Source organism: Moheibacter stercoris (genome assembly GCF_040545805.1).
GTDB lineage: Bacteria > Bacteroidota > Bacteroidia > Flavobacteriales > Weeksellaceae > Moheibacter > Moheibacter stercoris.
In genome coordinates this window covers 114268-171938 of the sequence record NZ_JBEPMO010000003.1, presented here as the reverse complement: position 1 = coordinate 171938, position 57671 = coordinate 114268, and the positions used below count along the sequence as shown (strand labels likewise).

Here is a 57671-nt window from a genome sequence, read left to right as displayed (position 1 = left end):
CCTTGGAATATGGTAAATATGAATTGAGACAAATTCCATTGGTAAGTCGTGATTTTGATATTCAAGCAGGAAGTTTTGTTCGTTGGAATGGAGGAGATGCTTTAAATGCAGATATGCACATTTTGGCGACCTATGATCGAACAATTTCCAATGTGGGCGAATATTTAGGTGCTGGATTTAGTCAAAACTATGATGTTCGCGTCGGAATTGAAATCACAGAATCCTTAGAAGATCCGCAAATCGATTTCAAATTGGACATACCAAATGCAGGAACAGATGTTCAATCCTTGATCGATTATAAATTCAATTTAGATCCAAACGAAAAAATGATTCAAATTGGATCCATCTTATTATTAGGACAATTTATTACGCAGTCCGATGTCTTAACGGCAGGAGCAACTTCTACAGGAATGGGAATTGCATTCAAACAATTGAGTTCGATTATAGAATCTTTAGCATCAGGATTCTCTTTGGATTTTGACTATGTAACAGGTTCAAGTTTAAGTAACACATCCGACCAATTGCGAACCAAACTTCAAGTGGATTTAAGTCCACGTTGGACGTTCAATGGTGCGGTTGGATTGGCGGTTGGAGGCACAGCTGCTGCCAATCAAAATACGACGGTGGAAACCGAAGTTCAATGGGATGTTTCCAAACAAATGGATAAGTCGATGGTCGTGAATTTCTTCACGCGACCAACCAATTTTGGAGTCGAAAGTTTTGGGGGGGCGGGAAATTTCCAAAGTTTCGGAGCGGGAATTACGTATAGAACTTCCTTTGATAAATTGTCAGAAATCTTTAAAAAGGATGAAAAGTTGCCGCCCATCATGTTACGATCAACTCCATCTTCAGAGCCACCATCATTGTTTGACATGATGCCAGCAAACGATACGATTCAAGTTTTGGATGGCGAAAAAATTGAAATTCCTATGGATTCAATCGAAGGAAAAGAGGTTTCTCAGAAACCAATGCCAAAAAAGAAAGGATCTGAAAATTCCCTAATTCGTTTCAAATAAAAAAGTTTATTGCCATCAACTAGCAATAAACTCACGCAAAACAAACAAAAGTATTAAGTGCGTATTTGAAATATTCACTTTGTTCAAATTTATAATTAATCTAAATTTTAGGGCAAATATTATCAGTTAAATTGTTTAATGTTTGTATATTTATTAATATTGCGAGGTGATAATTATTAAATTAATAAAATCGAATCGGTAAAATGAAAATGAATTACGAAATTGACGAAATTGATAAAACCATCCTGATGTATTTGATTGAGAATACAAGGATGCCTTTTACAGAAATTGCGAAAAAGATGAATGTTTCGGCAGGAACCATTCATGTTCGTGTGAAAAAATTGGAAGAGGCTGGGATTATCAAAGGAACTACTCTGATTACCGATTACGATAAAATGGGATATCAATTTGTGGCGTACTTAGGTCTTTTGTTGACCAAAACAAATCGTATCCAGCATGTGATAGATGAATTGTATAAAATTCCCAATGTTACAGTTGCACATATTGTAGCAGGGAAATACAATATATTCTGCAAAATTCGCGCTAGAGACACAAGTCACGCCAAAGAATTGATTTATCAAATTGATCAAATAGAAGATGTTCTACGTACCGAATCGATGATTTCTTTGGAAGAAAGTTTCAATGATAAAAATCGTTTGATGAAAGCAATATTCAAGTAACTTTGTAAAATGATTAAACGATCTATTTGGTTTCATGGCCTAATTGCCATCATGTTGGTTTTGATAGGAGGAATTTTGTTTCGAGGGTATCGCATCTGGTCGACCAACGATTATTTGTTCAAACAACATTTTGATTTGGATGATTCAGTGATGCCAGAATGGTATCCATTTGCAACATTAGGATTAGGTTTGTTGAGTTTAATTGGAATTATCCTCGTTTATTTTTACAGAAAAATAGGCGTATATATGACCATATTTGGACTATTTATTTCAGTTGCCATGCAACCTGAAGTGATGGTAGATGGAGTTTTATTTTCTCTCTTTACCTTATTTGTATTTATCGGTTATGGTTTGGCTGTGATCATTCCCCATTGGAAAGAATTTAAATAGAAACAAACATTGAACATAAAAAAATCCTGAGCTTTAACTCAGGATTTTTTTTATAAATATGGTTGATATTTCTAATGAAAATATTCGGCAACATAGCGTTCTGCATCCAACGCAGCCATACAGCCAGTTCCGGCAGCGGTAATTGCTTGACGATAAACATTGTCTTGAACATCTCCTGCAGCGAAAACACCTGGTAAATTGGTTTGGGTTGTTTTGCCTTTTGTAATCAAATATCCTGTCTCATCCATATCCAATTTTCCTTGGAACAACTCGGTATTTGGTTTATGTCCGATTGCAATGAAAACTCCGTCAACATTCAATTCAGATTTTTCTTGCGTTTGATTGTTGATGATATGCGCTTTTTCTACGACTTTGTCACCTTCCAATCCAATTAATTCATGGTGAAATAATACGGTAATATTGGGAGTGTTAAAAACTCTTTCTTGCATCACTTTGGAAGCTTTCAATTCGTGTTTACGAACCAATAAATAAACCTGAGTACATAATTTTGCCAAATAGGTAGCTTCTTCAGCAGCCGTATCACCACCTCCTACAACAGCTACAGGTTTTCCTTTGTAGAAAAAACCGTCGCAAGTTGCACAAGCAGAAACTCCGCTTCCAGCATATTTGGTTTCATCTTCCAAACCTAAATATTTCGCCGTTGCACCCGTTGAAATAATTATAGATCTTGTTTGGATTTCTTGTCCAGAACTAGAGACAATTCTGTGCAATTGACCTGGTTCGGTCGCCATTTGTACTTCGGTTATATATTCATAATGAATGACGGTGCCAAAACGTTCTGCTTGTTTTTGCAAGTCCTCCATCATTTCTGGCCCTGTAATTCCTTGTGGGTATCCAGGGAAATTTTCAACTTCTGTGGTTGTGGTCAATTGTCCTCCTGGCTGCATACCTGTAAACATTACAGGATTCATATTGGCTCTAGCAGCGTAAATAGCTGCTGTATATCCAGCAGGCCCAGACCCGATGATCACAGTGTCTTTAATTGTTATATTCATGATTTTTTGTGTTAAGTTTCACAAATTTAGAATAGTTTTTAAAACCTAAAAATCTGCGAACCAATTTGGTTGTATTTTTTACATGTATTGTGTGGCAGGTTTGTTTTTGAATCGAATGATTCTCAATTTGTCCATCAACCAAATAAATGGATACAATGGGTCAAATTCATACCATTTTACAGCAAAATTTGGACGACCACCAAATTTATGGTGATTGTTATGCAAACTTTCTCCCCACATCAATAAGTCTACTGGAAATAAATTATGAGAAGTGTCTTTGACTTCATAATTTCTATATCCGTATTTATGAGAATACCAATTGACAATTACCCCATGAACAGGTGACATCAGAATAATAAAAGGTAATAAGAAGTATAACCACCATGGAGCACCAACTGCAACAAAAATTGCTACATAAATAAGTACCCAAACCAAACGAGTTATTCTAGATTCTGCGAATTTGTCGAATTTTCTCCATTTTGGAACCCCTTTTTTGAATTTTTCACCAACGACAGCGATTTCTTGGTCGATGTCCATATAAACGCGACGTGTACGCCACATCATTCTAAATAGATCTTTGTCAATAATAGGAGAGTGCGGATCTTCTTCGGTATCTGCAAAGGCATGGTGCAAGCGATGCATAACCCCATACGCATACGGACTTAAATAAGAAGAACCTTGGGTGATAAATGACCCAATATGAAACGTCTTTTCCCAAAAATTGGACATGGTGAACATTCCGTGAGCTGCATATCGATGGTGAAACATCGACTGAAAAAATAATGATGCATACCAATGGACCACAAAAAAGATCAAAATAAAAATAACTGCGTTTTCCATTCAATTTAATTTAACTACACAAAGATAAATGATATATTTTTCCTAATTACTAAGGAAAATCAGATGTTGAGATTTATATTTGATGATTCAATTGATAAAGATTATGACGAGAAGTTTGTTTAATAAAATGTTGTTGTTTAAAATTCCGATTGCTAAAATTGCGGGATTGAAACTGTATCATTTTGATCAACATAAAGCCCAAATTTTTGTGAAATACGGATGGCTTAATCAAAATCCATTTCGTAGTATGTTTTGGGCGGTTCAAGGGATGGCAGCCGAATTTTCTACGGGGATTTTATGCATAGACAAAATTCAGAAATCAGGTCAGAAAATATCGATGTTGGTCGTTGGCCTCGAAGCGAATTTTACAAAAAAAGCAGTTGGGAAAATTGTTTTTACTTGTGAACAAGGAGCCGAGTTGGATGCGGTTTTGGAAAAAGCAATTGCGACCAAAAAAGGGCAAGTTTTGAAAATGCGAAGTATTGGGATTGATGAGAAAGGCGATCAAGTTGCAGAATTCTTTTTTACGTGGAGTTTTAAGGTGAAAGCCTAAAATATAATTTACATACATAAAAAAGGACCATCTCAGGTCCTTTATTTTATTATGTGTATTTGGTTTACAGAACTTTCGCTCCTTTTACTTTTTGTTTCAATAAGGCAATTTGCAATACATCCATCATTTCCGTGACATAATGGAATTTTAAACCTTTGATATAATCGGGTTTAATTTCTGCAATATCTTTTCGGTTTTCTTCACTCAAAATGATTTCCTTAATGTTGGCGCGTTTCGCTGCCAAAATTTTCTCTTTGATACCACCAACACCCAAAACTTTTCCGCGCAAGGTGATTTCACCAGTCATCGCAATATTGGCTTTTACTTTTCGCTGTGTGAAAGAAGAAACCAAAGAAGTCAACATCGTAATACCAGCCGAAGGTCCATCTTTTGGAGTTGCACCTTCTGGAACGTGGATGTGAACATTGTATTTCTCAAATACTTCCTGATTGATTCCTAATTCTTCAGCGTGTGATTTGATGTATTCCAACGCAATTCTAGCCGATTCTTTCATTACGGTACCCAAATTTCCAGTAATGGATAAGGTTCCGTTTTTGGCTTTGGATAAAATGGATTCGATGAATAAAATATCTCCTCCCACTCTGGTCCAAGCCAAACCTGTTACAACTCCAGCAACATCATTGTTTTCGTATTTATCATTGATACGACCTGGTCCTAAAATTTCTTGAATCGCCTCAACATTCAATTTCTTGTTGTATTCTTCCTCCATTGCAACTTTTTTTGCAATGCTTCGTACTACTTTTGCAATTTGTTGATCCAAATTACGAACACCTGATTCTCGGGTATAGGTTTCAACTAAAAATTCCAATTCTTTCTTAGCAATTGACAAATCGGTTTTTTTCAATCCATGTTCTTTCAATTGTTTTGGTAGTAAGAATTTATAAGCGATTTCAACTTTTTCTTCGATGGTATAACCTGCAATATTGATCATTTCCATACGATCTCGAAGAGGCATCGGGATGTCTGAAATGTTATTGGCAGTCGCAATGAAAAAGACTTTGCTCAGATCAAATCCTTGTTCCAAATAATTATCGTAAAAGGAATTGTTTTGTTCAGGGTCTAAAACTTCCAACATAGCAGAAGAAGGATCTCCATGGTTGCTTCTTCCCATTTTGTCAATTTCATCTAAAATGAAAACGGGATTCGCGCTTCCTGCTTTTTTGATCGATTGTAAAATACGACCTGGCATTGCACCAATATAGGTTTTACGGTGTCCTCTGATTTCCGATTCATCGTGCAATCCACCCAAAGACATTCTGATGTATTTTCTTCCTAATGCTTCCGCAACTGATTTCCCTAAGGAAGTTTTTCCAACACCTGGAGGGCCGTATAAACAAATAATCGGTGATTTCATATCACCTTTTAATTTCAAAACTGCCAAATACTCGATGATTCTGTCTTTGATATCTTCCAATCCGAAATGGTCACGGTCTAGAATTTTTTGCGCGTTTTTCAAATCGAAATCATCTTTGGTAAATTCGTTCCAAGGCAAATCCAACATAAATTCCAAATAATTTCGTTGAATGCTATGTTCGGGCATTTGCGGATTTAATCGCATCAAACGATTGATTTCTTTGTCGAAATGTTTGCGTGTTTCTTCGCTCCAATTTTTGGATTTCGAACGTTGACGCATATCTTCAATTTCGGTTTCAGAAGAAGATCCACCTAATTCTTCTTGGATGGTTTTCATCTGCTGATACAAGAAATATTCTTTCTGTTGTTGGTCTAAATCTTGACGAACTTTGGATTGAATGGTATTTTTCAATTCCAATTTCTGCAATTCAACATCCATCAAACGCAAAACTTCCGTTGCTCGATCGCGTAAGTTGTCAAATTCCAATAAGGTTTGTTTTTCTTGAATCGATAAATTCAAATTGGAACAAATGAAGTTGACCAAGAAAGACGGACTTTCAATGTTATTAATCGCCATACCAGCTTCAGAAGGTAGCGCAGGATTGATTTCTACAATTTTCAAAGCCATATCCTTGACAGAATCAATGATCGCTTGAAATTCTTTGTTCTTACCACCTGGTTTTTTATCTTCCAATTTTTGAATGGTTCCACGAAAATAAGGTTCCGTTTGCAACATTTCAATCCAACTGAATCGTTTGACACCTTGCAAAATCACGGTGGTATTTCCGTCCGGCATTTTCAACATTTTCATGATTTTGGCAACTGTACCAATTTCATGAATGTCTTTTGGCTCTGGAACGTCCATTTTGGCGTTCTTTTGTGCTACAACGCCTATAATTTGATTTTCTTTGTATGCCTCTTCAAGCAGTTTGATGGATTTATTTCTACCAGCTGTAATCGGAATGACAACACCTGGAAATAAAACCGTGTTTTTTAACGAGAGAATGGGCAGAACTTCAGGAATTGCTTGTTTTTTAAATTTCTTTTCATCTTCCTCATTCATCAAAGGAATTAATTCAATTTCTTCACCCATAATTTGTTCTAATGACAAGTTGTCTATATTCATGGTTTGTGTTTCTGTAATTATGTCAGTAAATTTCTTAGCGAATGTCAGATAATTCCCATCTAAATTCGCCTTGAAATCCCCTAAATCGTTTAATATAAGTAAGAATGCAATAAAATGGATTCGAACTTCGATCTGTTATTTCAAAGGATATGCCATTGATTTTTTATCTGTAAAGTATTTTTTGTTTTGGTATGCATAGCAGAAACAATCCTAGAAATCCTAAGGAAACTAATTGAATTATTCTAACTTTGCTTTTATGGAAGAATTTGTGGTGCTGATTGATGAACAAGACAATCAATTGGGATTAATGGAAAAGCAGCAAGCGCATGTTGCGGGATTGTTGCATCGGGCGTTTTCGGTATTTGTTTTCAATGAACAGGGTGAACTTTTATTGCAGCAACGTGCTGCGCATAAATACCATTCGCCTTTGTTATGGACCAATACCTGTTGTAGCCATCCGAGAGAAAATGAAACTTATCAAGAAGCTGCTTTGAGAAGGTTAGAAGAAGAAATGGGTTTTGTATGTGAAATTGAACCCAAATTTCATTTTATCTACAAAGCACAATTAGGCGACCAACTTTTTGAACACGAATTGGACCATGTTTTTGTTGGGAATTATTCGGGAGAAATCAACATCAATCCAGAAGAAGTACATGCTTATAAATGGATTTCTATGCAAGAATTAATCGAGGATGTCAAAGCACAACCTGAACTGTATACCGTTTGGTTTAAAATTATTTTAGCAGAATATTTAACACAACTTTCGCATGAGAGTCACCATTAGTCGAAAAGCGCATTTCAATGCTGCGCATCGTTTGTTTCATCCGAATTGGGATGATACCAAGAACTTTGAAGTTTTCGGGAAATGTTCCAACCCTAACTATCATGGACATAATTATGAATTGATTGTTTCGGTTACAGGAGAAATCAATCCAGAAACGGGATTTGTGATGAATTTGGATGATTTAAAAACATTTATTTTGGAAGAGGTTGAAGATTATTTGGATCACAAAAATCTCAATGTGGAAGTAAGAGAATTTCAATCACTCAATCCAACCGTAGAAAATATTTCGGTGGTGATTTGGAATCGAATTCGCGCAAGATTGGAATCGCATTTGGATTTGAAAGTAACGCTCTATGAAACTCCGCGAAATTTCGTTGAGTATTCTGGAAATTAAGATAAAAAAAAGGATGAAGTCAACTTCATCCTTTTGTATTCTATAAAAATCTGATTAATTACGTTTGTAATCTTTTTTGATTTGTTCGTAGTTTTCGTTGTAATTTTTAATGGATTTAGAAACGATTTCACGTGCAATCTCTGCATTTTGGAAATCCTCAACCACAACCACTTTATTTTCTAATTTTTTGTAGTCTTCAAAGAAGTTTTGCAACTCGACAGTTAAGTGTGGAGGTAATTCAGATACGTCATTGATGTGGTTTACACTCATGTCATTTTGAGCAACTGCAATAATTTTATCATCACCTTCACCATTGTCGACCATACGCAAAACACCAATTACTTTCGCATCAATGATACACATTGGATCTACATCAATTTGGCAAATTACAATGATATCCAATGGGTCATTGTCTTCACCCAAAGTTTGAGGAATGAATCCATAGTTGTGCGGATAAGAAACAGAAGAGAACAAAACTCTATCCAATTTCAACATACCAGATGCTTTGTCCAATTCGTATTTTGCCTTACTTCCTTGCGGAATTTCTATGATTGCTTGAACAACGTTGGGTTGTTCTTCACCAACTGTTACGTGGTGCCAAGGGTTAAATTTCATTTTTTATATCAATTTTGTTAAAGTTAGTCCTCCCCAAATTGCTAAAATTCCCAATAGAAAACTACCAATAGAGTAGAGGAAAAATCCACTATAATTTAAGTTTTGTAGCAATTGTAAATTCTCCAACGAGAAACTTGAAAAAGTTGTGAATCCTCCACAAATTCCTACTAGTAGGAAAAGTTGCAAATCGTTTTGGAGAACAGAATGTTTAGCCAAAATTCCATAAAAAAATCCCATTAATAAACACCCAAGTACATTGACGAGAAATGTTCCGTAAGGGAAAATTTGGGGAAAATAGTTTGAACAAAAGATTCCTACTCCATAGCGAGCCATGCTTCCTAATCCACCTCCCAATCCAACGATTATTAAATTTCTACTAAACTCCATCATGGAAATTTCAAAATATGAGCAAGAGCCATCTGCATAAGGCGGTAAAAGGAAGACTCCATTTCCTGGCTGCAAAGATAAGGCAAACCTTATTTACAATGTTCCAACTTTTATCAGTTTTTCTGATGAAGCCATACCATTTGGATTACATCCCAATTCGCCTTCCGGAATTTCTAGATTCCACTTTTGATAATAATCAATCCATCCTTGATGAAATTCCGTTTCACCATGGTTTTTGAAGGTCATGGGGTTCAATTTGAATATTGAATCTTTGGAAAAAGCCTTGTAGACAAAATCTGAACAATAATAGGCGGAATCTGATAAAATATAGGTGAAATTATAGGGTTTTCCCAACAGTGTTTTCGCTTCATCAATAGCTGAAGTAATGTCTACTTCTTGATCTGACTTAATTCGGTATACATCAATTTGAGAAGAATGTTTTTTTTCTGTTGAAATATACTCTTCCAATGGAATTCTTTCCGTTCCATTTTTGGGATTGGAATGTAAAAACCAATAGGTTGAACCTTCTTTCTCAATAATTCCCATGTGAGAATAATTTGTCTTTTTATGAGTCTGCGTAACTTCTGAAATCGCCTTGGATAAATTTCCCGTACTTTCTCCAATAAATAATAAATCACCATTTCGCAAGTCGTGAAATTGGGGAGTAGTTTGACAAGAAAGAACCAATAGGAGAGTCCAAAGTAAATTAAATTTCATGAGACAAAATTACACAAACCTTTAGCGAATAAAAAATTTAGAAAGACTTGGTATTTTTCCTGAAAATTGGAGGATTTTTCCTGTTTTTTCATTCAAGTGATCGGTTATAAAATTGATTTAGAGTTAATAAACTAATTTATCTTCTTGCTATCTATTGTTAAAACAACTAGAATAAATTACTTTCGCTGTCTCAATACATAAAACTTGTAAAAAAATGAAAAAACAAATTTTTATCTTATTCTTGGCAGTTCTATCACTTATGATATCCTGTTCCAAAGCAACAGAAGGAAATTCTGGTGAAGAGAATGTTGAAGTGACAAATGCTCAAAGAATTGCGAATACTGATCCTGTACAATTACCTACTAATTTGATTTCAGTTGAAGATGCTAAAAAGCAATTGAACAATTATAAAGTAGCTCATCCTGGAGTAAATGCAGATCAATATGCCTTACGTACTTGGATTTCAATTGATGAATTAGAGCAATACATAGCTTATGTAAAAGAAGAGTCTTCAAAGAAAAACATTGAAGTAACAGGTATTGATTTTATTTATACCCAAAAAAAGGAAGGTAGACCAGGAATGGCAAATAAAGGAAATGAAGATTATGAATTGACTTTAATGTATGCTCCAACTTATATGGATACTGCTACCAATAAAAATACAACTTTTGACCCTATGAATTCGGCAGATGGGAAGCCAATGAAATTGAGTCAATTATTGAACGAACCAACAACAACAGATTCACTAAATTCAGCAAATGGTGATACAAGCAAACGCGACAAAGGAAGTGGTATTGGAAACAATATTTTTAGTTGTCCAAACGTTTGTCCATAACGTTTTGAATGGGTGTAATTTAATTTTTAATGATTCAGATTTTTAAATATATTGGAGTTTATTTACAACTCATCACATTTGTGTTGAGTTTGATTTATTTATTTAAGTATAGGCATACTCCTATGAAAATTATGCCCATTTATTTAGGTGTAGTGGCATTAACCGAATTATACTGTTCTAATTTTTATCAGATTAATAATGTTTGGATTTATAATATATTGAATTGGTTTCAAATCAATATGTGCATGTTAATCTTTGTTCAGTATCTAAAAAATCTAGAATTGAAGATAGGGAAGATATTAATTTTATTATTCAATATATTTTATATTTCCACATTTTTTATCGGCTTAAATGATTTTTGGGGAGAAACATCCTCATTTGGTTATGTAGCTGGTATGATTATTCTATTTTATTTTCTATTTATGGTATTTAAGCAAATGCTTGAAATTGAAAATATGAAAAGTTTAACCTACAATTTATTGTTTTGGTATGCATTCAGTCTATTGCTTTTCAATACAACTTCCTTACCTTTATTTTCAATATCCAATTGGGGAAATATTTTAGGAGAATTTAGATTCAGTATCTTTTACGTTTTATTTTTCGCTTTGGTTTTATCCCATTTGGTTTTGATAACTGGTTTTGTATGGTCCAAAAAGAAATTTACTTATTAATCATATCGGCATCGGTAACCTTTTTGGTATTCTGTATCATCATCATAGGTTTTATGATTTTGTATCAAAAGAGAAGAGCCCAATACCAAAAAGAAATTGCCAAAACGACCATTGAAATCAAAGAACAAACCTTGAAAAATATTTCTTGGGAAATTCACGACAATGTTGGGCAAATCCTTTCTACTTTAAATTTATACAGTTTTAAAATCCACAATGCAGCCCCAGTTGAATTGCGGCCCAATGTGGAAGAACTCCAAGACTTGATTCAAACGGCAATTTCTGAAGTTCGTAACTTGTCCAAAGCTTTAAATACCGATTACATCAAAAACGTAGGTTTGTTAAAATCGACCGAATTAGAATTGGCTCGATTTGAGCGATTGAACTTTTTAGAAGCCAAATTGGATATTGAAGGAACCCCTTTTTCAATATCAGATGAGAAGGAGCTCATCCTTTTACGAATCATTCAAGAATTTTTCTCCAATTCCTTAAAACATGCTCGCGCAACCAAAATTCATGTGCAATTTACCTACAAAGGAAGAGATCTATTTATAAAGGTGAAAGACAATGGTGTTGGATTTGATGGAACAGAAGTGAAAGGTACAGGTCTTTTAAATATGAAAAATAGAGCCAAACTTATCGGAGCTTTTCTTACATTAGAGTCCAAAATCAACGAAGGAACTCAAATCGAAATTCACTACCGTAAAAAAAATACAGATGATGTCTCATAAAATAGCCATAGTCGATGATCACTTATTGTTTACAGGTGCCTTGGAGGATATGGTCAATAATTTTGAAGGATACGAAGTAATTTTCCGAGCAGAAAATGGAAAAGATTTTATTGAAAAATTAAAAGAATCTGAAGAACAACCCGAAATTGTTCTTTTGGACTTAAATATGCCCATCATGGATGGATTTGAAACTTTGGATTGGATCAAAATCAATCAACCCAAGTTGAAAGTCCTTATTCTCTCTATGAACGATGATGAATTGAACATCATCAAAGCAGTTCGAAATGGAGCCAATGGATATTTACTAAAAAATACAACGCCACAAAATTTAAAATTGGCCTTGGATACATCCATCGAATCGGGATTTTACCATAGCGAATTGGTCAGCAATGCATTATTGCATAGTGTTAACGCTAAAGTTCAAAAACCATTTGGCGAATTGAAAGAACAAGAAATCAAATTTCTGAAATTGGTTTGTACCGAATTAACCTACAAAGAAATTGCCGACGAAATGTGTCTAAGTCCAAAAACCATTGATGGATATCGTCAAGTTCTTTTTGACAAATTAAACGTCAAAAGTAGAGTGGGTTTGGTGCTTTTTGCGATGCACCAGAAAATCATAGACTGATAATTTTCTTTCCTTGTCTTATTTCTTAAATTTGCACTCATCATTTTAAGAAGTATCTATGAAAATTACAGCCTTTAATCAAATTCATAAAGATTTAGGTGCCAAAATGGTACCGTATGCAGGTTTTGAAATGCCTGTTCAATATGCAGGTGTTAATCATGAACATATGGTTGTCCGCGAAGGAGTAGGCGTTTTTGACGTAAGTCATATGGGCCAATTTTTCGCAAAAGGTCCTGAAGTCGAAAAATTATTACAATTTATTGGGACAAACGATGCTTCAAAAGTAAAAATTGGACAAGCTCAATATACCTGTATGCCGAACGAAAAAGGCGGAATTGTAGATGATTTGATTATTTACAAAATGTCAGATGACCAATGGATGCTTGTTGTGAATGCAGCAAACATTGACAAAGATTGGAATTGGATCAATCAACAAAACAAATGGGATGTTCAATTGGAAAATAAATCAGATGATTTCTCTTTGTTGGCAATCCAAGGTCCAAAAGCCATCGAAGCGATGCAATCTTTAACAGATGTAAATTTAGCTGAAATTCCTTTTTATCATTTCGAAGTAGCGGAATTTGCAGGTGTTCCCAATACCATCATTTCTGCAACCGGTTATACTGGATCAGGTGGATTTGAAATCTATTTTCCAAATGAATTTGCAACCCAAATCTGGAACAAAGTGATGGAAGTAGGTGCTTCTTTTGGAATTGAACCTTGTGGGTTAGCATCTCGTGATACTTTACGTTTGGAAAAAGGATATTGTTTGTATGGAAATGACATCAACGACGAAACTTCACCATTGGAAGCAGGATTGGGATGGATTACTAAATTTGACAAAGACTTCATGGCAAAAGACATCTTGGAAAAGCAAAAAGCAGAAGGTGTTAGTCGTAAATTAGTCGGATTTAAAATGGTTGAAAAAGGAATTCCTCGTCATGATTACAAAATCGTTGATGACTATGAAAATACTTTGGGAGTGGTTACCTCCGGAACTCAATCTCCAATGCTAAAAGAAGGAATTGGAATGGGTTATGTGGCAACAGATTTTGCAAAAGTAGGAACCAACATTCGTATCCAAATCCGTGATAAAAATGTGTTGGCCGAAGTGGTGAAATTACCATTTGTTTAAAAAATTAATTTTTAAAATACATAAAACTCCCAGAAATGGGAGTTTTTTATTTGACAATATTTCCCTTTATTTTTGTGAGAATAAAAGAAAATCTATGAAAATTTATTACACCATTGGATTGCTAATCGTATCCAATATTTTCATGACATTTGCTTGGTACGGCCACTTAAAACTGAAGGATTATTCTTGGTTTTCCAATATGAGTTTGATCAAAATTATCTTGTTTAGTTGGAGTATAGCCTTGTTTGAATACATGGCGATGATTCCAGCCAACAAAATTGGATTTGTGGAAAATGGTGGTCCGTTTACGTTGTGGCAATTGAAAGTGATACAAGAAGTCATTACTTTGGTGGTTTTTACAATTTTTACCCTTTTGGTATTCAAAAACGAAAGTTTACGACTCAACCATGTCATAGGATTTGTATTTTTAATTTTGGCCGTTTATTTTATATTCAAGAAATAAAAATTGCTAATTTTTTAATTCGTTTATTGCCATTATATTTGAAATTCTAAAAAATCAAAAATGCCTAAAATATTAATCATAGAAGATGAAACAGCCATTCGAAATGTGATCAAAAACATTTTGTTGGACGAGGATAAAAGTTACGAAGTTGAAGTAGCGGAAGATGGAGAAGAAGGGCTGAAAAAAATCAAAGAAATGGATTTTGATTTGGTCATTAGCGATATTAAAATGCCGAAAAAGGATGGCGTTCAGGTTTTGACAGAAGCTTTGGACATTCATCCCGATTTGCCTTTTTTGATGATTTCAGGTCATGGCGATATTGAAACCGCTGTAGATTGTATCAAAAAAGGAGCATTTGATTATATTTCCAAACCACCCGATTTGAACCGTTTCTTAAGTACAGTTCGAAATGCTGTCGATAAAAAGAAACTAGTAACCAAAAACAAAGAATTAACATCAGAAAACAAAGCCTTAAAACGCAAAGTTGCCAAACAATATGAAATGGTTGGGCAGTCGGAAAGTTTAGGAACCATCCGTGAGATTATCGACAAGGTAGCCGATACCGATGCACGTGTTTTGATTTTAGGTCCCAATGGTTCTGGAAAAGAATTGGTGGCACATCACATTCATGAGAAAAGTTCAAGAAATCGTATGCCATTGATTGAAGTCAATTGTGCGGCGATTCCTTCGGAATTGATTGAAAGTTCATTGTTTGGGCATGTGAAAGGATCTTTTACTGGAGCACATAAAGACAGTGAAGGGAAATTTGAATTGGCCAATGGTGGAACGATTTTTCTAGATGAAATTGGAGACATGAGTTTACCTGCACAGGCCAAAGTTTTACGAGCCTTGCAAGAAGGAAAAATTACGCGTGTTGGAGGTGATAAAGAAATTAAAGTAGATGTTCGAGTGATTGCGGCGACCAATAAAGATCTTCGAAATGAAATTGCGGAAGGACGTTTCCGCGAAGATTTATACCATCGTTTAGCAGTCATCGTAATTGAAGTTCCGAGCTTAAATAACCGAAAAGAAGACATTGGAATTTTGGTGAAACATTTTGTTCCTCAGATTGCCGAATCTTCTGGATTGATTGAAAAGGAATTTTCACCAGAAGCCATCAAAGTTTTGGAAGATTACGATTGGACGGGAAATATTCGTGAACTTCGCAACATTGTGGAACGTCTTTTAATATTGGGAGGAAATCCGGTTTCAAAAGAAGATGTTGAAAATTTTGTCAAGAAATAATATACTAATTAACTTAATTTTTCGTTGAAAATTAAAGTAAAAAACATATGAGAAAATTATTAGTACCTGTTTTTGTAGGCCTTTTATTGGTCTCTTGTGGAGGAAAAGAGGAGGTCCAGGAAGGAGATTTAACGCAAGAACAAGTAGAAATCCTAGAAGAAAATTCTCAAATCAACCAAGATCAAATTGAGTACGAAGGTACGTTTAAAGGGAAAATCAAGGGGAAAGATGTCCAATTGAAATTAAATGGTGATACCTTCGAAATTACGGAAGGTTCAAGTAGATCACAAGGAAATTGGAGCAAAGTTGACGATGGAACTGTGATTGAATTGGAACCAAAATCAGGAAAAGTTTCTGTAAAATACTATGGGTTTTCCGACAATGAAACTTGGGTTGCACTTTCTGATAGTATGACATATCCTGAACCTGAAGAATATTTAAAACGAATTCCAAACTAATGAGAAAATTATTATTGGTTAGTTTCGTTTTAATGCTTTTTTCCTGTCAATCCAATCAGGGAAATCCCAATAACGAATTGGCATTACGTTTTTTTGATACCTATTCGAAACGTAAAGAAGTAGATAAAATGGTTTCATTTTATGCAGACAAATTTGAATATGAAAACATTGTATTTGAATCGGAAACCGATAATTCTCGTTTTTTGTATGAGGAATTTTATGGGTGGAAAGATCCCAATTTCATCTATGAAAATCCAGAAACCATTCACGTTGATGAAATTTTAACTTCGGATTCTACTATTATTGGAAAAGGAATTACGATGCCGTACACCTACAATGGTAGAGAAATCGCTGGGACAAAATTTGTTATTGTTTTGGAATTGGATAAAGATCGAAAAATCAAAAAACAAACGGATTGGTTTAATTATCCGATGGCTGAAATTATTGAAGCCTATCATTTGAAAACTTCAATGGAAATAAAATAATATCCATTCAATAATTGATACTGAAATCCCGAGATATTCAATTGAATTTCTCGGGATTTTTTTATGGTTATTTTTCTAATTTTCGAATCAATCCTTCTTGTGCAACAGAAGCGATCAAACTTCCATCACTACTGAAAATTCTACCTCTTGTCAATCCACGAGCATTGGACGTGCTCGGGACATCAATACTATACAAAAACCAATCAGAAAAATCTTTTGGTTCACGATGAAACCACATCGCATGGTCCAAACTTGCCATCATGGTATTGCCAAAATGGGCTTGAGAAGCGTGCGGATGCAAGGAAGTTGGCAAAATATTATAATCAGAACTATAGGCCAAAATTTCTTGAAAATGCTGGATGCTCAAATCCTTTGGAACTTCTTTGAATTTAAACCAAACATTGGAAGTAGGAGGTAAGTCCTTTTTCTCCATCGGATTATTGATAACTGTAGGTTTGAATTGTATGGGTCTATCTAAACTTAAGAAATGCGTAAAACTTGCTGGTAAAAAGTCTTTGGTTTGCTGGTAAATATCTTCCCAACTCAACAAAGTATCAGGATGAGGTACTTCTGGCATATCCCCTTGAAATTCGTAACCTTCTTCTTTCACTTGAAAAGATGCTGCCAATACAAAGATCGATTTGTTTTCTTGCTCGGCTGTAACATAACGCGTGGTGAAACTTCCGCCATCTCGCACCAATTGAACTTTGAAAGTTATAGGTTTTTCAAGATCTCCAGGCAAAATAAAATAGCCATGAAGGGAATGGCAAATACGATCTGCTCCAACTGTTCGGTAGGCAGCATTTAAGGCTTGAGCCATAACCTGTCCTCCAAAGACATTTTTGCTTCCAACGGTTAAACTGGTTCCTTCAAAAATTGTTTCAGATTCTTGACGTAATTCAATATGATTGAGTAAGTCGTTTGTGGTTTTCATCATTAAAAACTGAGATTGTTTTGTAGGTTTTTTGCTTGATTCCAAGCGTTTTTGTAATCCATTTTGATTTCCTCCACCAATTCTTCAACCGTTGGAATGGAATGAATTTCTGCTACACCATGGCCTGCAGACCAAATATCTTTCCAAGCTTTGGCATGTTCACCTGTTAATTTGGAGAAATCTTCTGTTTTCTTTTCGTTAACATCAATTCCTGCTTTTTCGATGCTTTTGGTCAAAAAGTTCGCAGGGACTCCCGAAACTCCAGCTGTATAGGTTACATCTGAAATACCTGAATCTACAATCATTTGTTTGTATTCATCTGAAGCCAAACATTCTTGCGTAGCAATAAATCGAGTTCCCATATAGGCGAAATCAGCGCCCAAAATTTGCGCAGCCAAAACTTCTTTTCCGGTATTAATGCTTCCTGCCATGATGATTTGCCCCTTGAAGAAACTTTTGATTTCTGCTAATAATGCAAACGGATGAGCAGTTCCGGCATGTCCACCAGCGCCAGCTGATACACAAATGATTCCATCAACTCCTGCTTCAGCAGCCTTTTCTGCATGTCGTTTTTTTACTACATCGTGGAAAATCAATCCGCCCCAACCATGAACCGCATCTACGATTTCTTTTACAGCTCCTAATGAAGTGATGATCAGAGGAACTTGGTATTTCGCACAGATTTGCAAATCGGGCAATACACGAGGATTGGTATGGTTAACAATGATATTGACACCAAATGGAGCCGGCTTTTTGCCTGTTTCTTTTTCGAATTTCTCTAATTCCGAAGTGATTTCGATGAGCATCTTTTCGAAATCTTCGGAAGTTCGTCCGTTCAATGCTGGAAAGGTTCCAACAATCCCGTTTTTACAACATTCAATTACCAATTTCGTACCCGAAACAATGAACATGGGTGATGCGATAATGGGTAGGCTTAAGTTTGATTTGAATTCTTCTATCGTCATATGATTTATTACTATGCATGAATAACAAAAGTAAAATATTTGATTGATTTTAGCTCAGTAGAATGGCAAAACATTGGTTATTTCTAATTAGTAAATGAGCTTCAAATTTTTTATCTTAACCAAATGAAAAAAAGCTTTTTACTGTTTTTGGTCCCAATTTCATGTTTTGCACAACAAATTATCATGAAGGATAGTCTGGAAGTAAATTTCCTGATTAAAAATTGCCATTCGGAATCGAAAACCAAAGCAGTCGAATTACTCGGGAAATATAGGAATTCTCAGACGGACAATATGTTTGATACAACTTTGAAAACCTATTTTGAAATTTTACAATATGCCAATTGTGAGGAATATGATGAATTGCTAAATAGTTTGTGGACGGAAAATAAAGTGATTAGTCAAAATTATTTCAAGAAGAAATTTCTACACAAAAAGGAAAATTTCCCGAATTTAATCAAAGGATTTAATTCACCTCAAGATTTTAGATTTGCCACAAATCATCCAGAAGAATTCAGTTTAGACCAAGGTATCAATAATCAACTTTGGATTGAGATTTTATCTTATATAAAATCTGTTTCTGAAAAGGATTATAAGGAATCTGTTCAAAAGAATATTTCGCAATTAACGAGTCATGATTTATTGAATTTTTTGGTTGTAATTCAAGAGAATTTTGATTTAAACGAATTTGAAAATGAATTACTAATGAAAATGGAAATCGTTAAATATCCATTTGATTTGGATTTTTTAATGCGAATTTTAATTCAAAATGAAGAGAATCATCCGAGAATAGAGCAAATAGTAAATACTAAGAAAGAAATTTGGGATACTGGAAATTGGTCAAAAAAATATTGGGAATTCATTTATGAGTATAAAATGAATATTGAAACCCAATCTTATTTTCATTTAAATGAAAAGGGTCAAAAGGTTTACGACCTTGATAAGTTCATTCATTATTATGAATCAAAAGGAGAAATTGGTAAATTTCCCATGATTAATGTAAACCGAAATCCAGTAAACTTTTATAATAAAGAGTATAATTCATTAAAGGAATTCCTTCTAACATTAAACATCCAAAACATTGTGGTGAAAAAGTCAGAAGAAGTCGTTAAATTATATGGAAGTAGAGGGAAAGACGGATTGTTGGAAATTATGACTTATTAGATAATTTTGAAGCCAAAAAAAAGAGGTTTCTCTCGGAAGAAAAACCTCTTAGTATTGTAGATGATTATCTCATTATCTATTACCTAAATCGATATAATCTCTTTTTGGTTCCCCAACATAGATTTGACGTGGACGACCAATTGGTTCATTGTTCGTACGCATTTCGATCCATTGAGAAATCCAACCTGGTAAACGACCTACTGCAAACATTACAGTAAACATTTCTGTTGGGATACCCAATGCTTTGTAGATGATTCCTGAATAGAAATCTACGTTTGGATACAATTTTCTTGATACGAAGTATTCGTCTTCCAAAGCTGCTTGTTCCAATTTTTTCGCGATATCCAATGCAGGATCTTGAATTCCTAATTTATCCAAAATTTGATCTGCTGCTTTTTTGATGATACGTGCTCTTGGGTCAAAGTTTTTGTACACTCTATGTCCGAATCCCATCAAACGGAAATCATCGTTTTTGTCTTTTGCTTTGTCCACCCATTTTTGAACGTTTCCTCCGTCTTCTTGGATTCTTTCCAACATTTCGACAACTTCTTGGTTTGCTCCACCATGAAGTGGTCCCCAAAGTGCAGAAACACCAGAAGAAATAGAAGCGAACAAACCTGTATGAGCAGAACCTACCAAACGTACAGTTGACGTAGAACAGTTTTGTTCGTGGTCAGCATGTAAGATTAATAATTTGTCCAATGCATCGATTACGATTGGGTCCATTTCCAACTCTTTGTTCGGTTGTTTGAACATCATGCTGTAGAAGTTTTCTACATAGCCTAATTTGCTATCCGAATAGTTCAATGGCAATCCTTTCATTTTGCGTAAAGTCCAAGCTGCTAACACAGGGAATTTCGCTAACAAAGTAACAGCTGCACGGTACATGTCTTCTTCTGATTTTACATTAACCGCTTTCGGATTGAAAGCTGTCAATGAAGAAGTCAAAGTTGACAAAACACCCATTGGGTGGGCAGTACTTGGGAAAGCATTCAAAATTTTTGTTACATCTTCCGAAACAACATCGTATTCATTTATGTCCGATTTGAACTTTTTCGCTTGCTCCGCAGTTGGTAATTCTCCTTTTAACAAAAGGTACATTACTTCTTCGAAATTTGATTTTTCAGCTAACTGTTCAATTGGATATCCTCTATACATCAAGACTCCTTCTTCACCATCTAAATAAGTAATGGCACTTTTACAAGATCCTGTGTTTTTATATCCTGGATCCATCGTGATGATTCCTCCAGATTGAGAACGGAAGTTAGAGAAGTCTACATATTTCTCGTCCATTGTTCCGACATTCACGTCGAATTCCAACTCTTTTCCGTTATGAATAAATTTTGCTACGTCTGACATTTTATCTATTAGTTTGGAAAGCAAGTTACAATAAACTCACTCAATTTTCAAAATGAGATTTATCAATTTTTTTTATCTACTGATTGTTCACTTTAAAGGCAGCATACGCGGGATAAACTGCGGTATCACCTAAAATTTCTTCAATTCTGATCAATTGATTGTATTTCGCCATACGATCTGAACGCGAAGCGGAACCCGTTTTGATTTGTCCTGTGTTTAAAGCCACAGCCAAATCAGCAATCGTCGTATCTTCTGTTTCACCAGATCTGTGCGACATAACAGCTGTATAACCAGCGTTTTGTGCCATTTGAACTGCGTCAATTGTTTCTGTTAAGGTTCCGATTTGGTTTACTTTGATCAAAATTGAATTCGCTGTTTTATCTGCAATCGCTCTTTCTAATTTTTTCACATTGGTCACCAACAAATCATCTCCAACCAATTGAACTTTGTCTCCAATGGCATCGGTTAATAATTTCCAACCTTCCCAATCGTTTTCATCCATTCCGTCTTCGATGGAAATAATCGGATATTTTTCGGTCAATTCTTTTAAGTAAGCAACTTGTTCTTCACGTGTACGAACAGCACCTTTTTCTCCTTCAAATTTGGTGTAATCATATTTTCCATCTTTGTGAAATTCAGACGAAGCACAATCCAATGCAATTTTGATTTCTTCACCAGGCGTGTATCCAGCATTTCGGATTGCTTGCATTACGGATTCCAAAGCATCTTCAGTTCCTTCAAAAGTTGGCGCAAATCCACCTTCATCACCTACAGCCGTTGATAAATTGCGATCGTGTAAGATTTTTTTCAAATGATGAAAAACTTCCGCACCTTTTTGCAAAGCGTGAGAAAATGAATCAGCTACCACAGGCATGATCATAAATTCTTGGAATGCGATAGGCGCATCTGAGTGTGATCCTCCGTTGATAATGTTCATCATCGGAACAGGTAAAACTTTTGCATTGGTTCCACCGACATAACGATACAATGGCAATCCCAATTCGTTTGCTGCAGCATGCGCAACCGCAAGAGAAACTCCTAAAATTGCATTTGCACCTAATTTGGATTTGTTTTCCGTTCCGTCTAAATCGATCATGATTTGGTCAATCAAGGCTTGTTCAAAAACATTGACTCCCACCAATTCTTCTGCAATGATTTCATTGACATTATGTACAGCTTGCAAAACACCTTTTCCTAAGAAAGCTGGCCCGCCATCACGTAATTCAACTGCTTCATATTCTCCAGTTGAAGCTCCCGAAGGAACGGCTGCTCTTCCTAAAATACCTGATTCTGTTACAACATCAACTTCTACGGTTGGATTTCCTCTAGAATCTAAAATTTGTCTTGCGTGAATTTCTGTAATAATGCTCATTTTGATGTGAATTTTTAAAGTTGCCCAAAGGTAAGGAAATTGGTAGTTTCAAGGAAATGAAACCCTTAGAAAAATAAAGAAATGATAGAAATTTTGGCACGATTTTTATGCTATTAGGTAAAACAAAGTACCTTTTATGAATTGGATTGAAAAATTTTTATTGATTTGTTCGGGTAGCCATATAGGTTTGCTCGAAAAATCTCCTACTGAAATCAACAAACATGTTGGAATAGGTGGGGTTATTTTATTCACTGCGGTTTTGGCTTCTTTATCGTCTGGATATGCTTTGTATTCTGTTTTTGATAATATTTGGGCAGCGATCGGATTTGGATTGTTGTGGGGATTGATGATTTTCAATTTGGATCGATTTATTGTTGCTTCTATGCGAAAATCAGGTAATTTCTTTCGGCAATTTTTGGCAGCTACGCCTCGAATTATTTTAGCAGCATTATTAGGAATCGTTATTGCAAAACCTTTGGAACTTCGAATTTTCCAAAAGGAAATCGATAAGCAATTGAATGTGATTATCAACCGAAATAAAACCGCTTTGCAAGATTCGGTCAATATACGGTATTCCCAACTATCGGGAAGTTTTACGCAAGAACGTGATGAAATTTATACGCGTATCAATTCCTTACGTGAGGAATACAATTTGGCTTCAGCCGAATTGGAAAAAGAAGTTGTAGGTACCCAAACCGAAACGACTACTGGGAAAGTTGGTTATGGTCCCAATGCGAAACGTAAGGAGGAATTGAAATCTGCCAAAAAGGATGAATTGGATGCATATATGGCGCAAATGCAACCTCGATTGGTGCAATTGGACAAAGAAATAGATGCATTGAGCATGACCAAACAAAAGGAACTTGACGCAGCCCAACCAACGGAAGAAGGATATACTGGCTTTGCTGCTCGTATGCAAGCTTTGGATGAATTGACCAAAACCAATAAAATTTTGGGAATAGCTTCCTTGTTTATCATGGGCGTATTCATTGCCTTGGAAATGGCTCCCGTTTTGGTAAAATTGATTTCGCCCAAAGGTCCGTATGATTATTTATTGGATAAGCACGAATATACTTTTAAAATATTTGGCTGGGAATCTAAGGAGAAATTAGACACTTCTTCTAATGAACGTATTTTGATTCATAAAAAGCAAAGTGATCGAAGGATTCGAGAAGAAATTTAAATAAAGAATGAAATGTTTTATAGGAAATCTCTTTGTCAATGGATAAAGAGATTTTTTATAATTTGAATTTTCATAAAGACGAATTCAAATTTTTTGGTATTTTTACTTCTCAGAAAAACCTGATGGAAACACCGAAGAATCCTGAAAAACTTAAAGAATTTCCTTTCCTGAAAAAATTGGAAGAGAAAATCGAAATGGGGAAACGTCCCGATGCGCCTGAAAATAAAATCAAACGATATTATCAGAAAGGTTCGTCTCAAATTGCCAAAAAGATGGGCGAGGAGTCAGTAGAAATGGTCATTGCTTCGGAACAAGGAAGCGACGAAAATTTTCTGGAAGAAGCTGCTGATGTTTTCTTTTATTACCTGATGAGTCTCCATGCAAGAGGATTTACCTTGCGCGATGTTTTGAAAATATTGAAACGTCGACACAATAAAAATAAGAAACAGTCTTAAGTAGATTGAATAATGGAATAAAAAAATAAGGTAGAAGAAATTTCGTTTTCTTTTGCCTTTTTTATTTTAGGTTAATTTGAATTAGGATTCAAATTTTTCTGGATATTTTGCTAGGATAAATTGGTACAATTTGAACATTCCGATTCCAAATAAAATTCCCATTGTTCCGCCACAAATTACATCAAGTGGAAAATGAACTCCCAAATAAATTCGACTATAAGAAATCAAAAAAGCCCAAACAATCAAAACAGGAAAAATCCATTTGAATCGATTTTTAAGAATCAATCCCAGCAAAAACGCAATTGCAAAATGGTTGGATGCATGCGCTGATGTGAAACCAAATTTCCCTCTTCGTTCACAGCCTACACCACGCATGATTCCTTGAAATTCTTCATGAAAACATGGACGTAAGCGTTGAAAACCATCTTTGAATATATTGGTGATTTGGTCGGTGAATAAAACCATCAACAAAGTTAAACCCAAAACCAAACCAGTTCTTTTTAAACCAATGGTTCGATAAAGAATAAACAATAGAAATAAATAGAATGGAATCCAATAAGAACGTTCTGAAATTGCAATCCAAAACCAATCCCAGGTCGAATTTCCTAAAGAGTTTAAATAGATAAAAGCTTCTTTGTCTAATTGAATTATCTCGTTCACTAATTTCGTTTTATAGGGCCTATGAAATCATCCATGGTTTCTTCGATTTCCTTTTTAGGATCGGGTAAGTTAGTGATATTTTCGGTAAGTTCCTCCTTTGACTTTTCGATTGTGTCTTGAATGTCTTTCACAGGATTGATTTCGTCTACAGGAGTCATGATTTCTCGTTTGATATCTTCGGTTGCCTTTTTCATGGCGCGCATGCCTTCACCCAATCCTCTTGCAATTTCTGGAATTTTTTTTGGTCCAAAAATAAGTACTGATAAAATTAGGATTACAGTAAGTTCTTCAAAACTAATAAAGGCAGGGAAAATCGCTGACAAATTCATGGTACAAATATAACTAACTTAAAAATAAAAACTCCGAATTATCAATTCGGAGTTTCTATTTTATTATTTATTTAAGAATTATTCTTCAATTGTATCTTGTTGACGTTTGATTTTGTTTTTCGTCAAATCGTACATGACTTGAGAAGAGATGTAGATAGATGAATAGGTACCTACAATAACCCCAACAATCATCGCAAACATAAATCCTTTGATTGTTTCTCCACCAAAGATGAAGATGATTACGACAACCAATAACATACTCAATGAGTTGTTAATCGTACGAGATAATGTATTGTTGGTTGCTTTGTTAATCAAATCATAGAATGGCATTCTTGGATATAATCCTAAATATTCACGGATACGGTCAAAGATAATTACCGAGTCATTGATGGAATATCCAATTACTGTTAAGATTGCCGCAATGAATGCTTGGTCAATTTCTAAGTTGAAAGGTAAAATTCCGTGCAATGCAGCAAATAATCCTAAAATGATGATTACGTCGTGCAATGCAGCAACTACGATACCAACACCAAATTGCCATTTGAATCGAACTAAGATATAAATACCTACCCCTAACAAAGCTAACACTACAGCAATAACAGATGATCTTGTAGTATCGTCAGCAATCGTTGGACCTACTTTTACAACAGACATAACCCCAATTTCGGTTTTGTCACTAGAGAAATCAGCATAACTTAAATCAGCTGGTAAGTTAGCTTTTACTCCATCGTATATCTTTTTCTTGATTTCTTCGTCAACTTCGGTTGATTCTTCGGTTGATTTTAATTTCGTTGTGATTTTTACTTGGTTAGATGGACCAAAAATCTTTACAGTTGGAGCAGCAGAAGTTCCATCATCATCGATTAATGTTTTCTCTAAACTTTGTCTGATTTCGTTTGCATCAACTGGTTTGTCAAAACGTACGGTATAAGTTCTACCACCTTGGAAATCCACACCTAAATCAAATCCTCTAACTGCGATAATAGCAATACATGCAATAGATGCTACAATCGAAATTGTGTAGAACATTTTGCGTTTTGCCATGAAATCGATATTCAATCCTTGGAACCAATTTTTGGTAATAGATGTGAAGAATTTTACATCTTTTCCTTTTTCCAAACGATTATCTACAAATAGTTTCGTTAAGAAAATTGCTGTAAACATGGATACAGATAAACCGATGATTAAGGTAATCGCGAATCCTTGAACTGGACCTTTACCAAAGATTAATAAGATGGCTGCAGTCAAAATTGACGTAACGTTTGCATCGACAATCGCAGAAATTGCACCTTTCCAAGAATAAGCAATTCCAATAGCTTCTTTCAATGATTTGTTATGATGAATCATTTCATCTTTTACACGTTCATTGATGATAATGTTCGCATCGATCGCCATACCCAATGTTAAGATGATACCCGCGATACCAGGCAAGGATAAAGTAGCTCCAAATAATCCAACCATTAATCCTAATAAGAATAAAATGTTGACAGTTAAAGCAATATCTGCATAAACTCCAGCTCTAGAGTAGTAGAAAATCATCCAAATTAATAACATGATAAATACCACTGTAAATGCTATCAAGGAACTATTGATCGCTTCTTGACCCAATGAAGGTCCGACTTCTTCTAATTGTACAATTTTCGATGAAGCTGGTAAGCTACCTGCTTGTAAGATATTCGCTAAATCCTGCGCTTCTTGTAAGGTAAAGTTACCAGAGATTTGAGAGCTTCCTCCTTTGATTGGCTCATTGATGTTTGGTGCAGAATACACCATATTATCCAATACGATGGCAATAGAATTCCCAACGTTTTCTTCTGTAATTCTTGCCCATCTAGACGCACCTTCAGCATTCATTCGCATGCTTACTACAGGTTCGTTGGTGATAGATCCCATGTTTCTTTCACCTGTAGCTTGATCTACAACTTCTCCTGGTAATAAAGGATTGTTACTTGAGTCTCCACTTAAAGCATATAAAGACAATAAGTTTCCTGAAACTGCAGGATTCTGACTAACCACTGGTTTGTTACCCCATGCAAATTTGAAGTTACGGATGTTTGATGGTAAACTAGCTTTTAATCCAGGCGAAGACAATACTTGGTTAAATACTGCAGTATCTTTTGTCGCAACTGAGAACAAAGAGTTACCTTCAACTGGTTGTTGAATCAATGAAGTCAAATTGGTCAATTCTGTTGAAACTCCTAAAGATTTCGGGTCAACTGTTGTGAAATAAGAAATAACATTTGGATTGTTGGCTTCAACTTTCCAGAATTCTAATTTCGCAGTACTTTGTAACAAGTTTTTGATACGATCTTTGTTTTTCTCCCCTGGCATTTCTACCAAGATACGACCGTCACCTTCACTTCCTAAACGTTGAATAACTGGTTCAACAACTCCAAAACGGTTGATACGTGATGAAATTACTTGAAAAGCAGTTCCAATTTTTGCATCAATATCTTCTTTGATCAATTGTTTTACTTGTTCATCTGAAGCGTTGAAATCAATTTTCGTTGCATTTTTACGATTTCCGAAGATATCTGCAGACGAATATTTTAAAGAAGGCTGATTTTTTTCTGTTCTTAATCGTTCGAATTCATCAAAGAAAATATCCACATAAGCTCTATTTCCTTGTGATCTTTGTTTGATGTCAGCAGAATTCAAGGCTTCAACAAAGATTGGATTTTCGCTCTTATCAGCTAAATCCTCCAAAAGGTCACGTACCTGAACTTGAAGGATCACAGAGATACCTCCACGTAGGTCCAAACCTAATTTCATTTCTTTGTTTTTCGCATCACGATAATTATAACTGATGATTCCTAAATCTAGCGTATCGTTTGCTAAACTATCTAGAACTATCTGTTCGTGTGCTTCATCTCTCGAATTTTCGTAAGCCTCACATTCCACCTTATTGGTGTACCAAGTATAGCTTAATTGTCTTATGGAAAGGATCCCTAAGATAATTGCAATACCCGCTATAAGCCATTTTCCTTTCATGATTCGTGTCTTATTAAGAATTTTTTAACGGGCAAATATAATTGTATCTGTTAACTTAACCAAAATTTAGACTTTCGGATATCAGTTTTTTTCAACAATCGGATTAACAATGATTAAAGTAGTTCGTTCGCTAAATTGGCCAATTCACTACGTTCTCCCTTAATCAATTGAATATGAGCAAATAAATTTTGCCCTTGCACTTTGTCAACCAAATAGGAAAGCCCATTGGATTGCTCATCTAAATAAGGAGTATCAATTTGTTTGATGTCACCTGTGAAAATGAACTTCGTGTTTTGTCCGGCACGTGTAATGACCGTTTTGATTTCGTGTGGCGTTAAATTTTGAGCTTCGTCCACAATAAAAATTACATCAGACAAACTTCTTCCACGGATATAAGCTAAAGGTGTGATCAATAATTTTTCTTGATCAACCATCAAATTAATTTGTTTGTATTCCTTGTCTTGTTCGTCAAATTGATATTGAATGAATTTCAAATTATCCCAAAGTGGTTGCATATAAGGGTCGATTTTGGATTTGATATCGCCAGGAAGATAACCAATGTCTTTATTGCTCAAAGGAACGATGGGTCTAGCCAAATAGATTTGTTTGAATTCTTTTTTCTGCGCCATAGCTGCAGCCAAGGCTATTAAAGTCTTTCCTGTTCCCGCTACTCCATGCAAGGCAACCAATTTGATTTCAGGTTTTAAAATGGAATGAATGGCAAAAGCTTGTTCGGCATTTTTGGGCTTGATGTTGAAAACGGTTTGTTTATTTACGCGCTCCAATTGTCGCTCAAACGGATTATAATAAGCCAAAGCCGAAGATTTGTTTCCTTGTAAAATATAGTAGGCATTAGGCGAAAGTTGCATTTTACCTTCCAATTCTTCAAAAGCAATATGATGGTCACGGTACAAAGCATCAATGATTTCTTGATCGAAATTTGCATAATTATAAATACCAGTTGGTAAATTATCGATATTCAACACTTTCCCCGTTTCATAATCTTCTGCACGTAGCCCAAGTGCTTTTGCTTTCAAGCGAAGATTCACGTCTTTGGTGACCAAAATAACTTGACGTTTGGGTTCTGCTTTTTGAACAATCAAACAAGCATTCAAGATTTTATTGTCCATGGAGTTGGAACCATAAATATCCACAGCCGATTGTTTGATGCCATTGGTTTCCATGACAATTTTAAAGGAACCTTTTCCTTCTGCCGGAAGTGGAATCCAATCCTGAATCAGATGATCTTTTGAATTTTTATCGAGAAATCGGATGAATTCTCGGGCTTCGTAATTTTTGGTGTCGTTTCCTTTTTTAAACGTATCCAATTCTTCCAAAACTGTAATGGGGATGACGATATCATGTTCATCAAAATTCATGATGGATTGATGATCATAAATGATAACAGATGTGTCAAGAACAAAAATTTTCTTTTTCATGCGGTCAATTCAAAGTTAGATCGGTTAAATTGACAAAAAAAAAGAAAGATGGATGTTAAATTAGGATGAAATCTATCAGCAATTTCTTCCTAAGTATTAACAATTTAGGTTGTGAAGTAGAAAATTGTAATTTTTATTCGACACTTTGGATGTTGACTTCCACTTGACGCTCATACAAGAAATTGGGTTGTAATCCGGCTCTTTTCACAATTAATTGTCCTTGATTGGAGCCCGCAAAACGTGAAAATCCGCTTCCTAATCCAAAATTGGGCTCGCGAACAATAAAGTATACACCTTTATAAAAAGGATATTTCATGGCCAAAATATTGGAAACGCTAGGTTCTTGAGGAATGTTGTTTTCATCCAAAACTTTTAGAATTTTGATTTTACTCAAAATTTCTTTGACTTTGGGATTATCCTTTTCACTGATTTCATTCATTCCAATAACGCCAATAGATTGTGGCGATTTTTGTACGAAATCAATCACAGCATCAGAATTTTCAAGTGCTAAGATGGATTTGTCTTTGGGCATTTTTAAATTCAAAATATCTCGTACCGTATTGTAATTCCCTGAATTTCCGTCATCGAAAATTATTTGATTAGTACCTTCTAAAATTCCTTTTTCGATTTCTTCTAAAGAAATAGATTCTTTTGAATTGGATGGAGAAGTAATGAAAACAACGGCATCATAGGCCAATAGGGTAGATCGCGGAGTTACATCGGTAATTTGTGCGATATAGTTGGTTTGTTCCTTGGTAAGCGGTTTGTTGATAAATGCTGCAGAGGCTACGGTATCCACTAAATCTTTGATGATTAATCCTTCGGATTTGAACACGAAATTAAATTTCACATCGGGATATTTCATCGTATAAATATCCGTTAAGGCAACCAATAGTTCTTGATTAGAAGGATCTGCGTAGATGGTCATTTCACCTTTTTGATGACCAGGTTTCTCTATCTCTTTTTTACAAGAAATAAAGCTCACCAAAATGGCAAGTAGAAAAATAGATTTAAGATTCATTGGATCGAATTGCTTGAATTGCTCTAAATAATCGAAAAGCACCGTACACGATAAATAAAACGCCCAAAATCATAGCAGCCCAAGGTTCTAAATCGGTAAAAAACCAATTTCTCATGATGATGAAAACACCGATGAATGCGTACATGCAACCCATCAAAATATTGATAACATTTCTAATCATAACGACAAAGTTATGAATTATTCAAAGAATTCATTTTATGGAAACCAAAATCCGATGGAATCATTCTTGTTTCATTGGGTTTAAAACCTGTTTTTTCTTTTTTATGAAGTAAAAACCTACTAAGATTCCTGATAAAACCAAGAGAAACCATCCATGGTCAATAGGTACTGGATCTTGTTCTCCAGCTGGATTCCCAACGTTATCCACACCATAGTCATATCCATAGTGAGAAGATTCATTTTGAAAAAAAGCAAACATGGGTTCACTTTCATTATACTCCTCACTTTGAAAGAATTTTTGGGTGGTTTCGGATTCAAAAAAAGATTGATCAGATTCAAAGAATTGAGCAGAACAGATGCTTGTCAAAAAGAAAAGGACTCCAACTAAATTTTTCATAACGTAACATATTTTAAGTGTAGGCGCAATAACCTTTCACTTCTTTATTGGTTTGATTCGTGAAAGATTTAAGTGGGTAGAAAAATTAGATTAGTAATAGAGTGATTAATGCATTTAATCGGAGTAGTAGAGAAGGAGTGTTTTGAGAGAAAAATATCGATTATAAACCAATGAGTGCTTATTTATATAAGGATATTTCATAGAGATAAAATTTAATAAACTAATTGACATAAACCTGAGAAAGCCCATTTTCTCATTGACTAAATTTACATAATTAATTCTAGGTATTTATAGTAGTCAATTGAAATGTTTCAATTTATTTTCCGATTGGAAGTTTGATTCCTCATTATCAAGTAGAAATTTTTGAATAGGTTTTAAGAATTCACCTAATGCGTACATTAGATCCAATAAAAAACTCCGCATAAAGCGGAGTTCAAACTATGGGGGAATATATAAAAGGGGAATTTTATTGTACCATAAATTGGACAGGAAGAGTAAAACTCATATTCACTTTAGATCCATCGTTCATTTCAGCAGGTTGAATGATTTTTCCTCTTTGAATCAATCTCTCTGCAATCCTTTTCATCGCTTCTTGAGCTTCCTTACTAAAATGCTGATTGTTTCCTCCTATTGCTTTTACTTGAACAATCTTTCCTTGATGATTGACAATGAACTGTAGTTTAGTGGTCGCTTTGTCAATATTATAGCGCTCGGCAATCGTACTGAAATTGTCCAATTGAGTGCCCAATTCCTTGTTTAATTGTTGCGCCATACAAATCTGCAAACTCTCTTTTGACTTCGTAGCCTTTTCACATCCAGGGAAAATGGCCATTTTGGAAACATCTCGAGGTTGAAAGATTTTTTCTGGCTGAGCAGGGATTTCTGGAACATCATTTGTTCCATCTTTGTCGCCTAATCCATTTTCAGTTCCGTCTTGTGTGTGTCCAACTTGAGAAACGCCACTACCTTCACTCGCTTCTTGACCATCCTCAACTTCTGTTTTGCCTATGTTTTCATTTTTATTTAAGGGAGTTTCATTGCTCGGCTCATTAGTTGGTTCAGGTATGATATCAGAATCCAATTTTTCCTTTGTTGTTGTGGGAGGAATGACTTTTGGAGCCGTAGGTAAAACAGGTTTTTCTCTTTTGGGTTGTTCTGGGATCTCCGTTAAATCAATATCTACTCCAAATTCACACGTAATGACAGGTATTTCTTCTGCAGTTTTTTTATTCGTAAAAGAAAATACCAAAACTAAAATACCAATAAATGAAACCCCAATTAAAAGTGATTTCAATAAATTTCTTCCTTCTCCAGTTCGTAAGGCATAGGCTCCATAAGCTTTATGACGATTTTGAAATAAATAATCGTCCCATGATAATTGTCGATGTTTGCTCATTGTAATAGATTTTTTAATTAAACACTTAAAACGGGTACCTGTTTTTATTTGAGGACCTTCTAATTGAGCAAAATCAATCAGTTAGTCAAATCATGATAAAAATCATTTTTCAAATACCGTGCCTTTGTTAAATCCATCTTAAAATTTTAACAGAATTTCAATTGTTCAAAACTTATTTCGGATTTCATCATCGGAAATCTTTTAGCTTTTTATAATTTAGCCAATCCTATGGAAAATTTGGATACATCTACAGTTCAGCAGCATAAAAATCAGAGAATCATTAACTTAGAGAGAGGGAAAATTCCGCCTCAGGCTATTGATTTGGAAGAAGCGGTACTTGGTGCGATGATGATTGATAAAAAAGGAATCGACGAAGTCATCGATGTCTTGATGCCACAAGTTTTTTATAAAATTCAACATCAAACCATTTTCGCAGCAATTCGAAAATTATTCAACAATACACAACCTATCGATTTGTTGACCGTTTCCAACGAACTTCGAAGTGAAGGGAAACTAGAAATGGTTGGTGGTGATTATTATTTGATTCAATTAACACAAAAAGTTTCTTCTGCAGCGCACATTGAATATCATTCAAGAGTATTGATTGAAAAATATATTTTGCGTCAGCTAATCGAAATTTCATCCAATATCATTGACAAATCCTACGATGAAACGTCTGATGTGTTTGAATTATTGGACTATTCTGAAAGTAAATTATTTGAAATAACCGAAGGTGGTATCAAACGAAGTTTTTCTGATTCCAATACCCTTGTTCGTGAAGCGATTGATAAAATCAAGGCGATGTCCGAAAAAGAAGGGATGAGTGGTGTGCCTTCTGGATTTACCCAAGTCGACAAGATTACCTCAGGTTGGCAAGAATCCGATTTGATCATTTTGGCAGCACGTCCCGGGATGGGGAAAACGGCATTCGTTCTTTCCATGGCAAGAAATATGTCGGTTGACCAAAACATTCCAACGGCAATTTTCTCATTGGAGATGTCAAGTGTCCAATTGATCACGCGTATGATTTCGAGTGAAACAGGGATTTCATCAGAGAAATTGAGAAAAGCTACTTTGGCCGATCACGAATGGAAACAATTGTACAACAAGGTGAAAAGTTTGGAAGACGCACCTTTGTTTATTGACGATACACCAGCTTTGTCTATTTTCGATTTACGTGCCAAGGCAAGACGATTGGTTTCGCAACACGGGGTTCGACTTATCATCATTGACTACTTGCAGTTGATGACCTTGGGAGGAGGAAAGTCAACTGGTAACCGTGAACAAGAGATTTCAACCATTTCCCGAAATTTAAAATCGATTGCGAAAGAATTGAACATTCCAGTAATTGCACTTTCTCAGTTGTCCCGTTCGGTGGAAACCCGTGGAGGAAATAAACGACCTTTGTTGTCCGACTTACGTGAATCGGGAGCCATTGAGCAGGATGCCGATATTGTGTCTTTTATTTATCGACCTGAATACTATAAATTGGACGTTTGGGATGATGAGCAAGGAACGCCATGTGCGGGTCAAGCGGAATTCATCATTGCAAAACACCGTAACGGTGCCTTGGAAAACATTCGTTTGCGTTTCATCAACGACCAAGCGAAATTTATGGACTTAGAAGAAGATTTCGGATTTAGCGGATTTGAATTCCAAAGTTCCATGAACAAAGACGATGCGGGAGGAAATATGGAATTTGGAAGTTCGATTAATCTGCCGGTCGGAAATCCGCAAGACTCTTTTGGCGCATTTGATGATTTCAAAGACTCTGGTTTTGGAAGTGACGAAGACGATGATATGCCATTCTAAGAATTTGTAGAAAGGTAAACTATATATAAGGAATACTATAAATCCAGTTCGTAAGAGCTGGATTTTTTGTTTATGGGCGTGTCCTTCCGTTTCACTTCAGGTCGGGCTTTCCGCTTCTATCTTTTTATAAAAATTCCGTAAAACGGTTTTTCATAAAAAGGATATCCGCTATAATCCCTCACGCGGGTGAAGGAAGTAAGTATAATACTCCATTAAAAATCTGAAATCTAAAATCCGAAATCTAAAATTTCTACACCATATTTATTTTTTATTATCTATCAACATTGGCTAAATTTGTACACCAAAACAATCATTCATGCCGTTATTTGACGATACTCAAACAGCTTTTGAATCAAAGTCTGATGCTGACTTGAAAAAAGCACATACTTTATTCAAATTAATAGCCAATCCCACTTTGACAAAATTGGGAACGATAATGTTTAAAATCCCTTTTGCAGCGGATTTGCCATTGGTAAAACCGATTGTCAGACGTACGATTTATAGTCAATTCGTCGGAGGTGAAACAACAGCTGAATGTTTGAAAGTCGCCAAAGATTTGTACCAATATGGCGTTAGTTCCATCATGGATTATTCGGTAGAAGGCCAAGAATCTGAAGAGGAATTTGATCGAGTAAAAGATGAAATTTTACGTTTGGTCAAAATTGCCAAAGAAAATCCCAAAGAAATTCCTTTCGTTGTTTTCAAACCGACCGCTTTTGGTCGAATTGATTTGTACGAAAAAATGGGAAAAAATCTTCCCATGACCGAAGACGAAAAGCAAAAATGGCAATCCATCCGAGATCGTTTTGATGAAGTTTGCAAAGCCGGCTTTGACAATGATGTGACCATGATGATTGATGCCGAAGAAAGTTGGATGCAAGATGCAGCCGATGATTTGGCAGACGAAATGATGAAAAAATACAACATCAATCGTTGCATTGTTTGCAATACCTTGCAGATGTATCGTCACGATCGTTTGGCTTATTTGAAAAAGATGTTCCAAAAAGCAGAAGCAGAAAATTATTTATTAGGTTTCAAGGTTGTTCGTGGTGCTTATATGGAAAAGGAAAGAGCAAGAGCGGAAGCAGAGAATTATCCGTCTCCTATTCAACCCGACAAAGCCTCAACAGATCGTGATTACAATGCCGCTTTGGAGTTCATCACCCAAAATCATCACCGTATTTCTTTGTTTGCCGGAACGCATAACGAAGATTCTTGTCAACTTTTAACGGAATTGATGCAAAAGCACAATATCGAAAATGGAAACCATAAAATATGGTTCGGACAATTGTTTGGGATGAGTGACAACATTAGTTTCAAATTGGGAAATATGGGATACAATATCGCGAAATATTTGCCGTATGGTCCCATCAAAGAAGTGATGCCGTATTTGATTCGTCGTGCACAGGAAAATACTTCTGTTGCGGGCCAAACGGGACGCGAACTTTCCTTGATTGAAAAAGAAATTAAACGTAGAAAGGGGAAGTAGATTTCTCCGATGTCGAATTGACAAAGAATATAAATTTCTTCTACGTCGAAATGACAGATAATAAAGATTTCTCCTACGTCGAAATGACAAAAGATTGAGATTTCTCTGTTGTCGAAATGACAAAAGATTGAGATTTCTCCGATGTCGAAATGACAAAGAATATAAATTTCTTCTACGTCGAAATGACAGATAATAAAGATTTCTCCTACGTCGAAATGACAAAGGTTTGAGATTTCTCCTTTGTCGAATGAAAAGGGTTTGGGATTTCTCCGATGTCGAAATGACAAAGGTTTGAGATTTCTCCTACGTCGAAATGACAAAGGATTAAAATTTGAAATCTGAAATCAAAAATCTTAAAATGCGTTAAGGATTGCAGTGGAAATCCTTTTTTGTATTTAGAACCTCCTTCGACGGACAGGCAAACTTAGCATGACAAAAAAGATTGCAACGGAAAGCCTGCCCCCGTTGTGGTTAAATTTTTTTTTATACAAGACTTTATACAACGGGGAAACGCCCAAAATTCCATTTCCTAAATTTCGACAATTGCCTTAACTTGCCCGTGAAATGACAAATCCATTCAAATTTGCGGAAATCATCTTGCCATTGGCTTTGCCGGGAACTTTCACTTACGAAATTTCTCCCGTTGATGTTCCTTATTTGAAAGTTGGACAAAGAGTTTCGGTTCCATTTGGTTCCAATAAATTGTACACGGGAATTGTGCATTCTCTTCACAACCAAAAGCCGGAATTGTACAAAACCAAAATGATTGACACCATTCTCGATACCGAACCTTTAGTAACCAAAATTCAAATCAAATTTTGGGAGTGGATGGCCAATTATTATCTATGTTCCTTGGGCGATGTGTACCGAAATGCCTTTCCAACCGCGCTAAAATGGGAAAGTGAAACCTTTGTGAAATTCATCGGAACGATTGAACAAATCCAAGAACATCTTGCCGAGGAAGAATGGATGGTGGTCAATGCCATCAATCAGAAAGGAATTTTGTCTGTCAGCGAAATTGCCAAAATCGTCGAGCGAAAATCAGCGATTCCAGTCATCAAATCTTTGTGGGAAAAGGGAATCATTCATTTGGACGAAGTTTTAAAAGAGAAATATACGCCCAAAGTAGAACGATTTGTTCGAGTAAATCCTGAGCTGAAATCCAACGAAAAGCTTTTCAATGAATCACTCCACAAATTGAAAAATGCAACCAAACAACGAGAAACCATTCTTCAATTAATTGTGGAAGAAGCGCAATCTTCTAAACCGATTAAGATTTCTCAATTTTTGAAAAAGTATGGAGGAACTCATTCCATGATCAATTCGATGGAAGAGAAAGGATTGGTGCAAATTTATGATTTGGAAATTTCTCGAATCGAAGAGGTGAAAAATGACATCATTGATTCAGAAGAATTAAACTTAGAGCAATACAAGGCCCAAAAGCTGATTGAAGAATATTTTGAGGAATCCAAAACGGTACTTTTGCATGGTGTAACCTCTTCGGGCAAAACGGAGATTTACATTAAGTTGATTGAACAAAAAATAGAAGAAGATAAAACCACTTTGTTCTTGCTTCCCGAAATTTCCATTACCTCTCAAATGGTGCAACGAATTCGGAAGCATTTTGGTGACAAAGTTGGGATTTATCATTCGAAATTCAATCAAAATGAACGCGTTGAGTTGTGGAATAATACTTTGAATGACGAATACAAAATCGTCATTGGAGCTCGATCTGCTTTGTTTTTGCCTTTTCAGAATTTAGGATTGGTCATTGTGGATGAAGAACATGAATCGGCCTATAAACAAAGTGATACTAAACCTTTTTTTCATGCGCGTGATATGGCCTTGGTTTTGGGTTCTATGTTTCAAGCCAATATCATTTTAGGCTCGGCAACACCTTCTTTGGAATCTTATCATAATGCCCAAATAGGGAAATATGGCTATGTTCAATTAACGAAACGCTTTACCGATGTAGAATTGCCCAAGATTGAATTAATCGACTTGAAAAGATCAATTCGCAACAAGGAAATGGTGGGCGATGTAAGTCGAACTTTGGAAGAAGCCATTCGTGATACCTTCAAAGAAGGAAAACAGGTGTTGATTTTTCAAAACAGACGTGGTTTTGCGCCAGTTGTGGAATGTATGTCTTGCGGTCACTCGCCTTATTGTCCCAATTGCGATGTTCCCTTGACTTTTCATAAGTTTTCCAATAGGTTGAAATGTCATTATTGCGGACATTCTCAGGGAAGGCCAACTAAATGTTCCAATTGCCAAAGTTTGGAATTGACTACAAAAGGTATCGGGACGGAACAAATCGAGATACAATTGCAATCTTTATTTCCCGACAAGAAAATTGCGCGAATGGATGTAGATGCCATGCGAAAAAAGCATGCTTACGAAAAAACGATTGAGGCATTTGAGCAACAGGAAATCGATATTTTGGTCGGAACCCAAATGGTTGCCAAAGGATTGGATTTTTCCAACATTGGTTTGGTGGGCGTAATTCGTGCCGATTCTTTGTTGAATTTTCCAGATTTTCGTGCACATGAGAAAGCCTTTCAATTGTTGACACAAGTGGCAGGAAGAGCGGGTAGAAGAAAGGAACAAGGAAAAGTATTGATTCAGACCTTTAATCCCGATCATGAAGTTTTGCAAAATGTCACTCGATACGATTACGAAAAAACGGCGAAAGATATTTTATATGAACGTAAGTCCTTTTTGTATCCGCCTTATTTGCGTTTGGTTCAACTTACATTCCGACATGCCAAAGTGGAAAAGGTGGACAAAGTTTCGACGGAATTTGTGCGCTTGCTGAAACCTATGTTTGACGAAAAACATTTGTTGGGTCCGATTGAACCTTCCATTGGGCGAATTCGAAATTTATACATCCGACAAGTATTGATCAAAATTCCAGAAGGAGCCTCTGCAGCAAAGGTCAAAGAATGGATTCAAAAGAGCATTGAAAGTTTGCATACGATTCAAGCCTTTCGGTCAGTTCGGATTGAAATTGATGTTGATCCTTCTTAATCCATAATATTTTGTTTAGGCTGTAACTTTCTGTTCATTTTCCTTACATATAAGTCAAAACCTTTGTAGTTTTGATCTAATGATAAAAATTCGTGATTTAAATAAATCCTATAAGATGGGTGCAAATTCTTTGCATGTTCTGAAAGGGATCAATCTTGATGTGGAAGAAGGAGAATTTGTTGCCATCATGGGCTCTTCAGGATCTGGGAAATCTACCTTGTTGAATATCATCGGAATGTTGGATACACATGATTCTGGATTATATGAATTGGACGGATTCAAGATTGAAAAATTAAACGAAACCAAGGCAGCCAACTACCGAAATAAATTCTTGGGATTTATTTTCCAATCCTATAATTTGATCAATTTCAAAAATGTATTGGAAAACGTTGCCTTGCCTTTGTATTATCAGAAAGTTAGTCGAAACAAACGTTCAGAAATGGCGATGAGTTATTTGGAACGAGTGGGTTTGAAACCGTGGGCACATCATTTACCAAGTGAACTATCAGGAGGACAAAAACAACGTGTAGCCATTGCGCGCGCTTTAGCTGCTCAACCGAAATTATTATTGGCCGATGAGCCAACAGGTGCATTGGATTCTACAACTTCAGCGGAAGTCATGCGTTTGATTCAAGAAATCAACGATGAAGGTAAAACGATTTTGATGGTAACGCACGAAGATGACATCGCCCATATGTGCAAACGGATCATTCGACTAAAAGATGGGGTCATCATGAGTGATGAAAAGATTCAACAAGTTAGGGTTTGATTGTATTAAATTGAAATAAGATAAACATACACCTAGAATATTAAAGAAAGCATAATAAATGTTTGATATAGATCGTTGGCGGGAGATTTGGGCTTCCATTTCAAGTAACAAACTAAGGACATTCCTATCGGGATTTACCATCTCGTTGGCATTGTTTGTCTTTATCGTTTTATTTGGGATGGGGAACGGACTTCAAAACGGTTTTCAACAGGAATTTTTCAAAGCAGGAGCGATGAATATCTATGTCTTTGGAACGCGAACTTCTGAGCCTTTTGGAGGATTTCAAAAAGGTCGTCAAATCGTCTTGGAAAATGATGATTTGGATTATATCTACGAAAATTACAAAGAATCTATCAAATACATCAGTGGAGAATTTGACCAAGCCTTGCCTGTGAAATACGCTGGCGAAGCAGGAAATTATTCCATCAAAGGAACCAATTCCGATTATTTCAATATGATTGATATCGAATTGGTGGAAGGTCGATTTTTTAACGAAAAAGATTTAGCCAACCAAAACAAAACCATCGTCATTGGGACAATGGTGGTCAAAGACATGTTGAAAGGGCAAGAACCGATTGGAAAATTCTTAAACATCGGAACTGGAATGTATGAAATTGTCGGAGTTTTTAGAGAACGTTCTGACAATGATTCTGAAAATCGAATGATTTATGCCCCTATCACGACTTTACAAACCATTTATGCCACACGTGATGTACCGACCATTTCCATTACACCCAATGATGGAATGGCTAATAGTGAAATTGCAGAATTATCTCAAAATATAGTGAGCAATATGAAATCTCGTCATTCGGTAAGTCAAACCGATCAATCGGGAATTCGTGCCTGGGATTCTACACAACAAATGGGAAGTACCAATGATTTTTTTGCGATGCTAACTGTTATTGTGATTTTCATTGGCGGCGGAAGTTTAGTTGCTGGAATTGTGAGTATCGGGAACATCATGGTGTTTAGTGTGAAAGAACGAACCAAAGAAATTGGAATTCGAAAAGCTTTGGGAGCAACTCCTTTTAGCATCATAAGTTTGATCATGCAAGAAGCAATTTCCATTACCTTACTATTTGGAGCGATTGGAATTATTACCGCCACTTTATTGGTTGAAAACATCAATGAAGGATTGGTGGATTATTTTATTTATGATCCAGGAGTAGAAACAAGTTCCTTGATTTTTGCTTGTTTGGTTCTTTTTGTTGCCGGCTTTTTTGCTGGATTTCTTCCTGCGAGGTACGCAGCGAAAATTAAACCCATAGATGCCTTGAGAGACGAATGAGACCTATACTATTTGATAAAGATGCTTGGTCAGAAGTGTATGCTGCGATACGCAAAAATAAGATGCGTACCCTATTGACCATGATTGGCGTGGCTTGGGGTATGTTTTTGTTTGTGGCATTATTGGGTGCTTCCAAGGGAATGCAAAATGGTTTTGATAAAATTTTTGCCAATTCTGCGACCAATAGTTTATTTGTCATGTTGGCCGAAACAACCATTCCCTATAAAGGGTATCAACGTGGACGAATGCTGGAATTGAAAATTGAAGATATTCAGGCCATCAAACAAAAGTTTCCTCAAATCAGAATGATTTCTCCTCGAAGTACAGAAGGAGGAGTATTGGTCAAATATGGAACGAAATATTCCAATTATTCGGTTACAGGAGATGAACCTGCGCAAAACGAAATGTTCAAAAAACCAATTGTCAAAGGTCGTTTCATCAACAACGATGATATGGCACAAGGGAAGAAAGTTTGTGTCATCGGTCAAGAAATTGTGGATGAATTATTTCATGAGAATGTTAATCCGATTGGGGAACGACTGCAAATTGGCAATAGTTCGTATATGGTTGTAGGCGTTTATACACAACCTGCCATGAGTATAGGACGAAACAATGAAATTCATATTCCATTCTCAACCTTTCAACGTGTGTACAATCGTCAAGGTGTTGTGAATTATGCGATTATCAATGCTTATGATGAATATGACATTGTAGAATTTGAACAAGAAGTAAAAGCCTTTTTGAAAGAGCGCAAAAATGTTCATCCAGACGATACTCAAGCCATTGCCGGATTTAATTTAGGAGAAATGATGAACCAATTATTTTCCTTTATGAATGGAATGGAATTATTGGCAATTGTCGTTGGTGCATTGACTTTATTTTCAGGTGTCATTGCGATTTCTAGTATTTTGTTAATTACGGTTTCTGAACGAACCAAAGAATTTGGAATCAGAAGAGCTTTGGGAGCAGTTCCAAATCAAATACGTTCCCAAATTTTGATGGAATCGGTTGTGTTGACGATGATTGCAGGTTTATCGGGGATAGTAGGAGCAACCTTATTGTTATTAATAGTAAATAAAGCGGTAGAAGGTAGTGATGGGAATTTCCCATTTTTAAATGCTTCGGTTGATGTAACAACTTTAGGATTTGCTTTACTTATTATGGTAGTCATGGCAATGATCGCTGGATTGCTTCCTGCACAAAGAGCTATTTCCATTAAACCGATTGATGCCTTGAGAGATGAGTAGGATGTTGGGTGATGGGAGTAGGATGTTGGGAGTTGTGGAGTAGAAAGTAGCATGATGGGAATTGATTTGGCTAAACTTTTGATGCGGTTAATAGAATAAAAATAGGAATGGTAAATCGATTTAGAGTTCGATTTGATATAAAATATTGAAAATGAAAAAAGGATTAAAAATTCTCTTGATTATTGTGTTTATTGCTGCTGTGGCGGGTTCGTTGTTTTATATGTTCAAAACCAGTTCGAAAGAAAACGCGGTTTATGAAACAGCTGAATTAACGGTTCGTGACATTTCCACCAAGGCAGTGGCAACAGGAACTGTTAAACCTCGTGAAGTGATTGAAATCAAACCTAACATTTCGGGTGTCATTACGCAAATTCATGTAAAAGAAGGTGAAACCGTTCAGAATGGAGCGTTGATTGCGACTTTAAAAGTAATTCCAAATGTGGGAAGCTTAAATGCTGCTCAGCAACAAATTAATTCTGCAAAAATCACCTTAAATAATGAACAAATTCAATTCAATCGTACCAAATCATTATTTGATCAAGGAGTTTTGCCTAAGAAAGATTATGATGCAGCTTTGGCAACCTATCAAATGGCGCAACAAAATTTAAAAGCTGCGCAAAACGATTATAAAATTGCCCAAACTGGAATTGCTCCTGGTTTGGAAAAATATGCTACGACCCAAATTCGTGCTACCATTTCAGGGATGATTTTGTCGATTCCCGTTGAAATTGGAAATACGGTTCAAGAAATCAATAATTTCAGTGTAGGAACGACGATTGCTACCATGGCTGATGTCAACCAGATGATTTTCGAAGGAAATGTAGACGAGGCTGACGTTGGAAAACTAAAAGAAGGAATGGCGTTAAAAATTATGATTGGTGCCTTACCTGATGAGAATTTCATTGGGAATCTAAATTATATTTCACCTTCTGGAGTTGAAACCAATGGAATTGTTCAATTTGAAATCAAGGCCGATGTTAATTTGAAAGAAGACGTATTTTTACGTGCAAATTATAGCGCAAATGCTGAAGTAATTTTATCGGAAGTGAACAATGTATTGGCAATTGAGTCGGCACATATCCGCTATGATGATCTAGGAAAACCTTATGTGGAAATATTAAAACCGGGTACAGAAAAATACGATAGTCCTGTCTACCAAAAGAAAATTTTGGAATTAGGTTTATCAGACGGAGTTTATACAGAAGTTAAATCTGGTTTGAAAAAGGATGACAAGGTGAAAATTTTCAATACCGATTTAGAAGAAAAGAAAGGAGGTAGCCCACATGCTAATCGATAATTATCGTTTATAAATAATTGAAAGCCTGAATTCTTAGAATTCGGGCTTTTTGATTTTTGAAGATATTGGTTTCAGAATGTCATTTTAACGCAAAAATTGACTATATTTGATAGTTTGTAATTAGTCTGGTGAGGCAGAATTTTTTACAAAGTTTAATTTAACACAGATAGGAAACATGAAATTATGCAGTATTATATTGCCATTATTTTTGGCAATATCAGCTTTTGGCTATGGTCAAAATGCGAATTATAACCTACCACCTGGATTTTATTTAAAGCCTAATCATCACGTTATTGATTTTTCCTATAAACTTCAAGGAATTCAATTAGAGAAGGAACATTCTATAGACAAGATTCGTGTATTAAAAGATCTTACCGAAGAGGAATTACTTTCAACTTCTAGAGAATATCAACAATATGTTCAGGCTGGACGTGATTTTATAGCTGGTTTGTCTGAAAATGTAAAATCCATATTCACAGAGGCTGAATTATGGTACATCTACGCATTTGATGAGTCATTAAAAATAAGAATCCAAACATTGTAATTTGTAGGTCATGAAAAGAATTTTAATTTTATTTACAATGTTGATTACAGCAATTGTTTGGTCTCAAAATTATCCAATGACTGCTGCCAATCACAATCAAACTTTTGTAACCTGTTCAGGAACTTTTACCGATGATGGAGGTGCTGGTGGTAATTACTCGAATGGAATTAACAATAGAACCATTACATTTTGTACGGCAAATCCTGGGGAATTATTAAGATTTAATTTTACATCGTTTAGTACTGAAAACAATTTTGATGTTTTGGAAGTATTTCAAGGTCCCTTAGCTACGGGGCAACCTGCTGCAATTTATCAAGGTAATTTAACGCCGTTTATTTTTATGTCAAATCAACCTGGTGGATGCGTTACATTTCGCTTCTCATCTGATGGGAGTGTAAATCGTCCAGGATGGTCAGCTGATATTTCATGTGTTGTTCCTTGTACTGCACCAACGGCGGCTTTGGTAGATAATTCTACGTTAGATATTTGTTCATCAGAATCTGTTGCTCCAGGTGATTTAACAGTTCAATTTGATGCTTCAAATTCAGTTTCAAACGATTCCTATTCCATTGTAAAATATGAATGGAATTGGGGAGATGGAACATCCACTACTACAACAACTCCCATTGCCTCGCATACGTTCCCAGACGATCCAGGAATCTATACAGTAATTTTAAAAGTTAGAACCAATAATACAGGTACAGATCCGTTAGGATGTTTGAGTTCCAATACAGCAGTGAGATTAATAAAAGTTTTACCACCACCCAATTTTGGGGGAACAACTACAGGTCCATTGGAAATTTCATGTGGAGAATCGGTGACCTTAGCAGGCGTTGGAAGCTCCCAAATAATTACGCAAGAACCACCTCCAAATGTTGGTAGCGAAATTTCCTTACCAGATGGTAATGGAGTAAGTTACTATTCGTATTTAGATTTAACTGGATATTTCCCTCCAGGAGCTACATTGGAAAATACCTGCTTCCCAGAAATTATGATTGAATTAGAGCACTCATTTGCAGGGGATTTATGGATAGATTTGATCGCTCCTTCTGGTCAACAAGTACGATTGTTTAATGGTTATGGTCCATTTGGATCACAAAAATTTGGATGGTGTGTTAACGGAGCAGATAATTTGCAGCCAGGATGTGTTGCTCCCTATTATATTGTCAATAGCGGTGGTATCAACTGGGGAGATAATGCAGGTTATACCAATACAACTCAGTCTTGCCCAGTTTTTGGAGGTCCATGTGAATCTGGAAATTATTTTTTACAGGGTGCGACTTTTAACTCATCCTCAAGTATGAATTCTCTTATTGGAGCTGAATTAAATGGTGTTTGGGTATTGAAAATTTCAGATGAATGGGCACTTGATGATGGATTTATCAGTAGCTGGTCAATCAGTTTCCCTGGAGATTGTTATACCGATTTGGCAACCGAAACTCCTATTTTATCAGGCGGATATTGGTCTTCAGATGGAAATGGGCCCGATGTTCCTGAGGTTCAAAATGTAACAGATATTGTAATAACACCAATCGGATTAGATCCTTGTCCAGGTGATGCCAATTGTGATGGGAATTTATTGTCTAATACAATTCAAGTAGGACCTTTTAATCAAGCTGGTACCTATACCTATACGTTTACAGTAACAGATGAATTCGGTTGTACTTTTGAAAAAACTGTAGATGTTATTGTTAATGGAATTGAAACAGTTTTAGATGATATTGAAGATGAATATTGTTTAAATGCAGAACCCGATCCTTTGCCTTTAATATCTGCAAATGGTGTTCAAGGTACTTGGAGTCCATCAGAAATTAATACAGGTGCCATTGGAGGGCCTACAGAATATGTATTTACCCCTGATGAAGGACAATGTGCAACAATTGAATCAATTTTTGTTACTATTGTTGATAGGGAAGAGGCATCTTTTACTCCAATTCAATTGGATTATTGTCAATTCGAAGAACCTCAAATTTTACCAAGCACTTCCATTGAAGGTTACACAGGAACTTGGAGCCCTGCTTTAATAGAAACATCAGATTTTGGTGCTACTACCTATACATTTACTCCAGATGATTCATGTGTAGATACATTTGAAATTGTTATCAATATTGAAGAAAAACTTACACCTACTTTTAATGAAATAGGTTTAATTTGTCAAAATACAGAAGCACCAGCATTGCCTCTTCCAAATGAAGCAGGAATTACAGGAACATGGAGTCCCGCTGTAATTGATACGTCTTTACCTCCAGGTGATTATGTGTTTATTTTTACCCCTGATGAAGGTATTTGTGCATTTGAAAAAGAAATTACAATTACAATTACCAATGAATTACCGGTTGAAATCAATGTTCAAGATGAATATTGTCAAGGTGAAACTCCAATGTCTTTGCCAACAACCTTGGATAATGGTGTAACTGGAGTTTGGAGTCCTGCGGTTATTGATACAAACCTTGTGGGAACGACAACTTATACATTTATTCCAGATGGAGGCCAATGTGCTTTGGATACTCCATTTACAGTAACCATTCATCCAGAATTAATCTTAAATGCGATGCCAATTCAAGAAATCTGTGATGAGGATTTTGATGGAATTTTGGAATTTAATTTAACATCCTTAAACGCTGGATTGACCAATGTTGCGGGTGTTAGCTTCCAATATTATGGAAGTTTGGCAGACTTGAACAATAACAATGCAATTCCTCAATCACAATGGACAGAATATCCTTTGACTGGAACATTACCTGCAACCATTTATGTAGTTGGAATCAGTCCAGAAGGTTGTCCTTCAGATCCAATTGCAGTTCAAATTGATGCGCGCGATATTGCCACTCACAATCCTGGTACATATGGTCCAATTGAGTATTGCGCCAATGAAGCCATTGATTTAACCCAATACGAAGGAAATATTTCCAATGCGGCTGTGACATTTACGTATTTTGAAAATTTACAAAATGCCCAAAATGGAGCAGGAGCTATTCAGAATACTACAAATTACAATGCGACAACGACAACTATTTATGTGCGTATTGATCAGGCAGATCGTTGTCCTGCATTTGTGGAAATTACATTGTTCCAATTGCCAACACCAAGCTTAGAATTATCGGAAACTACCATTATTTTATGTTACGAGGATTCTAGAGAAATAACCGCAATGAGTGATGATCCTACGGCCACATTTACGTGGACATTCCCAGATGGAACTATTTTGACAGGAGCAACTCAAACCGTATCAGATGTTGGAAACTATACAGTGATTGCACATAGCGTGGATAATTGTGAAAGTGTTCAAAGTACCCTTACAGTTGCACTGCCTTCGCAGCCTATTATAACGGGAATTGATGCATCGGGAAATTCTATTACAGTCCATGCAAGCAATAATGGAGAAGGTCCAATGGAGTATTCTTTGGATGGAGTTTTTTGGCAATCAAGTCCAATGTTTAGCAACTTGATTCCTGGCGAAACCTATACCATTTATGTTCGATCTAGTGGTTGTATGATTGAAAAACACACAGTTACTTTGATTTTTGTTCCAAATTTCATTTCGCCAAACAATGATGGAATTAATGATACTTGGACCATAAGAGGAATCGAAACATCAGCCAATGCAACTATTAAGATTTTTGATCGATATGGGAAAATTTTCGTGGATCGTAAATTTGATGGAAATTATACGTGGGACGGAAAATACTTAGGAAATAACGTTCCATCGGGTGATTATTGGTATATCATCAATATTCCAGGAGATGGAATTGTGAAAGATCAAAAATTCACCGGTCATGTGTCGGTTAGAAACCAATAAAATATAAATTGAATTCATTTGAATTCAATGAAAAGGATTAAATTTGAGGGACTTGCAAAAGCGAGTCCCTTTTTTAATTAACACACCATGAAGCCACTTACCTTACATCTATTATTTTTCTTTTGGGGTGCAGGACTCTTTGCGCAATTATCGAGTTGTGAAATAGAAACCGTCAACAAAGATTTTGAGCAACCCGATATTCCCCAATCAGGTTGGCCAAGTTTTATCAATGCAAATGACGTAGATGGATGGGGAACTACTGCTACAGATAATATCATTGAATTTTGGCCTCATTCGACCAATGGAGGAGGAACCAATGCTTATTCGGGAGATCAATACATTGAATTGAATGGAAACGAACAAGCAGGTGTTTATCAGGATTTCGAAACGAATTTAGCAGGTGTAGTATTTAACTTTTCCTTTGCGCATAGAGGAAGAATGGGACTTGACGTTTGCCGAGTCTTGGCAGGTCCTCCAGGTGGCCCTTATACCGAAATTGGTCAATATTCAGCGGATAATACTGCTTGGATTGTTCATTCGGGAAATTATACAGTTCCGACTGGACAACCTTTTACCCGTTTTATATTTGAAGCGGTTTCAACTGCCACAGGTGATCCTACAGTTGGAAATTTTTTGGACGCGATTGATTTTAAATCCAATTTTGGTTTGGCAACTCCCTCTTTAATTGGTTTGTTTTGTGAAGATAATGTTGCTGACGAAATAGAATCTATTGGGATTGGAACTTGGTCCATTGATCCTGGAAATCCTTCTCCTACCGTTATAAATGACATAACCTCAAATACTCCTATCATTACAGGATTTTTGGCAACAGGAAATTACAATTATACTTGGTCCAACGGAATTTGTGAAGCAGAATTGACCATTTATTACAACAATGACCAAATTCCCGTACTCAATCAAGAACTGAACGATTCATTTTGTGACAATGACAACTTAATTGATTTAACTCAATACAATCCTCAATTCTCAACGGAAGTAGGAGTAAATTTTCGCTATTATGAAGATATAGCGGATGCTGAAATGGGCAACGCAAATTTTATTGTGGATCCAATTAATTATCTCTTAACTCAATCTCGTACATTGTTTGTAAGAATCGATAAAACCAATTTTTGCTCTAATGTTTTGGAATTGAATTTGGTTTTAAACGAAGCGCCAATAGCCGAAAATCCGGTGAGTTTGGATCCGAAATGTGACGAAGATGGAGATGGTTTGGTGGAATTTGACCTAGACGAAGCCATTCCACTTCTTGTTTTGAATCCAAATGACCCTTTAACCTATACCTATCATTTGAGTCAGACAGATGCAGAATCTGGAACCAATCCACAAGGATCTATTGTGATGATTCCTTCAGGAAATTCCCAAACCTATTGGGTGGTGATATCAGATGGAACTTGTGAAACGATTTCTACGATTATTGTTACCGCCAATGAAGGAGTGGAAAATGTGACCAATCAAGTAGATTTAAATCCAAAAATTCTTTGTGATGAAGATTTTGATGAATCTATTACGGTGGATTTGAGTCAATGGAATTCGGAACTGATAGCAGTTAGTACAGGAATTCAATTTGCTTATTATGAATCGGAATTGGAAGCTATAAATGGAACCAATCCAATTTTGAACTTTTCCAATTATCCGATCACAGAAAATCTCACAACGATTTGGATTGTTCTAACCAATGTGCAAGGATGTCGTGAAATTCGTTTCGTTCAATATCAAATAGGAGAAAAAGTTCCTGTAAACGATACAATTTTTGAGTTAGAAAGTATTTGTTTGTTATTTGAATCAACAGTCAATCTCACGGAAGCTGAATCGCAATTTTCACCAGAATCCAATGTTCAGTATTCCTATTATACCAATCTAGTTTCTGCTGAAGCAGGCGGAAATGATTTTATAGCCAATCCAACAAATTACCCGATTTCCGCAGATGGTTCGGTTTATGTACGATTGGAAAAAGATGGATTTTGTCCAGAAATCATTCAATTGAATTATGGTATTGGAGAAGATGTTCCTCATTCGATCCCAACTGGGATTCCAGGAATTTGTGAAGGGGATTCCTTGGATTTAACAACAGTTCAAATTCAAATATCTTCAGATCCAAATGTTCAATATACGTATTTCGAATCTGAAAATGATGCTTTACAAAATCAGAATGCACTAGCAGATCCAACCCATTACACATCCAATTCCAGTCAAAATACGGTTTACGTTCGAGTAGAATTAAGTGGTTTTTGTCCGGTGATTCTCTCTTTTGATTTTGAAGTACATCCGCTACCCCTAAATCCTATCGCATCTGTACCTACTTTATGCAATGGGAATGAAGTTATTTTGGATGCAGGTCAAGAATTTCCAGAAAGTCATTATGTTTGGACTTGGGAAGGTGGAAGTTCTACAGGATCACAACTTTTGGTTACCGCTCCAGGTTTTTATGAGTTAAGTATTACTTCCAACGAAAACTGTACCTCTACGTTTATCTATGAGTTGGTTCAGCCTTTGCCGCCCGTTATCACCAACATCGTATATGGAGCCAATTATTTCATTGTGGAGACCTCAGGAAATGGTTCGTCCTTAGAATTTTCTTTGGATGGAGTTTTTTGGCAATCCAATCCAAGGTTTGATAACTTAGTTCCAGGTGAGGAGTATACTTTATATGTTAGAGAAAGAGGTTGTGAGCCAATCACTAAGAATGTTTCTTTACCTTTTATTCCCAATTTTATTTCGCCCAATAATGATGGTATAAATGATGTTTGGACTATAAGAGGATTTGCTACTTCTTTTGATTGTAGTGTTAAAATATTTGACCGTTATGGAAAAATATTTGTAGATTCGAAACCACAAACGCTAAATGCTTATTTTTGGAATGGTAAATACAAAGGTGAAGCTGTTCCTAGTGGAGATTATTGGTACATTATCACAGCAAAAGATGAAAATGATATCACCATAAAATATATAGGACACTTAAGCGTTAGAAATAGATAGGTATACACATGAGAAAAATTTTATTAACGACTATCATTGCATTTTGTTCGTTACAAGTAATGGCACAAGAGGGACTGCCATTTTACAAACATTATCTGGTAAGTGACAAATATTTGATAAATCCATCCTATGCTGGGGTAAATCCTGAAATTTTAAGCGTTACGGGGACCTACCGTAATCAATGGGCTGATTTGCCTGAAAGTCCCAATACGCAAACATTGTCTGCTCACGCTACCGTTGTAGATCGTTTGGCTTTTGGGGTTTATTTGTTCAATGATCAGAATGGTTTGTCTAGTTTACGTGGTGCCAATATTTCTGCTGCTTATCATATTCCGATTAATTCGAATCGTGATATGAGAGACAATGAAGCTGAAGATATTTTCTCATTTGGTTTATCGTATAATTTCTTTCAGCAACATTTAGATTTAGATAAAATTCAGGTATCCAATCCCAATGATCCATTATTGGTTGATGATTCCTATAACTTGAACCATTTCAATGTGGGGGTTTCCTTTAAATATGCAGGTGCTTTTGGAGGTGTTTCCATTTTGGATATTCCGTTGGTAGAGAATGAAGCGATTGCCAATGGGATTGAACCATTGCCAACTTGGTATTACTTCTTGTTGGGGTACCAAGTGTACTTGACCGATGGAATCCGTTTGGAACCTTCAGTTGTAATGAACTTAAATTCCAACTCTGAACGTCAATTTGATTTGAACTTGATGGGGCATTTTGGATTTGGAGATAGAGAACAAGGATTGGATTTAGGAGTGTCGTATCGTCAAGATATAGACAAAAACGGTTCTCAAGGTTTGAGTATTTCGCCTGTTATGAAATTGAAAATTGGTCAATTGAAAATGGGAATGTCTTATGATATTGGATTGTCTGATATTGCTAAGGAAGCTGGAAACGGAATCCTATTTAGTTTAGGATATGATTTTGGAAATCCTTTTAATCCAGATTTTAGATAAGAATAATACATACTTATATAGAGAAATCACCTTTAACGAGGTGATTTTTTTGTTTCTAAACTTTCCTCTAAATTTTTTTTAAAAAATATTATTTCCTCAATTCCTTTCTGACAGCGGTATCAAGTAATGGATAATAAAATTTTGTACCCAATACTAAAAATATATAGGTACTTTGTTTTGCATAATACTATATTTATTATATATTTGCTGTATCAAAATGGATATTGAGATGGATATAGAAAAAACGAAAACGCAAATGAGAAAAGGCATACTTGAGTATTGCATTCTCAGTATCATCAAAAGAGGTGGAGATGCGTATGCTTCTGATATCATCGATGAATTAAAAAAATCGGAAATGATTGTTGTGGAAGGAACGCTTTATCCTCTTTTGACAAGATTAAAAAATGATAACCTTTTGACCTATCGTTGGGAGGAGTCAACATCGGGACCTCCGAGAAAGTATTACACCTTAACAGAGGGAGGAGAGAAATTTTTAGAAGAATTGGCTGAAACTTGGAAGCAATTGCAAGACGCAGTAAACAAAGTAACAATAGAAACAAATCAACATGGATAAGACGATATCAATCAGTTTAGGCGGATTTTCATTTATCGTAGATGATCGCGCTTTTTTCAAATTAAAAAATTATTTGGACGAAATTCGCCATTCACTTCACGGAATGGAAGGAACTGAAGACATTTTAGCCGATGTAGAAGTTAGAATTGCGGAATTATTCAAAGAAAGATTAGGAGCTAGAGAAGTAGTTAACGAACAAGATGTTGATCATATTGTTGGAATTATGGGACGCCCAGAGCAATATGTAGATGCTGATAATGATGATGCCCAAACTACTTATCAATCTAAGGCTAAAGCTTCTCAAAATTATTCTTCTGCCAACGACCGTGTTAAAAAGAAATTATACCGCGATCCAGATGATAAAGTGATTGCAGGAGTTTTATCGGGATTGGCTCATTATTTAGGAGTAGAAACTTGGGTAACACGTGTTATCTTCATCATCTTGATGTTTTCAGATATGTTCATTTCCTTAACAAGTATATCAGTAATTAGCTATATCGTCCTTTGGATCATTCTTCCAAAGGCCGATACGGCTTCTCAGAAGTATGAAATGTTTGGTCAGGCGGGTGATTTTGAAACCATAAAAAAAAATGCCAATCAAGCTGCAGCTGAAATGAAAGGAATGGCCAAAGACGCTTCCAGTAATTTTGGTCGAATTCTTCAGATTATTCTTAAAATAATTTTGGTGTTCTTTGGCGTGATGCTAATTGTGACAGGAATTAGTATGATTGTGGGAACAATTGCTGTATTCATCATGTCTGCTACCGATATTCCAATGCAGTTCTTTGGTTATTTTGTGGATTATCCATGGCAAGATTGGGCGACCAAAATCACCACCTTCATTTTGATGGCTGTACCAGGGATTTTATTGATACTATTTGGTGTTCGTTTGATTTCGGATCGCATCAAAATCAATAAAACATTTGTGATTGGGTCTATTGTTCTTTGGTTTATCGCATTGTTTGCGGGTGCTGTTATTGTTGGTTCATTGTTCAGCAATTATACAAGAAACGTTGAATTTGCCGAGAAGAAATCTTTCACCGTGAATCAAGATACGATTATAGTAGCTTTTGATCAATACAAAGAATTCAACGATCGGAAAATGAATTGGAGATTTGTAGATGATATGGGCGGATTTTTGGAATTTGATGGAAAATTATACCGTGAGATTTCAGATGATATCGAATTGAGAGTTTCTCCAGATAACCAAGTGCATGTTGAAGTATTCTATTATTCAAAAGGTAAAAACATGGACGATGCACGCAAGTATGCAGACGATATTCAATACAATTACCAAATGAACGCAAGTGGACAATTGATATTGGACAAATATTTAACCTTGCCAAAAGATTCGAAATTCAGAGATCAAAAAGCAACGATTGTTGTGTATTTACCAAAAGGGAAAACATTGTATACCAAAAATGTGGACGATGTAGAGGTGCAAGATGATTTAGGTGGATACATCAATTATTATGATGGAGAAAATAAATATTTTAACTTTGTTAACTCGGAAATTCAATGTACGAATTGTTTCGATGAAAATGATGTGAAGTATGGAAGAGGTTATGAAAGTGGAGCCAATATTCAAATTGGAACAGGCGATACAGCAGATATCAACATTGATTCAAATGGAATCAATATTCAAGATGGAAAGGATAAAGTTATAATCAATAAAAATCAAATAAAAATTTCTGATGGTACAGATTCTCTTAACATTAACATCTCTGGTAATTGATTTGGTATTGACCTTGATTAGTTAACCATAAAATTAGAACTCAGGAAACTGGTATATAAAAGTTGGATGTTGCATTCCAACTTTTTTTTATGTCTTATCTTTGGGAGCAATCTCAAGAAATTCGAATGAAAAAAACAATCGGAAAACTTTTTTATAAACTGATGGGCTGGAAACTCGACGGTACAGTTCCTGTCGACAATATTTCCAAATGCGTTTTGGTTGCAGCTCCACATACCACCAATTGGGACTTTTTCTATACCATTTTTGCTTTTTGGGATTTAGGAATTCCGCTTAAGTTTTTCATTAAAGATAGCTGGACCAAACCTTGGTATGGCTTTCTTATCAAAAATTTAGGAGGTATTGGCATCAATCGACAACAACGTTCCAATATGGTGGATTATGCTGCAGATTTATTGAAAAACAATGATAATTTGTATATGCTCAACACGCCAGAAGGTTCAAGATCAAGAGCCGAAAAATGGAAAACTGGATTTTATTATATTGCCAAAGAAGCCAAGGTTCCAATCGTTTTGGCTTATTGTGATTATGAAAAGAAAATGGCGGGAATTGGAAAAGTAATTCCAATCGAAAACAAAACCAAAGAAGAAATTTTGATTGAAATTGAAGATTTCTACCGAAATGTGAAAGGGAAATTCCCAGAAAATTATAACCCTAAAATATTTTAAACGAAATGGATAAGGAAGCATTTTTAAAGCGTTTGAACGAAATGAACAAAAATACATTGATGGAAACCTTGGACATTCGTTTTACAGATTCTGGCGAAAACTTTATGGTTGCGACCATGCCTGTAACGCCCAAAGTTCATCAGCCTTATGGGATTTTGCATGGTGGTGCAAGCATCGCTTTGGCTGAAACCGTAGGAAGCGTTTTGTCTGCAACTTCCATCGATACGACAAAGTTTAAATCGGTAGGAATGCAGATGACAGCCAATCATCTTCGTCCAAAACGTGAAGGATTGATCACTGCCAGAGCTGAATTTGTCAAAAAGGGTAAAACCGTTCATTTGGTAAAGATTGAAATCAAAGACGAGGAAGGGGAAGTGATTTCCTATTGTCATTTGACGAATTCGATAGTTTCCAATCATTATGTTTAAAATCTATGTTGAACATTAGTTTTCATTCGAAATTAAACGAAGCTGTAAAACAAAATCTCGCGTTTTGTTTGATTCGAAAACCCAATGAAGTAGTGATTGAATTATTTGTTCAAGATCATTCATCTAAAAACAAAGTTTTGATGCATTCTTTTGATTCCAAAATGGAAAAATGGATTGCTGATGAGAATCCGATTTCCATTCATCAAAAGGAATTTGATTTTGAATCGAAATTAAAATTCCCAAAAGCGAAAAAAATTCATCCGAAAACGGAGCAAGAATACCAAGAATTAATTCAACAAACTATAGAAGATATTCAAAATTCGGAACTGAAAAAGGTTGTCATTAGCCGTAAAAAACAAGTCGAGAACTTTAGGATTTCCATTTTTGAAACCTATCGAAACTTGTTGAAAAACCATCCCAATGCTTTGGTGTTTTTATGGCAGAATCCAAATGAAGAAACTTGGATAGGTGCAACGCCAGAACTGTTGTTGAGTCAAGAAAGTAACAAAGTGAAAACGGTTTCATTGGCAGGAACGAAACTTCCAGAAGCCGATTGGACCGAAAAAGAATTGGAAGAACAACAAATTGTCACGGACTTCATTGTGACTAACTTTCGAGGATTAGGTAATTTAGAAGTGAAAGGGCCAGAAACTATACAAGCAGGGAAATTTCACCATTTAAAAACCTATATATCGGCTGAGGTTTCAGATAATTTTTCCTTGAAGAATTTATTGAAAGAAATGCATCCAACTCCTGCACTTTGTGGTATGCCTAAACAAGATGCGTTTGAGTATATTCTTCAAAATGAAGGATATGATCGTGAATTTTATTCTGGTTATATTGGCATTGAACAAGCAGATTCCAAACAATATTTTGTGAATCTTCGAAGTGCCCAAATTTTTGAAGATAAAATTTGGATCTATGTTGGCGGTGGAATTACGGCCGAAAGCAATCCGGAAAAAGAATGGATGGAAACCGAATTGAAATCGGGAACCATCCTCAATTCCTTGGTATAATTAGTCCTTGTCTTTTATTTCGGCATATAATTTTCGGATCATCCCATCTGAAATTCCAATTTTTGGAACGTAAATCTTTTTCGCACGAGACCATTTCATGACTTTCGTATAGATTTCCAATGCATATTCCACAACGTCGGCGCGGTCAGGTTTCATGTTCAATTCTTGCAAACGTTCTTCATAAGACATATTGCGGATGACTTTATAACGACTTCTTAAATAGGCGCCTTTCAAAGGTTTTCCTAATTGTACACCCGAATATTTGTACACATGGTTAATGTTTCCACCAGAACCAATCAGATCAACTTCGTATTGGCGAATGTTTTCCTCAATCCATTTTTTCATTTCAGGATATACAGATTTTTCCACTCTGCCTTCTAACAATCTTACGGTTCCAATTTCAAAGGATTTAGACAATTTTACTTCTCCATTGGTAATCAAGGTTAGTTCCGTGCTTCCTCCACCCACATCAACATAAAGATAATTGTTGTCGTCCAAAATGAAACTTTGCAATTCGGTCGCGAAAATCAATTCTGCTTCGGTATTTCCACTGATGATTTCAATTTCAATCCCTGAGGATTTTTTAATTTTTTTGACAATTTCGCTTCCGTTTGTTGCTTCACGCATGGCAGAAGTTGCGTAAGCATTGTAATGTTCGACACCATAAATGTCCATCATCAATTGATAGGCTTTCATGGCATCTACAAGCCTTGATGCATTTTTATCGGATATTTTTTTTTCGATAAAAACATCTTCACCAAGACGAATCGGCATTCTGACGATACTGGTTTTATTAAAAACGGGTTTCATTCCTGGAATTTCGTAGACATAATTGATCAGTAGTCTCATGGCATTGGAACCAATATCAATCGCTGCTAATTTTCTAATCTTCATTTCTTTACAAGTGTGTATGCTATTGTTATACTTTTATTTGAAATTATTTTGGGTTTCTTTTGCCTGATTTAGATCGTATAAATAATCATACGTGACAAATTGTGATCGAAGAGCTGGTTTGTTATTTACGCGATAAGTTAAGCTCTGTTCAGCATCATGAATTCTTCCTTTTACATTGTCATTGAAACTAATTTCAAAGGTATCCATCACCAATTTTTTTAGTTCTTCATTGTATATAGGACAAGCGACTTCGACACGTGCATCTAAATTTCGTTCCATCATATCGGCAGAAGAAATGAAAACGCGATCATTTCCACCATTGGCAAACCAATAGATTCTAGGATGTTCCAAAAATTTATCGATCACACTTATGGATTCAATGTTTTCGGACAAACCTGGAATTCCAGGAATTAAAGAATGAATTCCTCGAACGACCAATCGAACTTTAACTCCTTCTTGAGAGGCTTTGTACAACATATCAATAATGATCTTGTCGCTTAAACTATTTAATTTTAAGTTAATACCTGATGGAAGTCCTTTTTTATGATTCTTGATCTCTTTTTTGATGAATTTGATGATTTTTTTACGGGTATGCAAAGGAGAAACCAATAAATGATCATAATTCTGGGTGAGGTAATTGGCATTGAAAAAACGAAATACTTGTTCAATTTCTTTCGTAATTTCAGGATGAGACGTCAATAAAGTATAGTCCGTAT

The 57671-nt window shown here is 35.7% G+C and carries 53 protein-coding genes (2 of these 53 only partly in view); 33 read left to right on the top strand and 20 right to left on the bottom strand.

Translation table 11 applies throughout. The features are described 5' to 3' along the window. The 3 genes from ABID46_RS04165 to ABID46_RS04155 all read left to right on the top strand — a co-directional run. On the top strand, positions 1 to 1016 hold the 3' portion of the coding sequence (locus ABID46_RS04165; protein ID WP_354507370.1) for a translocation/assembly module TamB domain-containing protein. Its footprint begins 3571 nt before the window's first position; only the last 1016 of its 4587 coding nucleotides appear in the window; its start codon lies beyond the left edge, outside the window; it ends in the stop codon at positions 1014 to 1016. Between the two features lie 209 nt (positions 1017 to 1225). Next, complete coding sequence (locus tag ABID46_RS04160; RefSeq protein ID WP_354507478.1) at positions 1226 to 1696, top strand: Lrp/AsnC family transcriptional regulator; 471 nt, start codon at positions 1226 to 1228, stop codon at positions 1694 to 1696. Between the two features lie 9 nt (positions 1697 to 1705). Continuing rightward, on the top strand, positions 1706 to 2086 hold the full coding sequence (locus ABID46_RS04155; protein ID WP_354507368.1) for a hypothetical protein: 381 nt from the start codon (positions 1706 to 1708) through the stop codon (positions 2084 to 2086). Positions 2087 to 2157: 71 nt separating this feature from the next. Here ABID46_RS04155 and trxB read toward each other — a convergent pair whose 3' ends face one another. Beyond that, entirely contained in the window at positions 2158 to 3102 is a 945-nt protein-coding gene (gene trxB, locus ABID46_RS04150) for a thioredoxin-disulfide reductase (protein WP_354507366.1), read from the bottom strand. A 78-nt stretch (positions 3103 to 3180) separates the two neighbouring features. Continuing rightward, positions 3181 to 3942, bottom strand: a complete 762-nt coding sequence (locus ABID46_RS04145) for an acyl-CoA desaturase (RefSeq protein ID WP_354507364.1) — start codon at positions 3940 to 3942, stop codon at positions 3181 to 3183. 82 nt (positions 3943 to 4024) lie between these two features. Here ABID46_RS04145 and ABID46_RS04140 point away from each other — a divergent pair, with 82 nt between their 5' ends. Continuing rightward, the gene (locus ABID46_RS04140; RefSeq protein WP_354507362.1) at positions 4025 to 4495 is read left to right on the top strand and encodes a DUF4442 domain-containing protein; all 471 of its coding nucleotides are present in this window, start codon (positions 4025 to 4027) and stop codon (positions 4493 to 4495) included. A 64-nt stretch (positions 4496 to 4559) separates the two neighbouring features. Here the strand turns inward: ABID46_RS04140 and lon are convergent, their stop codons facing one another. Next, on the bottom strand, positions 4560 to 6995 hold the full coding sequence (lon, locus tag ABID46_RS04135; RefSeq protein ID WP_354507360.1) for an endopeptidase La: 2436 nt from the start codon (positions 6993 to 6995) through the stop codon (positions 4560 to 4562). A gap of 256 nt (positions 6996 to 7251) precedes the next feature. On the opposite strand from lon, the gene idi reads away from it, so the two are divergent. Next, positions 7252 to 7779 carry an isopentenyl-diphosphate Delta-isomerase gene (gene idi, locus ABID46_RS04130; protein WP_354507358.1) on the top strand — a complete coding sequence of 176 codons (528 nt, stop codon included), beginning with the start codon at positions 7252 to 7254 and terminating at the stop codon, positions 7777 to 7779. Further along, positions 7763 to 8173 (top strand): 6-pyruvoyl trahydropterin synthase family protein, encoded by a 411-nt coding sequence (locus ABID46_RS04125; protein WP_354507356.1) that lies wholly within the window; start codon positions 7763 to 7765, stop codon positions 8171 to 8173. The genes idi and ABID46_RS04125 overlap by 17 nt, the downstream gene beginning before the upstream one ends. Before the next feature lie 54 nt (positions 8174 to 8227). Here the strand turns inward: ABID46_RS04125 and ABID46_RS04120 are convergent, their stop codons facing one another. From ABID46_RS04120 to ABID46_RS04110, 3 genes are all read right to left on the bottom strand, one after another. Beyond that, positions 8228 to 8788 carry an inorganic diphosphatase gene (locus ABID46_RS04120; RefSeq protein WP_354507354.1) on the bottom strand — a complete coding sequence of 187 codons (561 nt, stop codon included), beginning with the start codon at positions 8786 to 8788 and terminating at the stop codon, positions 8228 to 8230. Positions 8789 to 8791: 3 nt separating this feature from the next. After that, positions 8792 to 9175 (bottom strand): fluoride efflux transporter CrcB, encoded by a 384-nt coding sequence (gene crcB / locus ABID46_RS04115; RefSeq protein ID WP_354507352.1) that lies wholly within the window; start codon positions 9173 to 9175, stop codon positions 8792 to 8794. A gap of 93 nt (positions 9176 to 9268) precedes the next feature. Continuing rightward, on the bottom strand, positions 9269 to 9892 hold the full coding sequence (locus ABID46_RS04110) for a YiiX/YebB-like N1pC/P60 family cysteine hydrolase (RefSeq protein ID WP_354507350.1): 624 nt from the start codon (positions 9890 to 9892) through the stop codon (positions 9269 to 9271). Between the two features lie 214 nt (positions 9893 to 10106). On the opposite strand from ABID46_RS04110, the gene ABID46_RS04105 reads away from it, so the two are divergent. The 8 genes from ABID46_RS04105 (at position 10107) to ABID46_RS04070 (ending at position 16540) form a co-directional block, all read left to right on the top strand. After that, a complete protein-coding gene (locus ABID46_RS04105) occupies positions 10107 to 10727 on the top strand; it encodes a hypothetical protein (protein WP_354507348.1) in 621 nt (206 codons plus the stop codon). 643 nt (positions 10728 to 11370) lie between these two features. Continuing rightward, positions 11371 to 12126, top strand: a complete 756-nt coding sequence (locus ABID46_RS04100) for a sensor histidine kinase (RefSeq protein WP_354507346.1) — start codon at positions 11371 to 11373, stop codon at positions 12124 to 12126. Further along, entirely contained in the window at positions 12113 to 12754 is a 642-nt protein-coding gene (locus tag ABID46_RS04095) for a response regulator (RefSeq protein WP_354507344.1), read from the top strand. The genes ABID46_RS04100 and ABID46_RS04095 overlap by 14 nt, the downstream gene beginning before the upstream one ends. 58 nt (positions 12755 to 12812) lie before the next feature. Continuing rightward, on the top strand, positions 12813 to 13889 hold the full coding sequence (gene gcvT / locus ABID46_RS04090; protein ID WP_354507342.1) for a glycine cleavage system aminomethyltransferase GcvT: 1077 nt from the start codon (positions 12813 to 12815) through the stop codon (positions 13887 to 13889). Between the two features lie 94 nt (positions 13890 to 13983). Continuing rightward, positions 13984 to 14352: a DMT family protein gene (locus ABID46_RS04085; protein ID WP_354507340.1), complete on the top strand. Its 369-nt coding sequence runs from the start codon at positions 13984 to 13986 to the stop codon at positions 14350 to 14352. A 60-nt stretch (positions 14353 to 14412) separates the two neighbouring features. Further along, positions 14413 to 15597, top strand: coding sequence for a sigma-54-dependent transcriptional regulator (locus ABID46_RS04080; RefSeq protein WP_354507338.1), 1185 nt, complete (start codon positions 14413 to 14415; stop codon positions 15595 to 15597). A gap of 47 nt (positions 15598 to 15644) precedes the next feature. After that, complete coding sequence (locus ABID46_RS04075; protein WP_354507336.1) at positions 15645 to 16055, top strand: hypothetical protein; 411 nt, start codon at positions 15645 to 15647, stop codon at positions 16053 to 16055. Next, positions 16055 to 16540, top strand: a complete 486-nt coding sequence (locus ABID46_RS04070; protein WP_354507334.1) for a hypothetical protein — start codon at positions 16055 to 16057, stop codon at positions 16538 to 16540. Before ABID46_RS04075 ends, ABID46_RS04070 begins: the two co-directional genes overlap by 1 nt. Positions 16541 to 16607: 67 nt before the next feature. On the opposite strand, the gene ABID46_RS04065 is transcribed toward ABID46_RS04070, so the two are convergent. Beyond that, positions 16608 to 17477, bottom strand: a complete 870-nt coding sequence (locus tag ABID46_RS04065) for an acyl-CoA thioesterase (protein ID WP_354507332.1) — start codon at positions 17475 to 17477, stop codon at positions 16608 to 16610. Next, on the bottom strand, positions 17477 to 18439 hold the full coding sequence (locus ABID46_RS04060; protein ID WP_354507330.1) for an NAD(P)H-dependent flavin oxidoreductase: 963 nt from the start codon (positions 18437 to 18439) through the stop codon (positions 17477 to 17479). Before ABID46_RS04060 ends, ABID46_RS04065 begins: the two co-directional genes overlap by 1 nt. A gap of 183 nt (positions 18440 to 18622) precedes the next feature. On the opposite strand from ABID46_RS04060, the gene ABID46_RS04055 reads away from it, so the two are divergent. Continuing rightward, on the top strand, positions 18623 to 19600 hold the full coding sequence (locus ABID46_RS04055) for a hypothetical protein (RefSeq protein WP_354507328.1): 978 nt from the start codon (positions 18623 to 18625) through the stop codon (positions 19598 to 19600). Positions 19601 to 19672: 72 nt separating this feature from the next. Here ABID46_RS04055 and ABID46_RS04050 read toward each other — a convergent pair whose 3' ends face one another. Both ABID46_RS04050 and eno read right to left on the bottom strand, forming a co-directional pair. Next, on the bottom strand, positions 19673 to 20959 hold the full coding sequence (locus ABID46_RS04050) for a citrate synthase (RefSeq protein ID WP_354507326.1): 1287 nt from the start codon (positions 20957 to 20959) through the stop codon (positions 19673 to 19675). A 76-nt stretch (positions 20960 to 21035) separates the two neighbouring features. Continuing rightward, positions 21036 to 22331: a phosphopyruvate hydratase gene (eno, locus tag ABID46_RS04045; RefSeq protein ID WP_354507324.1), complete on the bottom strand. Its 1296-nt coding sequence runs from the start codon at positions 22329 to 22331 to the stop codon at positions 21036 to 21038. A 136-nt stretch (positions 22332 to 22467) separates the two neighbouring features. On the opposite strand from eno, the gene ABID46_RS04040 reads away from it, so the two are divergent. Together ABID46_RS04040 and hisE are read left to right on the top strand one after the other, a co-directional pair. After that, the gene (locus ABID46_RS04040; RefSeq protein ID WP_354507322.1) at positions 22468 to 23514 is read left to right on the top strand and encodes a DUF4407 domain-containing protein; all 1047 of its coding nucleotides are present in this window, start codon (positions 22468 to 22470) and stop codon (positions 23512 to 23514) included. Positions 23515 to 23552: 38 nt separating this feature from the next. Continuing rightward, positions 23553 to 23969 carry a phosphoribosyl-ATP diphosphatase gene (hisE, locus tag ABID46_RS04035; RefSeq protein ID WP_354507320.1) on the top strand — a complete coding sequence of 139 codons (417 nt, stop codon included), beginning with the start codon at positions 23553 to 23555 and terminating at the stop codon, positions 23967 to 23969. A gap of 81 nt (positions 23970 to 24050) precedes the next feature. Here hisE and ABID46_RS04030 read toward each other — a convergent pair whose 3' ends face one another. The 8 genes from ABID46_RS04030 to ABID46_RS03995 form a co-directional block, all read right to left on the bottom strand. Further along, positions 24051 to 24629: a phosphatase PAP2 family protein gene (locus tag ABID46_RS04030; protein WP_354507318.1), complete on the bottom strand. Its 579-nt coding sequence runs from the start codon at positions 24627 to 24629 to the stop codon at positions 24051 to 24053. After that, positions 24629 to 24952 (bottom strand): Sec-independent protein translocase subunit TatA/TatB, encoded by a 324-nt coding sequence (locus ABID46_RS04025; protein WP_354507316.1) that lies wholly within the window; start codon positions 24950 to 24952, stop codon positions 24629 to 24631. Before ABID46_RS04025 ends, ABID46_RS04030 begins: the two co-directional genes overlap by 1 nt. Positions 24953 to 25036: 84 nt before the next feature. Further along, positions 25037 to 27949, bottom strand: a complete 2913-nt coding sequence (gene secD / locus ABID46_RS04020; protein ID WP_354507314.1) for a protein translocase subunit SecD — start codon at positions 27947 to 27949, stop codon at positions 25037 to 25039. A 113-nt stretch (positions 27950 to 28062) separates the two neighbouring features. Continuing rightward, entirely contained in the window at positions 28063 to 29388 is a 1326-nt protein-coding gene (locus ABID46_RS04015) for a PhoH family protein (protein ID WP_354507312.1), read from the bottom strand. Positions 29389 to 29521: 133 nt separating this feature from the next. After that, positions 29522 to 30409 carry a PstS family phosphate ABC transporter substrate-binding protein gene (locus tag ABID46_RS04010; RefSeq protein ID WP_354507310.1) on the bottom strand — a complete coding sequence of 296 codons (888 nt, stop codon included), beginning with the start codon at positions 30407 to 30409 and terminating at the stop codon, positions 29522 to 29524. After that, positions 30399 to 30590 (bottom strand): C4-dicarboxylate ABC transporter, encoded by a 192-nt coding sequence (locus tag ABID46_RS04005; RefSeq protein ID WP_354507308.1) that lies wholly within the window; start codon positions 30588 to 30590, stop codon positions 30399 to 30401. The genes ABID46_RS04010 and ABID46_RS04005 overlap by 11 nt, the downstream gene beginning before the upstream one ends. A 60-nt stretch (positions 30591 to 30650) precedes the next feature. Continuing rightward, entirely contained in the window at positions 30651 to 30986 is a 336-nt protein-coding gene (locus ABID46_RS04000) for a hypothetical protein (RefSeq protein WP_354507306.1), read from the bottom strand. A 466-nt stretch (positions 30987 to 31452) separates the two neighbouring features. Further along, positions 31453 to 32382, bottom strand: a complete 930-nt coding sequence (locus tag ABID46_RS03995; RefSeq protein WP_354507304.1) for a hypothetical protein — start codon at positions 32380 to 32382, stop codon at positions 31453 to 31455. A 228-nt stretch (positions 32383 to 32610) separates the two neighbouring features. Between ABID46_RS03995 and dnaB the strand changes: the two genes are divergently transcribed. The 16 genes from dnaB to ABID46_RS03915 all read left to right on the top strand — a co-directional run bounded on the left by dnaB (position 32611) and on the right by ABID46_RS03915 (position 56061). Then, entirely contained in the window at positions 32611 to 34194 is a 1584-nt protein-coding gene (dnaB, locus tag ABID46_RS03990) for a replicative DNA helicase (protein WP_354507302.1), read from the top strand. A gap of 316 nt (positions 34195 to 34510) precedes the next feature. Continuing rightward, positions 34511 to 35683, top strand: coding sequence for a proline dehydrogenase family protein (locus tag ABID46_RS03985; protein ID WP_354507300.1), 1173 nt, complete (start codon positions 34511 to 34513; stop codon positions 35681 to 35683). 564 nt (positions 35684 to 36247) lie between these two features. After that, complete coding sequence (gene priA, locus ABID46_RS03980) at positions 36248 to 38710, top strand: replication restart helicase PriA (protein WP_354507298.1); 2463 nt, start codon at positions 36248 to 36250, stop codon at positions 38708 to 38710. 79 nt (positions 38711 to 38789) lie between these two features. After that, positions 38790 to 39479: an ABC transporter ATP-binding protein gene (locus tag ABID46_RS03975; RefSeq protein WP_354507296.1), complete on the top strand. Its 690-nt coding sequence runs from the start codon at positions 38790 to 38792 to the stop codon at positions 39477 to 39479. A gap of 58 nt (positions 39480 to 39537) precedes the next feature. Further along, positions 39538 to 40767, top strand: coding sequence for an ABC transporter permease (locus tag ABID46_RS03970; RefSeq protein ID WP_354507294.1), 1230 nt, complete (start codon positions 39538 to 39540; stop codon positions 40765 to 40767). Further along, positions 40764 to 42014 carry an ABC transporter permease gene (locus tag ABID46_RS03965; protein WP_354507292.1) on the top strand — a complete coding sequence of 417 codons (1251 nt, stop codon included), beginning with the start codon at positions 40764 to 40766 and terminating at the stop codon, positions 42012 to 42014. The genes ABID46_RS03970 and ABID46_RS03965 overlap by 4 nt, the downstream gene beginning before the upstream one ends. Before the next feature lie 151 nt (positions 42015 to 42165). After that, positions 42166 to 43311 (top strand): efflux RND transporter periplasmic adaptor subunit, encoded by a 1146-nt coding sequence (locus tag ABID46_RS03960; RefSeq protein WP_354507290.1) that lies wholly within the window; start codon positions 42166 to 42168, stop codon positions 43309 to 43311. 208 nt (positions 43312 to 43519) lie between these two features. Next, entirely contained in the window at positions 43520 to 43855 is a 336-nt protein-coding gene (locus ABID46_RS03955) for a hypothetical protein (protein WP_354507288.1), read from the top strand. Between the two features lie 10 nt (positions 43856 to 43865). After that, complete coding sequence (locus ABID46_RS03950; protein WP_354507286.1) at positions 43866 to 47654, top strand: T9SS type B sorting domain-containing protein; 3789 nt, start codon at positions 43866 to 43868, stop codon at positions 47652 to 47654. 87 nt (positions 47655 to 47741) lie between these two features. Next, positions 47742 to 50651 (top strand): FIDD domain-containing protein, encoded by a 2910-nt coding sequence (locus ABID46_RS03945; protein WP_354507284.1) that lies wholly within the window; start codon positions 47742 to 47744, stop codon positions 50649 to 50651. Between the two features lie 8 nt (positions 50652 to 50659). Beyond that, a complete protein-coding gene (locus ABID46_RS03940; protein WP_354507282.1) occupies positions 50660 to 51622 on the top strand; it encodes a PorP/SprF family type IX secretion system membrane protein in 963 nt (320 codons plus the stop codon). Positions 51623 to 51851: 229 nt separating this feature from the next. Then, complete coding sequence (locus ABID46_RS03935; protein WP_354507280.1) at positions 51852 to 52196, top strand: PadR family transcriptional regulator; 345 nt, start codon at positions 51852 to 51854, stop codon at positions 52194 to 52196. Beyond that, a complete protein-coding gene (locus ABID46_RS03930; RefSeq protein ID WP_354507278.1) occupies positions 52189 to 53931 on the top strand; it encodes a PspC domain-containing protein in 1743 nt (580 codons plus the stop codon). Before ABID46_RS03935 ends, ABID46_RS03930 begins: the two co-directional genes overlap by 8 nt. A 125-nt stretch (positions 53932 to 54056) precedes the next feature. Next, complete coding sequence (locus ABID46_RS03925) at positions 54057 to 54617, top strand: 1-acyl-sn-glycerol-3-phosphate acyltransferase (RefSeq protein ID WP_354507276.1); 561 nt, start codon at positions 54057 to 54059, stop codon at positions 54615 to 54617. A gap of 5 nt (positions 54618 to 54622) precedes the next feature. Continuing rightward, positions 54623 to 55045, top strand: coding sequence for a PaaI family thioesterase (locus tag ABID46_RS03920; RefSeq protein WP_354507274.1), 423 nt, complete (start codon positions 54623 to 54625; stop codon positions 55043 to 55045). A gap of 5 nt (positions 55046 to 55050) precedes the next feature. Beyond that, the gene (locus ABID46_RS03915) at positions 55051 to 56061 is read left to right on the top strand and encodes an isochorismate synthase (protein ID WP_354507272.1); all 1011 of its coding nucleotides are present in this window, start codon (positions 55051 to 55053) and stop codon (positions 56059 to 56061) included. On the opposite strand, the gene ABID46_RS03910 is transcribed toward ABID46_RS03915, so the two are convergent. Continuing rightward, entirely contained in the window at positions 56062 to 56955 is an 894-nt protein-coding gene (locus ABID46_RS03910) for a Ppx/GppA phosphatase family protein (protein ID WP_354507271.1), read from the bottom strand. It abuts the gene before it with no gap. 33 nt (positions 56956 to 56988) lie between these two features. Then, a protein-coding gene (gene ppk1 / locus ABID46_RS03905) for a polyphosphate kinase 1 (protein WP_354507269.1) crosses the window boundary here: on the bottom strand, positions 56989 to 57671 show its 3' end. It continues 1393 nt past the right edge of the window; the window shows 683 of its 2076 coding nt (coding positions 1394-2076); its start codon lies off the right edge, out of view; it ends in the stop codon at positions 56989 to 56991.

Coding starts and splice junctions, on each gene's coding strand:
- ABID46_RS04160 (WP_354507478.1), top strand. CDS start 1,226: ATGAATTACGAAATTGACGAAATTGATAAAACCATCCTGATGTATTTG.
- ABID46_RS04005 (WP_354507308.1), bottom strand. CDS start 30,590: ATGATTAGAAATGTTATCAATATTTTGATGGGTTGCATGTACGCATTC.
- ABID46_RS04120 (WP_354507354.1), bottom strand. CDS start 8,788: ATGAAATTTAACCCTTGGCACCACGTAACAGTTGGTGAAGAACAACCC.
- ABID46_RS04145 (WP_354507364.1), bottom strand. CDS start 3,942: ATGGAAAACGCAGTTATTTTTATTTTGATCTTTTTTGTGGTCCATTGG.
- ABID46_RS03985 (WP_354507300.1), top strand. CDS start 34,511: ATGCCGTTATTTGACGATACTCAAACAGCTTTTGAATCAAAGTCTGAT.
- ABID46_RS03950 (WP_354507286.1), top strand. CDS start 43,866: ATGAAAAGAATTTTAATTTTATTTACAATGTTGATTACAGCAATTGTT.
- ABID46_RS03930 (WP_354507278.1), top strand. CDS start 52,189: ATGGATAAGACGATATCAATCAGTTTAGGCGGATTTTCATTTATCGTA.
- trxB (WP_354507366.1), bottom strand. CDS start 3,102: ATGAATATAACAATTAAAGACACTGTGATCATCGGGTCTGGGCCTGCT.
- ABID46_RS03925 (WP_354507276.1), top strand. CDS start 54,057: ATGAAAAAAACAATCGGAAAACTTTTTTATAAACTGATGGGCTGGAAA.
- ABID46_RS04060 (WP_354507330.1), bottom strand. CDS start 18,439: ATGACGATAGAAGAATTCAAATCAAACTTAAGCCTACCCATTATCGCA.
- ABID46_RS04105 (WP_354507348.1), top strand. CDS start 10,107: ATGAAAAAACAAATTTTTATCTTATTCTTGGCAGTTCTATCACTTATG.
- ABID46_RS03915 (WP_354507272.1), top strand. CDS start 55,051: ATGTTGAACATTAGTTTTCATTCGAAATTAAACGAAGCTGTAAAACAA.
- ABID46_RS03940 (WP_354507282.1), top strand. CDS start 50,660: ATGAGAAAAATTTTATTAACGACTATCATTGCATTTTGTTCGTTACAA.
- ABID46_RS04055 (WP_354507328.1), top strand. CDS start 18,623: ATGAAGGATAGTCTGGAAGTAAATTTCCTGATTAAAAATTGCCATTCG.
- ABID46_RS04075 (WP_354507336.1), top strand. CDS start 15,645: ATGAGAAAATTATTAGTACCTGTTTTTGTAGGCCTTTTATTGGTCTCT.
- ABID46_RS03965 (WP_354507292.1), top strand. CDS start 40,764: ATGAGACCTATACTATTTGATAAAGATGCTTGGTCAGAAGTGTATGCT.
- ABID46_RS04070 (WP_354507334.1), top strand. CDS start 16,055: ATGAGAAAATTATTATTGGTTAGTTTCGTTTTAATGCTTTTTTCCTGT.
- ABID46_RS04040 (WP_354507322.1), top strand. CDS start 22,468: ATGAATTGGATTGAAAAATTTTTATTGATTTGTTCGGGTAGCCATATA.
- priA (WP_354507298.1), top strand. CDS start 36,248: ATGACAAATCCATTCAAATTTGCGGAAATCATCTTGCCATTGGCTTTG.
- eno (WP_354507324.1), bottom strand. CDS start 22,331: ATGAGCATTATTACAGAAATTCACGCAAGACAAATTTTAGATTCTAGA.
- secD (WP_354507314.1), bottom strand. CDS start 27,949: ATGAAAGGAAAATGGCTTATAGCGGGTATTGCAATTATCTTAGGGATC.
- ABID46_RS03935 (WP_354507280.1), top strand. CDS start 51,852: ATGGATATAGAAAAAACGAAAACGCAAATGAGAAAAGGCATACTTGAG.
- ABID46_RS03910 (WP_354507271.1), bottom strand. CDS start 56,955: ATGAAGATTAGAAAATTAGCAGCGATTGATATTGGTTCCAATGCCATG.
- hisE (WP_354507320.1), top strand. CDS start 23,553: ATGGATAAAGAGATTTTTTATAATTTGAATTTTCATAAAGACGAATTC.
- ABID46_RS04085 (WP_354507340.1), top strand. CDS start 13,984: ATGAAAATTTATTACACCATTGGATTGCTAATCGTATCCAATATTTTC.
- ABID46_RS04010 (WP_354507310.1), bottom strand. CDS start 30,409: ATGAATCTTAAATCTATTTTTCTACTTGCCATTTTGGTGAGCTTTATT.
- ABID46_RS04050 (WP_354507326.1), bottom strand. CDS start 20,959: ATGTCAGACGTAGCAAAATTTATTCATAACGGAAAAGAGTTGGAATTC.
- ABID46_RS04125 (WP_354507356.1), top strand. CDS start 7,763: ATGAGAGTCACCATTAGTCGAAAAGCGCATTTCAATGCTGCGCATCGT.
- ABID46_RS04065 (WP_354507332.1), bottom strand. CDS start 17,477: ATGATGAAAACCACAAACGACTTACTCAATCATATTGAATTACGTCAA.
- ABID46_RS03945 (WP_354507284.1), top strand. CDS start 47,742: ATGAAGCCACTTACCTTACATCTATTATTTTTCTTTTGGGGTGCAGGA.
- crcB (WP_354507352.1), bottom strand. CDS start 9,175: ATGGAGTTTAGTAGAAATTTAATAATCGTTGGATTGGGAGGTGGATTA.
- ABID46_RS04095 (WP_354507344.1), top strand. CDS start 12,113: ATGATGTCTCATAAAATAGCCATAGTCGATGATCACTTATTGTTTACA.
- idi (WP_354507358.1), top strand. CDS start 7,252: ATGGAAGAATTTGTGGTGCTGATTGATGAACAAGACAATCAATTGGGA.
- ABID46_RS04000 (WP_354507306.1), bottom strand. CDS start 30,986: ATGAAAAATTTAGTTGGAGTCCTTTTCTTTTTGACAAGCATCTGTTCT.
- ABID46_RS03995 (WP_354507304.1), bottom strand. CDS start 32,382: ATGAGCAAACATCGACAATTATCATGGGACGATTATTTATTTCAAAAT.
- ABID46_RS04110 (WP_354507350.1), bottom strand. CDS start 9,892: ATGAAATTTAATTTACTTTGGACTCTCCTATTGGTTCTTTCTTGTCAA.
- ABID46_RS04155 (WP_354507368.1), top strand. CDS start 1,706: ATGATTAAACGATCTATTTGGTTTCATGGCCTAATTGCCATCATGTTG.
- ABID46_RS03970 (WP_354507294.1), top strand. CDS start 39,538: ATGTTTGATATAGATCGTTGGCGGGAGATTTGGGCTTCCATTTCAAGT.
- ABID46_RS04080 (WP_354507338.1), top strand. CDS start 14,413: ATGCCTAAAATATTAATCATAGAAGATGAAACAGCCATTCGAAATGTG.
- dnaB (WP_354507302.1), top strand. CDS start 32,611: ATGGAAAATTTGGATACATCTACAGTTCAGCAGCATAAAAATCAGAGA.
- ABID46_RS04015 (WP_354507312.1), bottom strand. CDS start 29,388: ATGAAAAAGAAAATTTTTGTTCTTGACACATCTGTTATCATTTATGAT.
- ABID46_RS03920 (WP_354507274.1), top strand. CDS start 54,623: ATGGATAAGGAAGCATTTTTAAAGCGTTTGAACGAAATGAACAAAAAT.
- ABID46_RS04140 (WP_354507362.1), top strand. CDS start 4,025: ATGATTCAATTGATAAAGATTATGACGAGAAGTTTGTTTAATAAAATG.
- ABID46_RS03975 (WP_354507296.1), top strand. CDS start 38,790: ATGATAAAAATTCGTGATTTAAATAAATCCTATAAGATGGGTGCAAAT.
- gcvT (WP_354507342.1), top strand. CDS start 12,813: ATGAAAATTACAGCCTTTAATCAAATTCATAAAGATTTAGGTGCCAAA.
- lon (WP_354507360.1), bottom strand. CDS start 6,995: ATGAATATAGACAACTTGTCATTAGAACAAATTATGGGTGAAGAAATT.
- ABID46_RS03960 (WP_354507290.1), top strand. CDS start 42,166: ATGAAAAAAGGATTAAAAATTCTCTTGATTATTGTGTTTATTGCTGCT.
- ABID46_RS04100 (WP_354507346.1), top strand. CDS start 11,371: ATGGTCCAAAAAGAAATTTACTTATTAATCATATCGGCATCGGTAACC.